Annotated in this window: 50 protein-coding genes, 1 tRNA gene and 1 pseudogene (2 of these 52 cut by a window edge); 31 read left to right on the top strand and 21 right to left on the bottom strand. The window is 66.2% G+C overall.

Annotated elements, in window-relative coordinates; translation table 11 throughout:
• The 4 genes from ligA to AB4059_RS00900 all read right to left on the bottom strand — a co-directional run.
• A protein-coding gene (gene ligA, locus AB4059_RS00915) for an NAD-dependent DNA ligase LigA (RefSeq protein ID WP_498975745.1) crosses the window boundary here: on the bottom strand, positions 1–1,730 show its 5' portion. 358 nt of this gene lie to the left of the window's left edge; the window shows 1,730 of its 2,088 coding nt (coding positions 1–1,730); its start codon is at positions 1,728–1,730; its stop codon lies off the left edge, out of view.
• Positions 1,730–2,455 carry a cell division protein ZipA gene (gene zipA / locus AB4059_RS00910; RefSeq protein ID WP_498975743.1) on the bottom strand — a complete coding sequence of 242 codons (726 nt, stop codon included), beginning with the start codon at positions 2,453–2,455 and terminating at the stop codon, positions 1,730–1,732. The genes ligA and zipA overlap by 1 nt, the downstream gene beginning before the upstream one ends.
• 31 nt (positions 2,456–2,486) lie before the next feature.
• Entirely contained in the window at positions 2,487–5,990 is a 3,504-nt protein-coding gene (gene smc / locus AB4059_RS00905; RefSeq protein ID WP_498977788.1) for a chromosome segregation protein SMC, read from the bottom strand.
• A gap of 184 nt (positions 5,991–6,174) precedes the next feature.
• Positions 6,175–7,284, bottom strand: a complete 1,110-nt coding sequence (locus tag AB4059_RS00900) for an ABC transporter ATP-binding protein (RefSeq protein ID WP_498975741.1) — start codon at positions 7,282–7,284, stop codon at positions 6,175–6,177.
• 83 nt (positions 7,285–7,367) lie between these two features.
• Between AB4059_RS00900 and AB4059_RS00895 the strand changes: the two genes are divergently transcribed.
• Positions 7,368–8,741 (top strand): GH1 family beta-glucosidase, encoded by a 1,374-nt coding sequence (locus AB4059_RS00895; RefSeq protein ID WP_498975739.1) that lies wholly within the window; start codon positions 7,368–7,370, stop codon positions 8,739–8,741.
• On the opposite strand, the gene AB4059_RS00890 is transcribed toward AB4059_RS00895, so the two are convergent.
• The 9 genes from AB4059_RS00890 to AB4059_RS00850 all read right to left on the bottom strand — a co-directional run bounded on the left by AB4059_RS00890 (position 8,735) and on the right by AB4059_RS00850 (position 20,954).
• Complete coding sequence (locus tag AB4059_RS00890; protein ID WP_498975737.1) at positions 8,735–11,713, bottom strand: galactose-binding domain-containing protein; 2,979 nt, start codon at positions 11,711–11,713, stop codon at positions 8,735–8,737. The genes AB4059_RS00895 and AB4059_RS00890 overlap by 7 nt on opposite strands.
• Entirely contained in the window at positions 11,710–12,546 is an 837-nt protein-coding gene (locus AB4059_RS00885; RefSeq protein WP_498975735.1) for a carbohydrate ABC transporter permease, read from the bottom strand. Before AB4059_RS00885 ends, AB4059_RS00890 begins: the two co-directional genes overlap by 4 nt.
• Positions 12,543–13,421 (bottom strand): carbohydrate ABC transporter permease, encoded by an 879-nt coding sequence (locus AB4059_RS00880; RefSeq protein WP_498975733.1) that lies wholly within the window; start codon positions 13,419–13,421, stop codon positions 12,543–12,545. Before AB4059_RS00880 ends, AB4059_RS00885 begins: the two co-directional genes overlap by 4 nt.
• Positions 13,418–14,716 carry a sugar ABC transporter substrate-binding protein gene (locus tag AB4059_RS00875; RefSeq protein WP_498975731.1) on the bottom strand — a complete coding sequence of 433 codons (1,299 nt, stop codon included), beginning with the start codon at positions 14,714–14,716 and terminating at the stop codon, positions 13,418–13,420. The genes AB4059_RS00880 and AB4059_RS00875 overlap by 4 nt, the downstream gene beginning before the upstream one ends.
• Positions 14,713–16,188: a glucoamylase family protein gene (locus AB4059_RS00870; RefSeq protein ID WP_498975729.1), complete on the bottom strand. Its 1,476-nt coding sequence runs from the start codon at positions 16,186–16,188 to the stop codon at positions 14,713–14,715. The genes AB4059_RS00875 and AB4059_RS00870 overlap by 4 nt, the downstream gene beginning before the upstream one ends.
• Positions 16,189–16,203: 15 nt before the next feature.
• Positions 16,204–19,182, bottom strand: a complete 2,979-nt coding sequence (locus AB4059_RS00865; protein WP_498975727.1) for a TonB-dependent receptor — start codon at positions 19,180–19,182, stop codon at positions 16,204–16,206.
• Positions 19,183–19,253: 71 nt separating this feature from the next.
• Positions 19,254–20,285: a LacI family DNA-binding transcriptional regulator gene (locus AB4059_RS00860; protein WP_498975725.1), complete on the bottom strand. Its 1,032-nt coding sequence runs from the start codon at positions 20,283–20,285 to the stop codon at positions 19,254–19,256.
• Between the two features lie 100 nt (positions 20,286–20,385).
• Positions 20,386–20,658: a BolA family protein gene (locus AB4059_RS00855; RefSeq protein WP_498975723.1), complete on the bottom strand. Its 273-nt coding sequence runs from the start codon at positions 20,656–20,658 to the stop codon at positions 20,386–20,388.
• Complete coding sequence (locus AB4059_RS00850) at positions 20,655–20,954, bottom strand: YciI family protein (protein ID WP_498975721.1); 300 nt, start codon at positions 20,952–20,954, stop codon at positions 20,655–20,657. The genes AB4059_RS00855 and AB4059_RS00850 overlap by 4 nt, the downstream gene beginning before the upstream one ends.
• 272 nt (positions 20,955–21,226) lie before the next feature.
• Between AB4059_RS00850 and AB4059_RS00845 the strand changes: the two genes are divergently transcribed.
• From AB4059_RS00845 to AB4059_RS00815, 7 genes and pseudogenes are all read left to right on the top strand, one after another.
• Entirely contained in the window at positions 21,227–22,219 is a 993-nt protein-coding gene (locus AB4059_RS00845) for a segregation and condensation protein A (RefSeq protein WP_498975719.1), read from the top strand.
• 5 nt (positions 22,220–22,224) lie between these two features.
• A pseudogene (gene scpB / locus AB4059_RS00840) lies at positions 22,225–22,771 on the top strand (SMC-Scp complex subunit ScpB); the annotation flags it as partial.
• A gap of 160 nt (positions 22,772–22,931) precedes the next feature.
• Positions 22,932–24,653 carry a pseudouridine synthase gene (locus tag AB4059_RS00835; RefSeq protein ID WP_498975717.1) on the top strand — a complete coding sequence of 574 codons (1,722 nt, stop codon included), beginning with the start codon at positions 22,932–22,934 and terminating at the stop codon, positions 24,651–24,653.
• Between the two features lie 103 nt (positions 24,654–24,756).
• Entirely contained in the window at positions 24,757–25,824 is a 1,068-nt protein-coding gene (locus AB4059_RS00830; protein WP_498975715.1) for an NAD(P)/FAD-dependent oxidoreductase, read from the top strand.
• Positions 25,825–25,858: 34 nt separating this feature from the next.
• Positions 25,859–27,409: a sigma-54-dependent Fis family transcriptional regulator gene (locus AB4059_RS00825; RefSeq protein ID WP_498975713.1), complete on the top strand. Its 1,551-nt coding sequence runs from the start codon at positions 25,859–25,861 to the stop codon at positions 27,407–27,409.
• Between the two features lie 140 nt (positions 27,410–27,549).
• Positions 27,550–28,359 (top strand): hypothetical protein, encoded by an 810-nt coding sequence (locus AB4059_RS00820; protein ID WP_498975711.1) that lies wholly within the window; start codon positions 27,550–27,552, stop codon positions 28,357–28,359.
• Between the two features lie 17 nt (positions 28,360–28,376).
• Positions 28,377–29,348: an amidohydrolase family protein gene (locus AB4059_RS00815; RefSeq protein ID WP_498975709.1), complete on the top strand. Its 972-nt coding sequence runs from the start codon at positions 28,377–28,379 to the stop codon at positions 29,346–29,348.
• Positions 29,349–29,361: 13 nt separating this feature from the next.
• Here AB4059_RS00815 and AB4059_RS00810 read toward each other — a convergent pair whose 3' ends face one another.
• Complete coding sequence (locus AB4059_RS00810) at positions 29,362–30,159, bottom strand: amidohydrolase (RefSeq protein ID WP_498975707.1); 798 nt, start codon at positions 30,157–30,159, stop codon at positions 29,362–29,364.
• Between the two features lie 26 nt (positions 30,160–30,185).
• A complete protein-coding gene (locus AB4059_RS00805) occupies positions 30,186–31,337 on the bottom strand; it encodes a pyridoxal phosphate-dependent aminotransferase (RefSeq protein ID WP_498975705.1) in 1,152 nt (383 codons plus the stop codon).
• Between the two features lie 104 nt (positions 31,338–31,441).
• Here AB4059_RS00805 and AB4059_RS00800 point away from each other — a divergent pair, with 104 nt between their 5' ends.
• On the top strand, positions 31,442–31,969 hold the full coding sequence (locus AB4059_RS00800; protein WP_498975703.1) for a DUF3293 domain-containing protein: 528 nt from the start codon (positions 31,442–31,444) through the stop codon (positions 31,967–31,969).
• Here the strand turns inward: AB4059_RS00800 and AB4059_RS00795 are convergent.
• Complete coding sequence (locus tag AB4059_RS00795) at positions 31,966–33,288, bottom strand: DUF6056 family protein (protein WP_498975701.1); 1,323 nt, start codon at positions 33,286–33,288, stop codon at positions 31,966–31,968. The two genes, AB4059_RS00800 and AB4059_RS00795, sit on opposite strands and share 4 nt — an antisense overlap.
• The gene (locus tag AB4059_RS00790; RefSeq protein ID WP_498975699.1) at positions 33,285–33,800 is read right to left on the bottom strand and encodes a hypothetical protein; all 516 of its coding nucleotides are present in this window, start codon (positions 33,798–33,800) and stop codon (positions 33,285–33,287) included. Before AB4059_RS00790 ends, AB4059_RS00795 begins: the two co-directional genes overlap by 4 nt.
• Before the next feature lie 106 nt (positions 33,801–33,906).
• Between AB4059_RS00790 and ccmA the strand changes: the two genes are divergently transcribed.
• The 12 genes from ccmA to AB4059_RS00730 all read left to right on the top strand — a co-directional run bounded on the left by ccmA (position 33,907) and on the right by AB4059_RS00730 (position 43,156).
• Positions 33,907–34,539, top strand: a complete 633-nt coding sequence (gene ccmA, locus AB4059_RS00785) for a heme ABC exporter ATP-binding protein CcmA (RefSeq protein ID WP_498975697.1) — start codon at positions 33,907–33,909, stop codon at positions 34,537–34,539.
• Complete coding sequence (ccmB, locus tag AB4059_RS00780; RefSeq protein WP_498975695.1) at positions 34,536–35,207, top strand: heme exporter protein CcmB; 672 nt, start codon at positions 34,536–34,538, stop codon at positions 35,205–35,207. The genes ccmA and ccmB overlap by 4 nt, the downstream gene beginning before the upstream one ends.
• A 6-nt stretch (positions 35,208–35,213) precedes the next feature.
• A complete protein-coding gene (locus AB4059_RS00775) occupies positions 35,214–35,975 on the top strand; it encodes a heme ABC transporter permease (RefSeq protein ID WP_498975693.1) in 762 nt (253 codons plus the stop codon).
• Positions 35,972–36,148, top strand: coding sequence for a heme exporter protein CcmD (locus tag AB4059_RS00770; protein ID WP_498975691.1), 177 nt, complete (start codon positions 35,972–35,974; stop codon positions 36,146–36,148). Before AB4059_RS00775 ends, AB4059_RS00770 begins: the two co-directional genes overlap by 4 nt.
• Positions 36,145–36,642: a cytochrome c maturation protein CcmE gene (gene ccmE / locus AB4059_RS00765; protein WP_498975689.1), complete on the top strand. Its 498-nt coding sequence runs from the start codon at positions 36,145–36,147 to the stop codon at positions 36,640–36,642. Before AB4059_RS00770 ends, ccmE begins: the two co-directional genes overlap by 4 nt.
• Positions 36,642–38,561 carry a heme lyase CcmF/NrfE family subunit gene (locus AB4059_RS00760; protein WP_498975687.1) on the top strand — a complete coding sequence of 640 codons (1,920 nt, stop codon included), beginning with the start codon at positions 36,642–36,644 and terminating at the stop codon, positions 38,559–38,561. Before ccmE ends, AB4059_RS00760 begins: the two co-directional genes overlap by 1 nt.
• Positions 38,558–39,121 carry a DsbE family thiol:disulfide interchange protein gene (locus tag AB4059_RS00755; RefSeq protein WP_498975685.1) on the top strand — a complete coding sequence of 188 codons (564 nt, stop codon included), beginning with the start codon at positions 38,558–38,560 and terminating at the stop codon, positions 39,119–39,121. Before AB4059_RS00760 ends, AB4059_RS00755 begins: the two co-directional genes overlap by 4 nt.
• Positions 39,118–39,564, top strand: a complete 447-nt coding sequence (locus AB4059_RS00750; protein ID WP_498975683.1) for a cytochrome c-type biogenesis protein — start codon at positions 39,118–39,120, stop codon at positions 39,562–39,564. Before AB4059_RS00755 ends, AB4059_RS00750 begins: the two co-directional genes overlap by 4 nt.
• The gene (locus AB4059_RS00745) at positions 39,564–40,583 is read left to right on the top strand and encodes a tetratricopeptide repeat protein (RefSeq protein WP_498975681.1); all 1,020 of its coding nucleotides are present in this window, start codon (positions 39,564–39,566) and stop codon (positions 40,581–40,583) included. The genes AB4059_RS00750 and AB4059_RS00745 overlap by 1 nt, the downstream gene beginning before the upstream one ends.
• 720 nt (positions 40,584–41,303) lie before the next feature.
• Positions 41,304–42,101 (top strand): DUF5694 domain-containing protein, encoded by a 798-nt coding sequence (locus AB4059_RS00740; protein ID WP_498975679.1) that lies wholly within the window; start codon positions 41,304–41,306, stop codon positions 42,099–42,101.
• A complete protein-coding gene (locus AB4059_RS00735; protein WP_498975677.1) occupies positions 42,101–42,286 on the top strand; it encodes a hypothetical protein in 186 nt (61 codons plus the stop codon). The genes AB4059_RS00740 and AB4059_RS00735 overlap by 1 nt, the downstream gene beginning before the upstream one ends.
• A 66-nt stretch (positions 42,287–42,352) precedes the next feature.
• Complete coding sequence (locus AB4059_RS00730; protein ID WP_498975675.1) at positions 42,353–43,156, top strand: helix-turn-helix transcriptional regulator; 804 nt, start codon at positions 42,353–42,355, stop codon at positions 43,154–43,156.
• 60 nt (positions 43,157–43,216) lie between these two features.
• Here the strand turns inward: AB4059_RS00730 and AB4059_RS00725 are convergent, their stop codons facing one another.
• Positions 43,217–43,741 (bottom strand): CcdC protein domain-containing protein, encoded by a 525-nt coding sequence (locus tag AB4059_RS00725; RefSeq protein ID WP_498975673.1) that lies wholly within the window; start codon positions 43,739–43,741, stop codon positions 43,217–43,219.
• Between the two features lie 76 nt (positions 43,742–43,817).
• The gene (locus AB4059_RS00720; protein WP_498975671.1) at positions 43,818–44,087 is read right to left on the bottom strand and encodes a hypothetical protein; all 270 of its coding nucleotides are present in this window, start codon (positions 44,085–44,087) and stop codon (positions 43,818–43,820) included.
• Positions 44,088–44,476: 389 nt separating this feature from the next.
• On the opposite strand from AB4059_RS00720, the gene metX reads away from it, so the two are divergent.
• The 3 genes from metX (at position 44,477) to AB4059_RS00705 (ending at position 46,390) form a co-directional block, all read left to right on the top strand.
• The gene (metX, locus tag AB4059_RS00715) at positions 44,477–45,592 is read left to right on the top strand and encodes a homoserine O-acetyltransferase MetX (protein WP_498975669.1); all 1,116 of its coding nucleotides are present in this window, start codon (positions 44,477–44,479) and stop codon (positions 45,590–45,592) included.
• 51 nt (positions 45,593–45,643) lie between these two features.
• On the top strand, positions 45,644–46,258 hold the full coding sequence (locus AB4059_RS00710) for a cysteine dioxygenase family protein (RefSeq protein WP_498975667.1): 615 nt from the start codon (positions 45,644–45,646) through the stop codon (positions 46,256–46,258).
• A 45-nt stretch (positions 46,259–46,303) separates the two neighbouring features.
• Positions 46,304–46,390 (top strand) — tRNA-Leu (locus tag AB4059_RS00705).
• Between the two features lie 48 nt (positions 46,391–46,438).
• Here AB4059_RS00705 and AB4059_RS00700 read toward each other — a convergent pair.
• Positions 46,439–47,536, bottom strand: coding sequence for a TolB family protein (locus tag AB4059_RS00700; protein WP_498975665.1), 1,098 nt, complete (start codon positions 47,534–47,536; stop codon positions 46,439–46,441).
• A 195-nt stretch (positions 47,537–47,731) separates the two neighbouring features.
• Here AB4059_RS00700 and AB4059_RS00695 point away from each other — a divergent pair, with 195 nt between their 5' ends.
• From AB4059_RS00695 to AB4059_RS00680, 4 genes are all read left to right on the top strand, one after another.
• Positions 47,732–48,196 carry a hypothetical protein gene (locus tag AB4059_RS00695; RefSeq protein WP_498975663.1) on the top strand — a complete coding sequence of 155 codons (465 nt, stop codon included), beginning with the start codon at positions 47,732–47,734 and terminating at the stop codon, positions 48,194–48,196.
• A 21-nt stretch (positions 48,197–48,217) separates the two neighbouring features.
• A complete protein-coding gene (locus AB4059_RS00690) occupies positions 48,218–48,733 on the top strand; it encodes a hypothetical protein (RefSeq protein WP_498975661.1) in 516 nt (171 codons plus the stop codon).
• Positions 48,730–49,143, top strand: coding sequence for a hypothetical protein (locus tag AB4059_RS00685; protein WP_498975659.1), 414 nt, complete (start codon positions 48,730–48,732; stop codon positions 49,141–49,143). The genes AB4059_RS00690 and AB4059_RS00685 overlap by 4 nt, the downstream gene beginning before the upstream one ends.
• A 205-nt stretch (positions 49,144–49,348) precedes the next feature.
• Positions 49,349–51,682 carry a Tex family protein gene (locus tag AB4059_RS00680; RefSeq protein WP_498975657.1) on the top strand — a complete coding sequence of 778 codons (2,334 nt, stop codon included), beginning with the start codon at positions 49,349–49,351 and terminating at the stop codon, positions 51,680–51,682.
• A gap of 352 nt (positions 51,683–52,034) precedes the next feature.
• Here the strand turns inward: AB4059_RS00680 and AB4059_RS00675 are convergent, their stop codons facing one another.
• Complete coding sequence (locus AB4059_RS00675; RefSeq protein WP_498975655.1) at positions 52,035–52,637, bottom strand: SRPBCC family protein; 603 nt, start codon at positions 52,635–52,637, stop codon at positions 52,035–52,037.
• Positions 52,638–52,846: 209 nt separating this feature from the next.
• Here AB4059_RS00675 and AB4059_RS00670 point away from each other — a divergent pair, with 209 nt between their 5' ends.
• From AB4059_RS00670 to AB4059_RS00660, 3 genes are all read left to right on the top strand, one after another.
• The gene (locus AB4059_RS00670; RefSeq protein WP_498975653.1) at positions 52,847–54,130 is read left to right on the top strand and encodes an LssY C-terminal domain-containing protein; all 1,284 of its coding nucleotides are present in this window, start codon (positions 52,847–52,849) and stop codon (positions 54,128–54,130) included.
• A gap of 5 nt (positions 54,131–54,135) precedes the next feature.
• Complete coding sequence (locus tag AB4059_RS00665; protein WP_498975650.1) at positions 54,136–55,356, top strand: LssY C-terminal domain-containing protein; 1,221 nt, start codon at positions 54,136–54,138, stop codon at positions 55,354–55,356.
• Between the two features lie 1,065 nt (positions 55,357–56,421).
• A protein-coding gene (locus AB4059_RS00660; RefSeq protein WP_498975648.1) for an AI-2E family transporter crosses the window boundary here: on the top strand, positions 56,422–57,527 show its 5' portion. 184 nt of this gene lie beyond the right edge of the window; 1,106 of the gene's 1,290 nt are visible here — the first part of the coding sequence; its start codon is at positions 56,422–56,424; its stop codon lies off the right edge, out of view.

Genomic DNA, 57,527 nt, shown 5'->3' with positions numbered 1-57,527 from the left:
CCGATGTCGGGGACCTGGCGCAGGGTTTCTTCGTCGGCCGCGAGGATCGGATCGAGCGCACCGAAATGCCGTGCCAGCGTGCGCGCCGTGCTTTCGCCGACATCGCGCACGCCGAGGGCGTAGAGCACGCGTTCGAGTGTCGTCGTGCGGCTGGCATCGATCGCGGCCACCAGATTCTCGGCCCACTTGGTCGCGACCTTGCCCGACTTCACGGTCTCGGGCACCGCATCGGCGAGTTCGTCCGCGCGTTGCTTCATCGCGACGAAATCTTCGACCGTCAGCTTGTACAGGTCGGCCACGCTGCGCACCATGTCGAACTCGACCAGCGCGGTGATGAAGCGTTCGCCCAGACCGTCGATGTCCATCGCGCGGCGGGAGGCGAAGTGGAACAGCGCCTGCACGCGTTGCGCCGGGCAGAACAGCCCGCCGGTGCAGCGCGCGACGACTTCGTTTTCTTCGCGTTCGATCGCCGAGCCGCACACCGGACACTGCGTGGGCAACTGATACGCGGGGAATTTCGGCTTGCCCTTCGCATCGACCGGGCGTTTTTCCTCGACCACGCGCACGACTTCGGGAATCACGTCGCCCGCGCGACGCACGATCACCGTGTCGCCGACGCGCACGTCCAACCGTGCGATCTGGTCGGCGTTGTGCAACGTGGCGCGCGTGACCGTCACGCCGCCGACCTGCACCGGGGTCATCAGCACCCACGGCGTGACTGCGCCGGTCCGGCCGACGTTGACCTCGATCGACTCGACGACGGTCGGCATTTCCTGCGCCGGATACTTGTGCGCGATGGCCCAGCGCGGCGCGCGCGAAACGAAGCCCATCGCGCGCTGCTGGTCGTAGCGGTCGAGCTTGTAGACCACGCCGTCGATGTCGTATGGCAGCGCGTTGCGCTTGTCGCCGATGCGCCGGTAATACGCGAGCAGCCCGTCGGCGCCGGTGGCGACGTCGACTTCCGCGCTCACCGGCAGGCCGAGTTCGCGCAGCCATTGCAGGGTGCGCGAATGCGTCGCGGGGAGCGTGGCGCCTTCCACTTCGCCCAGCGCATACGCATAGAACGCGAGCGGGCGTTGCGCCGTCATGCGCGGATCGAGCTGGCGCAGCGAACCGGCCGCGCCGTTGCGTGGATTGGCGAGCGTCTTCTCGCCGTGTTCCCGCGCCCACGCGTTGTACTTTTCGAACGCGGCTTTCGGCATGTACACCTCGCCGCGCACTTCCAGCACCTTCGGTGCCTTGCCGCGCAAGCGCAGGGGCACGCTGCGCACGGTGCGCAAGTTGGCGGTGACGTCTTCGCCTGTCGCGCCATCGCCGCGCGTCGCGCCGCGCACGAACACGCCGTCTTCGTAGCGCAGGCTGATCGCCAGGCCGTCGAGTTTGGGCTCGACCGAGAAATCGGGCGTCGCGTCGCCGGTTTCCTTCGCGATGCGCGCGACGAACTCGGCGACCTCGGCGTCTTCGAACGCGTTGGCCAGCGATAGCATCGGCACCGCGTGCCTGACCTCGGCGAACTTGCCCGAGGGCGCGGTGCCCACGCGCATGGTCGGCGAATTGGGGTCGGCGAGTTCGGGGTGTTCGCGTTCTAGCGCTTCGAGCTCGCGCAGGAAGGTGTCGTACTCGGCGTCGGCGAGCCTGGGATCGTCTAGGACGTAGTAGCGGTAATTGGCGTCGTCTAGCAGGCGGCGCAGTTCGACGACGCGCGCCGCGGTCGCAGCGGCCTTCCCCATTACCAGCGCGCCGGCTTCGTCAGCGGCGGCGCTTCGTGTTGGCGGTCGTAGCCGCGCAGTTCATCGCGGATATGCGCGATGCGCTGGCGGCCCAGGGCATTGCGCGATTCGTCGAGCACCACGCCATCGAGCAACTCGGCCATGCGCTGCGCGGTCGGCAACATCTTTTCCCACGCATCCAGCGCGGTCATCGGCGCGGGCAGCGTGAGGAAGAAGGCGATCGCGGGAGTTTCGAGTTCCTGGATCGTGGCCATCTCGAAACTGCCGGGCTTCATGATGTTGGCGACGGAGAACACCGGGCCGCGCTCGGGGTGGCCTTCGACCAGGCGGTGGAAGATCTGCATGTGGCCATAGGTCAGGCCCGCCTTTTCGGCCGCGACGACGATGTCGCTGCCGCGCAGTTTCGCGCCTTCGCGTGCGGCGACATACAGCGTGACGATCTTTTCGAACGAGGCGTCGCCGCGCTTGCCCAGGTCGCTGTTCTCGTTGCGGGCGCCCAGCTCGAGTTCGGACTGCGACTGCTCGCCGGTGGCGAACTCGTCGGAAATCTGTTCGCCCAGCGTGGGTTCGATGCGGTCGGCATCGCCACGATTGGCGGCGTCGGCGAACCCGCCACCGACACGACGCCCCTGCCCCGGCTTGCGCGGGCGGCCGAAGATGTAGATCGCGGCGATCAACAGCACGCCTGCGATCGCGATGCCTATGCGCAGTACCGTCGAATCCATCGCGTGCTCCCTGTGATGAGACTGCGTGAGGTCAGGCGGCGCCGGCCAGGCGCGCGGCCTCGGCGAGGTCGACGGACACCAGGCGGCTGACGCCCGGCTCGCGCATCGTGACGCCGGACAACTGCTGCGCGGCTTCCATCGTCGCCTTGTTGTGCGTGACGAACAGGAACTGTACCGCTTCGCTCATCTCGCTGACCATCGCCGTGAAACGGCCGACGTTGGCTTCGTCGAGCGGCGCGTCCACCTCGTCGAGCAGGCAGAACGGCGCGGGATTGAGGCGGAAGATCGCGAACACCAATGCGACCGCGGTCATCGCCTTTTCACCGCCCGACAGCAGCGAGATGTTCGACACGCGCTTGCCCGGCGGGCGCGCCATGATCGCAACGCCGGTGTCGAGCAGATCTTCGCCCGTGAGTTCCAGGTACGCATGGCCGCCGCCGAACAGGCGCGGATACAGCTCCTGCACGCCCGAGTTCACGCGGTCGAAGGTGTCCTTGAAACGGCCGCGGGTTTCGCGGTCGATCTTGCGGATCGCTTCTTCCAGCGTTTCCAGCGCGGTGGTCAGGTCGGTGTCCTGCGCATCGAGGTATTCCTTGCGCTGCGCGGCTTCGGCGTGTTCCTGGATCGCGGCCAGGTTCACCGGCTCCAGGCGGCGCAGCTTGGCGTCGAAATCGGTGACCGTCTTTTCCCACGCATTGACGTCGGCATCCGGCGCCAGGGTGTCGATCACTTCCTGCAACACGAAGCCGGCTTCGACGACCGCGGCCGACAACTGATCGGCCTTGATGACGAGCGCCTGCTGGTCGAGCTTGCGCTGGCCGATCTTTTCGCGCTGGGCGATGGCCTGTTCGTCGCGCTGGTGGCGCGTCTGTTCGTTGCCGCGCAGTTCGGCGTCGATGCCTTCGAGCGTCGAGCGCGCTTCGCCCAGCGCCTTTTCGGCGCGCACGCGTTCTTCCAGCGCGTTCTGGCGTTCGCTTTCCAGCGCGGTCACCGGGGCATCGCCGTCGGTGAGCTGCGAGGCGAGTTCGCCCAGGCGCGAGTCGAGCTGCCCGCGCTGGCTGCCCATGCGTTCGAGCGACTGCGCGAGCGCGACGATCTGCGCGCGCTGCGATTCCACCGTCAGCGCGAGCGCGTGCGCGGTGTCGCGCGATTCGCGCGCGGAAACGCGGGCGTTGTCGCGGGCTTCGGCGAAGCGGCGGCGTTCGGCGTCGAGCGCCTGGCGCGTCTGTTCGAGTTCGGCCATGCGGCCGACGGCGTCTTCCTGCCTCGAACGCGCTTCGCGGGCCTGGTCGCGGTTGGCGTCGAGCGTGGCGATCAACTGCGACAGCTCGGTGTCGATGCGTTCGATGCGGTTGCGCGCCGAATCCAGCTTGCCCTGCTGGCTCTGCAACTGGCCGGCGAGTTCCGACACGCCGCGATGCGCCAGGTACAGCGCCCGCTGCGCGTCTTCGCGCTGCTGTTCGGCGGACAGGGCCTGGTCGCGCAGGCGCGTCAGCGTTTCGTTGAGGACCGCTTCGCGCTTCTGGAGATCTTCGATCTCCGCGCGCAGCGACTGGATTTCCTTCTCGCGCAGCAGCGCGCCCTGCTTGGCCGCACCGGAGCGCACCACGCGCACCCAGCCGGCGCCGAGGCGTTCGCCCGCGCGCGTGATCACCGATTCGCCATCGCCCAGCTGCGGCACGAGGGCGCGCGCTTCGGCCAGCGTTTCGGCGCCGTGCAGTTTGGAGAGCAGGCGACGGATCGCGGCCGGGCCCTTCACCTTCGCGGCAAGCGAGGTCGGGGCGACCGGGAAATCGGCGCCCGCCGGGTCAACGAGCGTCAGGCGGCCTTCGCCGAGATCACCGAGCGCTTCGACGAGGGCTTCGGGCGCTTCGACCAACACGCCTTCGATCAACTGGCCGAGCGCGCCTTCGACGGCGTTTTCCCAGCCCGATTCGACCTGGAGTTTTTCGCCGACGCGCGCGGCGCTGTCCAGGCCACGCGCCTTGAGCCACGCGGTCGCGGCGCCCTGTTCCTGGCCGAGTGCGGCGTGTTGCAGGGCTTCGAGCGACGAGAGGCGACCGCGCGAGGCCTGCGCGTTCTTGCGCACGTCCGCGATTTCGCTCTGCGCGCTGCGCTGCTGGTCCTGCATGGCGGTGACGGCCGCCTTGCGTTCTTCGACCTGCGCGGTGAGGCCTTCGAGCGATGCCTTCTGCGTGTCGTGTTGCTGCTGCGTACCGGCGAAGACTTCGGACAGGGACGACAGATCGAGGCTGGCGCGTTCGGCGTTGAGCTGCTCGCGACGGCGGTCGGCGTCGAGCGTCTGGCGATCCAGGTGCTCGATGCGCGTGCGTTCGACATCGCCCGCGCGCGCGGCTTCGGATTGCGCCTTGGTGTGCGCGTCCCAGCGTTGTTGCCAGTCGGCGAGCGCGGTTTCGGCATCGCGAAGGGCGTCCTGGCGCGCGGCGTCGTCGGCGCGCAGGCGTTCGAGTTCGGGTTCGGCCTGCGCGATCGCCTCGCGCAGGCTGTCCAGCCGCGCTTGGTCGCCGCTGATGTGCGAGCCCAGTTCGCTGAGCTGGCTCTGCGCTTCATCGCGCGCGCGTTGCAGGCGCTGCGCCATTTCGCGCTGGTGCGCGATCTGCTGTTCGATGCGCGCCAGCGTGCCGCCGACCTGGTAGACGTTGGCCTGCGCCTTGTTCAGCGCATTGCTCGCTTCTTCGCGGCGCACGCGATCGGTTTCGATCTTGCTTTCGGCCGCGCGCTGCTCGGCGATGAGCTGCTGCAGGCGGGTTTCTTCGTTGCCGAGCTTTTCCTTCAGCGCCTGCACGCGCGCGTCCAGGCCGCGATATTCCAGCGCCTTCCACTCGGCGTCCTTGATGCGGCGCTCGGCCTGGATCGACTGGTACTGCTCGGCCTGGCGCGCCTGGCGGCGCAGGTGTTCGAGCTGCTTGCCGACTTCTTCGCGCAGGTCGTTGAGGCGGTCGAGGTTTTCGCGCGTATGGCGGATGCGGGTTTCGGTTTCCTTGCGGCGCTCCTTGTACTTGGAGATGCCCGCGGCCTCTTCCAGGTACACGCGCAGTTCTTCCGGGCGCGCCTCGATGATCTGGCTGATCATCCCCTGCTCGATGATCGAGTAGCTGCGCGGGCCCAGGCCCGTGCCGAGGAACAGATCGGTGATGTCGCGGCGGCGGCACTTGGTGCCGTTGAGCGCGTAGGTGCTCTGCCCGTCGCGGCTCACCGTGCGCTTGACCGAGATCTCGTTGAACGCGGCGTATTCGCCGGTGATCGTGTGGTCGCTGTTGTCGAAGATCAGCTCTACCGTCGCCTGCGAGACCGGCTTGCGCGCGGTGCTGCCGGAGAAGATGACGTCGGTGAGCGAATCGCCGCGCAAACGGCTGGCCGAGCTTTCGCCCATGACCCAACGCACGGCGTCGATGATGTTGGACTTGCCGCAGCCGTTCGGCCCCACCACGCCGGTCATGTTGGTCGGCAGGTGCAGCGTGGTCGGATCGACGAAGGATTTGAAACCGGAGAGCTTGATCGTGGACAGGCGCATGCGGCGGTCGTTCGGCCCCTGCAGCACGCAGCCTTGCAGGCCCGTGCCGCCGTATGTGAGAGATTCGCTTCGAAACGTCACCTAAGCCATTGATCCGGCAGGCGGCGCACGACGGCGTCATCGTGATTACGCGCGAGTATAGCGAGGCCTTGGAAGCCGTGGGCGCCTGCGCCGTGCGAATCGCTCAGCCCGTTGGGGCAAGGCGCTGCCCGGTGGCCGCATCGAAGGCGTGCCAGCGGCGGGGGGCGATCGCCAGCGACAGCGCCTGGCCCGGGGGCGGCAACGTACGCGGGGCCATGCGCGAGACCAGCGACTGCGTGCCCACGCGCGCATTGACGAGGGTTTCGTTGCCCAGGGCTTCGATCATTTCGATCGTCGCGTCGAAGGCGCCTGCCTCGCCGTTGGCCGGCAGGAGGCTTTCGGGGCGCACGCCGATGGCGATCTCGCGCTGGAGCCAGGCTTCGGGGACGTCGGCCCCCTCGCCCATCGGAATGCGCAGGCCATCGCCGATCTCCAGTGCGAGGCCATCGCTGCGGACCAGCCGCCCGCGCAACACATTCATCGCCGGGCTGCCGAGGAAGGTCGCGACGAACAGGTTCGCCGGCCGCTCGTACAAGGCCATCGGCGTGTCGATCTGCTGCACGTGGCCGTCCTTCAACACGACGATGCGCTGGCCGAGGGTCATCGCTTCGACCTGATCGTGCGTGACATAGATCATCGTCGCGCCTACCTGGCGGTGCAGCCGCGCGATTTCCACGCGCATGCCGGCGCGCAGCTTGGCATCGAGGTTGGAGAGCGGCTCGTCGAGCAGGAAAACCTGCGGATGCCGCACGAGCGCGCGGCCGAGCGCGACGCGCTGCCGCTGCCCGCCCGAAAGCGCGGCGGGCTTGCGGTCGAGCAATGTGCCGAGTTCGAGCACGCGGGCGGCTTCATCGACGCGCGCGGCGATGTCCGCCTTCGACGCACCGCGAAGCTTGAGCCCGAAGCCGAGGTTCTCGGCGACGCTCATGTGCGGATACAGCGCGTAGCTCTGGAAGACCATCGCGATGTCGCGGTCCTTCGGCGCGACGTCGTTCACCACGCGCTCGCCGATGCGCAGCGTGCCCGAGGAGATGTCCTCCAGGCCCGCGATCATCCGCAGCAGCGTGGATTTGCCGCAGCCCGAGGGCCCGACGAGGACCAGCAGCTCGCCATCGGCCACATCGAAGGTGGCGCCCTCGACGGCGACGAAGCCGATGCCGCCCTTGGTGGGTGCGTAGACCTTGCGGACCTGCTCGAGGCTGACCTGGGCCATCGGTTCCCGATTCGGCGAAGGGAAAGTGCAATGCGCGGCGTGTTGGCGGTATCCTGCCATGTAACCGTTTACACGAACAAACAATGGCCGCCAACCCGAACGCCCGCCGCTTCCCCGAAGGTTTCCTCTGGGGCGCCGCCACCGCCGCGCACCAGATCGAAGGCTCCCCCCTGGCCGACGGCGCAGGCCCGAGCATCTGGACGCGCTTCGCCCACACGCCCGGCATGACCGTGAACGGCGATACCGGCGATGTGGCCTGCGACCACTACAACCGCATGAAGGACGACGTCGCGCTGATGGCCTCGCTGGGCCTGAAGGCGTATCGCTTCAGCGTCTCGTGGTCGCGCATCCTCCCCGACGGTACGGGTCGCGTGAATCAGAAGGGCGTGGACTTCTACTCGCGCCTGGTCGACGAGCTGTTGTCCAAGGGCATCGAACCCCTGCTCACGCTTTATCACTGGGATCTGCCTGCGGCGCTCGACGACCGCGGCGGCTGGCTCAACCGCGACATCGCCGACTGGTTCGCCGAATACGGCAGCGTGCTGTATCGCGCGCTCGATGGCCGCGTGAAGAAGTGGGTGACGCTCAACGAGCCGTGGGTCGTCACCGACGGCGGTTATCTCCATGGCGCGCTCGCCCCGGGCCATCGCAGCAAGTACGAAACCCCGATCGCCACGCACAACCTGATGCGCGCGCACGGCGCGGCGGTGAAGGCGTACCGCGAAATCGGCAAGCACGAGATCGGCCTGGTGGTGAACATCGAGCCGAAGTACCCGAACACGCAGTCGCCCGAAGACCTCGCGGCGACCAAGCGCGCGCACGCGTACATGAACGAGCAGTACCTCGACGCCGCGCTGCTGGGCAAGTATCCGCCGGAGCTGAAGAACGAAATCTTCGGCGACGCGTGGCCCGAATGGGCCGACGAGGATTACGCGCTGATCAAGCAGAAGCTCGACTTCATCGGCATCAACTACTACACGCGCAGCGTCACGCAGGCCACCGACAGCTATCCGCTGAAGGCCGGCGCCGTGCGCCAACCGCTGGGCACGTACACCGAAACCGGTTGGGAAGTCTTCCCGCAGGGCCTGACCGATCTGCTGGTGTGGGCGAAGGACCGCTACGGCAACCTGCCGACCTACATCACCGAGAACGGTGCGGCGTTCTTCGATCCGCCGGTCGCCGAAGAAGGCCGCGTGCGCGATCCGCTGCGCATGGGCTATCTGAAGAAGCACCTGACGGCGATCCGCGACGCGATCGACCAGGGCTGCGACATCCGCGGTTACATGGTGTGGTCGCTGCTCGACAACCTCGAGTGGTCGCTGGGCTTCTCCAAGCGCTTCGGCATCGTGCACGTGAACTACGGCACGCAGGAACGCACGCCGAAGGACAGTGCGCGTTGGTATTCGCAGGCCATCGCGACGCACGGCGCGTCGATCGACGATCCGCTGCCTTACTGAATCGGAATCTCGACTGTCGCAGGAACCCGCGTCACGCGGGTTTCCTTGCCGTTCCACGGTAGAACCAGCCCGCCCTTCGGCAACTGGATGCCGCCGGCGACATCCAGCACGAGCTTGTCGCCGACCTCGCGCAACGAATACGACAGCGCCCCACCCGGCGTTCGCAATCCTTCGATCGCGATGCCCTCGCCTTTCAACCACTCGGCGGGGATGCCCGCGGCGATGACGATGGCCTCGTCCTGCGGCCGCTCGTAGGCGAACAGATCCAGCGCCGAGCGCACGTAATCGCTCGCGACCCAGGCGTGCGGCAGGTCGCCGAGGAAGAAGGGTTTGCGCGGCGTATGCGAGACGACTTCCGCCCATTGATTCCACGCGCGCGGTTGCTGGTCGGCGAAGAAGAAGTCGAGCGCCGACTGCGCACGATCGCGCCAACCCAGGCGAACGAAGGTGCCGACGGTACGCAACTCGTAGGGTGTGTAGTCCTTCCACGCACGCTCGCCCTTGCGGCGCTGTTCGAATTCGCGCCAATAGCGCTCGAACGTCGTTTCCAACGCACCCGGCGGAAGGACCGCGTCGGCCGCGCCCGGTGCGAGCGCGATCGTCGTCGACGTCGCATCGAAGTCGCCCAGTTCCGCCGAGCCCGGGATGAAGTCGATCTTCTGTTGCGCCATCGCGGTGCGCAGCGAGGCCTGGAGATCGTCGGAGAATTGATCGCGCGATGCCGCGAAACGTTGCGCGTCCGCGTCCTTCCCGAGCCACTGCGCGATCTGCACCGCATCCTTGTACCCGCGCAACGCCCAGAAATCGTCCCAGTACGAATGCATTGGCTTGGCCGAATAGCCTTCGTGGCTGATCGACGCGGGCATCAGGCCGTAGAACGCGGCATTCTTCGCGCGATTGGCTTCGGTGCGTTCACTCGCGCGCAGTGCGTCCATGTATTTCACGGCGCCAGCGACGTGCGGCCACATCTGTTCCAACAGCTTGCGGTCGCGCGTATGGCGATAAACCTCGGCGACCAGATAGATCAACTCGCCGTGGCTGTCGTTCTCCGGCACCGGATCGGCGCCGCGATCGTCGACGCAACACGGCACCTTGCCGCTGTCGAACTGATACGGCGCGTACCAGCGCAGGAAGTCCTTCGCGATGTCCTCGCGACCCAAGCGCAACAGGCCTTCGCCGATCATCGCGCCGTCGCGGATCCACGCCCGCGCATACGAACGCGTCCCCGGTTGCAGGCGCGGGCCCACGCGGCTGATGGCCATGTGCGCGAGCGCGGTGCGGATCGTGTTGGCGATGTGCTCGCCCTGCTTGGGCAGTTTGAATTTCACGCGATCCAGTTTGTCGTGCCACTCCTTAGCGGCCTGCGCCTGCAGGCGCGCGGCTTCCGCGTTGGTGATGGGCGTGGATTCCACGTGACCGATGGGCGAACTCAGCGCGAGTTCGAACGACTCACCCGGGGCCAGGGTGCGCATGTACGGCAGATCGACGAACACCATGCCATCGGGATCGTGCGCTTCGACGTTGCGCGCCGGATGCCTTCCCGACCAGTTTCGCGACGCGAACGGATAGGTGTTGGTGAGCATCGGCTCGCTCGCGTCCGACAGCGCCACGCGCGGCCAGCCGTTGACGTAGACCAGTTTCGGTTCGAGGCGCACGTCGCGCACGGCACTGAAGCCGCCACTGGTGTTGAGGAACTGCGTCGGCGGATTGACCTGCCAGGGCCGCAATTCCAGCGTGAGGCTGAAGGCGCCGGGCTTTGAACTCGCGTTCGTGAGTCGATAGCGCACGATCAGGCGCGCGTCGTTCGGCTTGCCGACCGCGAAGGCCGTGACCTCGAGCCGCGCATCCTCGCGCACGAAATGCACGGACGGAATCGGCAGATAGCCGTCCTGCAGTGACTGCGTCGCCGGCGTCGTCGCCCAATCGATGCGTCCGGCCGGACCGCTGCCGACCGGCCTGACACTGAAGCTGCCGGGCGTGAACTCCACCGCGCCGTCTTCGCCCAGCAACCCTTGTTGCGTGCCGCCATCGATGCCGACGATGGTCCAGTACGATTGCTCGCCGACGAAGCCGCGCGGGAAATCGCCCTTCGGCATGTGCGCGGCGATGGCCTTCAGGAAATCGTTCTTCGTGACGGCGAACGCGAGCGGTTGCACCTGGACCGATTCGAGTCCGGCGAGGCGCGGCCCGAAGAACTGGACGGACTTGACGTCGATCCGCAGGTAGCGCGCTTCTTCCTCGGGCAAGGCGATGAAGTCTTCGCCGCCGTCGTTGGATTGGACTTCGTAGACCTGCCGCCACGCCCGCCCATCATTGGACAAGGACAGCGTGTACCAATCCCCGGCGGCGTCCGTCTTCCATCGCAGGATCGCCCCGCCGATCTCGCGCGACTTCCCGAGGTCGTAGGTGAACACATTGTCCTTGCGCGTCAACGTGCCGGTGAGCGGCGAGTTATCCGGCGGCGCCAAGGCCTCGAACGTCAACGCATCGAAACACGCACTGCCCTTCCCGCCCTCGCCGCTCGCCAGGGTGAACTCGAGTTTTGCGCTGTGCCTGAGGTTTTTGTCTTCCGACGGGCCCCATGCCTTCGAGATGTGGCGCTTCTTGAAACGCATCGGCGTCCATGCGGACGGCAACTCGAACTTGGGCTTCGTCGCCCACCAGACGTTGTCGCCGCTGGCATCGACGAGCTTGAACTGGAAGTCGTTCCTCGGGCCCGTGCCGCGCAGCTTGAACGCGAATGCGTAGTTGTCGGGATAGTCGATCGCCACCTCGCGCTGCAGGCCGACGTAGCCGGAGACCCCGTGGAAGTCGTAGTCCAGGCACAGGCCGCCATCGGCGTTGCGCAATATGCCGGTCACCTGGTCGGACTGGATGACCTTCCAAGCTTTCGACGATTCGAAGTCGTCGAGCACACGCGCCTGCACGCCGAAGGCCACCAGGCACAACAGGCCCGCGATCCACTTCGTCATCCCTTCACGCTCCCGACCAGCAGGCCCTGTAGGTAGTACCGCTGCAGGGCCAGGAACAACACCAGTACCGGGATCACGGTGACCACCGCGCCGGCCATCATCAATTCGTTGTCCTGCACGTGTTCGCGCGAGAGATTCGCCAGCGCGACCGGCAGGGTCTGCATCGTCTGGTCGCTCAACACGATCAACGGCCACATGAAGTCGTTCCATGCGCCGAGGAAGGCGAAGATCGCCAGCGTCACGAGGATCGGGCGCAAGGCCGGCAAGACGATCTGGAAAAAGATGCGCGCCTCGCCGGCGCCGTCGATGCGCGCGGCTTCCAGCAATTCGTCCGGCAGTGAGCGCGCGTACTGGCGCACCAGGAAGATGCCGAACACGCTCGCCAGGCCCGTCACCATCGCGCCGAAGTAGGTGTTCACCAGGCCCATCTGCTTGAGCAGCAGGAACAGCGGCATCATCGCCACCTGTGCGGGAATCACCAATGCGGCAAGCAACGCACGGAAGGTGCGTTCGCGACCCTTGAACCGGAGCTTTGCGAACGCGTATCCGGCGAGTGTGTTGAGCAGCACGGAAATCAACATCACGCCGGCGGAAATGAGGAAGCTGTTCAACAGGTAGCGGCCCATGCCGGCGCGCACGAACAATTCGCGATAATTGTGGAGCGTCGGCTCCGACGGCCACCACGGCGGCGGGAAGTGACTCGCCTCGCCCGGCCGCATGAACGACACCAGCAGCATCCACACCAGCGGCGCGAGCGCGGCCGCGGCGAACACGACCAGCGCACCGTTGACTGCCATGGAAGCCCACAATCGTTGGCGTGCGACGCCGCTCACTCGGCCCCCTTCCTGCGCGCGAACCACAACAGCCCGCTGGTCACCGTCGTCATCAGCACGAACAACAGGAAGGCCACGGCCGATGCGTTGCCGAGGTTCCACCACTTGAAGCCTTCCTCGTACATCAGGTACAGCACGCTCACGGTGCTCTGCAGCGGCCCGCCCTGCGTGATCACGTAGGGCTCGGCGAACAACTGGAAGTAGCCGGCCATCGTCAGGATCGACACGAGCAGCAACACCGGACCGAGCATCGGCAAGGTCACGTGCAACAGTTGTCGCCACCAGGTCGCGCCGTCGATGCGCGCGGCTTCATAAAGATCTTCGGGGATCGCCTGCAGCCCGGCCAGGAAGATGATCATGTTGTAGCCGAAGTTCTTCCACACCGCGAACAGGATGATGGTCGGCATCGACCAATGCGGATCGCCGAGCCAATCGATCGCGTCGATGCCCGCGAGACCAAGCGCCCAGTTCACCATGCCGTAGCGCGTATGGAAGAAATACCGCCAGATCACCGCCACCGCGACCACCGTGGTCACCACCGGTGCGAACAGCGAGGTGCGGAACAAGGGCTTGAAACGCGCGAGTTTGGAGTGCAGCAGCAAGGCCGCCGCCAGCGAGGCGACGATCGACAGCGGCACGCCGACCAGCACGAAATACAGCGTGTTGCCCAACGCCTTCCAGAACAGCGGATTGGTGAGCAGCCCGAGGTAGTTGTCGAGCCCGACGAAGCGCAGGTTGCGCAGGTCCGACAGCGCGTAGATGTCGAAGTCGGTGACCGACAGCGCGAAGGCCGCCAGCACCGGCAGGATGAAGAACAGGAGGATCACCGACAGCGCCGGCGCCGTGAATGCCCAACCCGCGAGCGAGGCCTTCATTGCGCACCGCCGGGCAAGGTGTGGTGGTCGAGCATCCAGCGGCGTTTTTCGAGGATGCGGTCGGCGCGGCGGTCCATTTCGGCGGCGGCTTCGTCGACGCTCAATTTGTCGTTGGCGACCAGTTCACCCACGAAGCGCATCTCCTGCGCGATGCGCTCCCACTCCGGCACCTTCGGCGCGGACACCGCGCGCTCGAGTTGGTCGCGGAAGGCCTGGATGTAAGGATCGTTCGCCAACGCGGGCGCCGACCACGGCGCGCGGCGCGGCGGCGGGTTGCCGGTGATCGCGTGCAATCGGATCTGTTGTTCCGGTTCGGCCAACCACGCGATCAATTGCCAGGCCGCCTCTTTGTGCCTGGACTTCTTGAACAACACGAAGCTCGTGCCGCCGGCCACAGACGCACCCGGTCCGTTCGGCCCGGGCAATGGCATCGTGCCCCAGGTGCCCGCGACATCCGCGGGCAAGCGCTTGCGGAATTCGGCGATGTTCCAGGGCCCGTTGACGTAGTAGCTGAAATAGCCGCGCCCCAGTTCCTGCCATACATTCGAAATGCGCGTGTTGTCCACGCGGGGTGCGAGGCCTTCGTCGAAGGTGTCCTTGTAGAACTGCAGCGTGCGCTTGAACCCCGCGCTGCGGAAGTTCCCGTAACGCCCGCCATCGCGCAGCAGCGGATCGGGCTGTTGCACCGCGAGGTTGAGCAACGGTTCGTATTCGTTGAGCGGCAGCAGGATCGCATAGCGGTCCGGCCCGACATGCTTTTTCACCGCGCGCATCGCCGCGCGCCATTCGGGCCAACTGCGCGGCACCGCCTTCACGCCGGCGGCGGCGGCGATGTCCTTGCGATAGAACGGCAGCCGCGTTTCCACGTACCACGGAATCGCCAAGGTCTTTCCGTCGATGACGCCGGTATCCCACGCGCCCGGGAAATAATCGGAGACCACGATGCCCGGCGTGCGTGCGATCCACGGATCCAGCGGTTCGATCGCACCGAGCGTGGCGAATTCGGAAATCCAGGTGTTGCCGAGCGGCGAGACGTCGGGCAGCGAGTCGCCGGCGAAGGCCGTGAGCAACTTCTCGTGCGCGGCGGTGACCGGCAACTGTTGCAACTGCACCTTGATGCCCGGGTACGTGCGTTCGAAGTCGGGCAGCATCTGGGCGACCATGTCGCCCTCGTACCCCATCACCCAGAAGCGGATGGTCGTGGTCTTTGTGTCTTCATGCTCGCGCGAACATCCCGCAAGCATCGCCACGCACGCGACACAGGCCCACAGCCACGTGCGCGGCCTGCGTGTCATTTCGCCTCGTCGAGCCACCCGCCGGTGAAGCCCGCGCGTTCCAGGCCCTTCCGGATATAGGCGTTGCGACGCATCACCGACCAGACGAAATCGCTGCGATGGTTTTCGATCATCAGCACGATGGGCCCCTGGTCGATGCCCAGATAGTCCTTGTCGACCCAACCCACGCCCTCGACGAGCTGCCCGTGGTGCAGCTTCGCGTCCTTGAAGGTGAAGCTCGGGTTGAACGCGTCGAGGAAGCCGTATTGTTGATAGATGGCCTTGCCGTAGCGATCGTGCATCGCCTGGATCGCGGCAATCGACGCCTCGGGCGTGAACGCGATCGACGCCGCCGCGGCGGTCGGCACGATGGTGCCGTCGTCGACGGTGTACTGCGTGCCGACACCGCGCGCAGTGTAGGTCTGGAATTTGCGTGGTTTTCCGTTGAAGGCGATCGTCGCATCGGTCGGGCCGTCGGATGCGGTCCAACCCCAGACGTTTTCGTCGTAGCCCGTCCAGCCCTGCGGATTCTGTTTGCCGTAAGCCTGCTGCGACAAGGCCGCGCGGCGGCTGTTCTCGAAGTAATCGATGCCGCGCCGCTTCATGTAATCGTCGGTGATGCCGCGGAAATCGACCCACACGTGCGAATACTGGTGGCCGAACATCGGTGGGAAGGTCAGGTGTTCCTGCCCACCGTTGAACGAGCCCCACGAGCGATCGTAAGTCGAGGTCCACGCGTCATACGCATCGCGCCCGACCGGATGCGTCGGCGAGGCGAGCGCGAGGATGTAGACCAGCAGCGCTTCGTTGTAACCATTCCAGTCGTAGGCGATGAAGCCGTCTTCGGGCTTCCATCCCATCGAGATCAGCGACTTGCGCACTTGCGCGAACGGCCACTCCACCGCGCGATACAGGGCATCGGCGGTGGCGCGGATTTCGGCTTCGCGCGGATCGTCGTGATCGTAATAGGTCTGCGCGAACAGCACGCCGCCCATCAGCAACGTCGTGTCGACCGTCGAGAGTTCGTTGGTCTGGAAGCGATGCCCCGACTGCATGTCGAGGAAGTGGTAGTAGAAGCCCTTGTAGCCGGACGTGCCCGTCGCCTCCGGCCCCTGCTTCGCGTTCTTGAGGAAGCGCAGCGTGGCCAGGGTGCGTTCGATGGCCTGGTCGCGCGTGATCCAACCGCGTTCGACACCGACACCGTACGTGGTGAGTCCGAAGCCCACCGCCGCGATCGAAGAGAACGACGGCGTGGGCCAACGATCGGGCACCAACCCGTTCTTCGGGTTGGTGGTTTCCCAGAAATAATCGAACGTGCGCTTTTCGAGATCGTCGACCAGCGGCGGTACCGCACGCTCCACGTGCGCATGCGGCACGGCCGCCTGCGGCTTCGCGGTATGCGTGGGCTCGGGTTTCGCGGCGTCGCGCTGGCACGAAGCCAGCGCGACGGTTGCGAGCGCGGTGAGGACGAATTTCGAAAGCGTGTGCTGCATTACTTCACCATCAAATCAGAAATCGAAACCGAACGAGAGCTTGTAGGTGCGCGGCACTTCGCGGTGGTTGAAACCATTCACTTCGCCGAAGTTCGTGTTGATGTCCGGCGCCGGGCCGCCACGCCAGGTGTCGTAGTCCGTCCAGCTGCGCCAGTTGAACACGTTGAGCACATCCACGCGGATCCACGGACGCAGGCTGGTGCCCGTCTCCACCGACTTCTTGATCGCCAGGTCCAGTTCCTTGTAACCGTAGTCGGTATCCGGAATGAACGAATCGAAGAAGCAGTTGTTGAAGCTCGTGGTGTCGTGGCAGTTCGTCGAATCCTTCGGATACGAACTGGCCAGCGTCAGCTTTCCGGAGAACTGCATGTCCCAGATGATGTCGGCGAAGCCGCTCACCACCAGGCGGTTCTTCGGCACGCCCACCGAGGTCTGGAACGGCTGGTTGTCGAGATTCGGATAATCGAACAGGTAGTGTTCGTCCGAATCGGCGGCGTTGAAGCGGTTTTCCGTGGCGTCGCTGTAGGTGTAGGCGATCGACACCGACCACGGCGAATCCGTGCTGTATCCCTTCTCCAGCCCGAGCAGGAACTGGTTCAGGCGCGTCTCGATGCCGTTGTCGGCCTTGATGAGCGTGCCATAGCCCGGAATCGGGAAGCCCCACGGCTGGTTGCCCCACGTCGCGCCCGGAACCGACGGATCGCGGAAGCTGCCGTCCGGCCAGCGATTGCCGAGCGAGAACACGATGCCATCGTGGCTGCGGATGTGCACGACCGTCGTCGACAGTGTCCAGTCCTGGCCCAGGATGCCGAAGGTGTTGCGCATGCCGAGGCTGAACTGGTCGGAGTACGGCGTCTTCAGGTCGTTGTTGATCAGGTTGACCTCGGCGCCGAGGTTCGGGTTGTTCGCGACGAACGCATCGAGTGTCGCCGGGTTGAGATACGAGTCATCCCAGGCCACGCAGTTGCCATCGCCCACGGTGCACGGATGCAGCGGTGTGTTGAAGCGGATCTCGTAGGTCGGGAAGCTGCTCTTGGACTGTTCGAGTTGCAGGTAGTCCCACAGGTTGCGGTCGTAGGTGCGGCCCGCGCCACCGAACAGCACGTGGCGCTCATCGCCGCCGAAGTCGTAGGAGAAGCCCAGGCGCGGCGCCCAGTTGTTCGTATCGGGGTCGCGGTTGTTGCCGGTGCTGATGTAGTTCTCGATGTTGTAGTCGACGTTCGGGCCGTGGATGTTCGGCCACGCACGCAATGCGGCGGCGATGCCGGCTGGCGTGACGTAGTCTTCCCAACCCGGGTTCTTTTCGTAATCCCAACGCAGGCCGAGGTTCAACAGCAGCTTGTCGGTGACTTGCCAGTCATCCTGGAAGTAGATGCCGAACTGCTTGGCGTCGGTGGTGATGTTGCGGTCGCCGTAACCGGGCACGAGCGCGCCGAACTGCGTGCGCCACGGTGTCATCTCGGCCAGGTCGTCGTTGCCCAGTGCGAGCTGTTCGCCGAGGTCGATCGAATATTGCGGGTTGTAGGGCTGCTGTTCGAAGGCCTGGATCTCCACGGCCTTGAACTTCACGCCCGCCTTGACGGTGTGGTTCTCCCAACCGAACCAGCTGAAGTCGTCCTGGATCGACCAACCCTTCTGGCCCTTTTGCTGGAAATCGCGGCCGCCGCCGATGTTGAGGATCGCGCCGTCGAACGGCGTCTGGACCGTGCCGGTGAAGCGATAGCCCGGGCCCGAATTGGTGGCGATCGGCGCCCAGCTCTCGTCTTCGTAGGTCAGGTGCGCATCGTTCAACCAGTTGTCCTGGTTGTACTGCCAGCGCAAGTCGCCACGCGTGCTGTCGTTGTCCTTCGTCGTCGAGTAATCGTAAGTGTCCGCGCCGCCGATGCCGGTGATTTCCGATTCGTTGCGCTTCTTCAGCGAGAGCTCGACCAGGTTGTCGCCGGTCGGCTGCCACGTCACCTTGCCGAACCAGAGGTCTTCGCTGAAGGGCGAGGCAGACGGCGCGGTGTACGGAATCAGGAAGCCGGGCAACGGAAAGGCGGTCTGGCCCGGCGTGATCGTGCGCGGACTGTCGATCGACTTGCCTTCGTAGGCCACGAAGTAGAACAGGCGATCCTTGAGGATCGGGCCGCCAAGCGACATGCCGTACTGGTCGGTCGCCGTATCCGATTCAACGCCCGCTTCTTCCTCGGCCTTGGTCATCGAACGCCAATGGTCGGACGTGCGGTCGTAGAACACCGAACCGCCGAATTCGTTCGTGCCCGACTTGGTCACCGCGGTGATCGCCGCGCTGCTGATCTGGTCGTACTCGGCCTTGTAGTTGGAGGTGATGACCTTGTACTCGCCGATGGCCACCTGCGGGAAGGGATTGCCGCGCGAGGAATCCTGGCCGCTGATGCCGCCCTTGAGCACGTAGTTCTTCTGGCCCACGCCGTCGATGAAGACGTTGATGCCGTTGGAGTTCTGCGCGCCGCTGCGCAGCTTCGTGGAGTCGTCGGCGCCGCGTTCGAACGTCACGCCCGGCACGGTGTCGGCGAAGGACAGGAAGTTGCGGCTGGATTGCGGCAACGCTTCGATCTGCTGCTGCGTCACGTTCGTCGCGACTTCCGAGGTGCGCACTTCCGGCAACGGCGCGCCGACGACTTCGACGGCTTCCAGTTGTGTGGGGCCTGCGGGCGCGGCACCGACGTTGAGATAGGCATTCTGCGCGACAGCCAGCGTCACAGTGCGCGTGGTACCGCCTTGCGAAGTCACGCTGTACGTGCCCGGCGGCAGGCCCGCGAGTGTGTATCTGCCGCTGGCGTCGGCTTGCACCGTGCGCACCAGGCCAGTCTTGGTGTTGGTCGCGGTGACCGGTGCGGAGGCGACGGCCTGGCCGCGCAACGTGGCCGAGGTGCTCTGCGCATAAACCGCGGGCGCGCCGACGGCGAGCGCCGCGGCGAGCGCGCATGCGAGCAGTCGCGGCGTGGGGCGATGTTGGATACGAGGCTTCATTGGATTCTCTCCCTGCAGAGTGCGTTGGTTCGACATTCGAAAACGGGGCGACGCGTTGGGGGAGCGCAATCTCAGGAACTGTCGCGGCGATGCGCGGCGCCGCGGCGTTGGGTGGATTGCCGCGCGGTCAGGTGCGGAGCAATGAGCGTGGCTTGTTCGGTCGGTTGCGCGGGAACTTCGCGGCCCGCAAGCAGCGTGCGCAGCGCGCGGCCGCCGAGTTGTGCGATGTCGACGGAGATCGTCGTCAGCGAGGGATGGACGTAGCGTGCGAGCGGGATGTCGTCGAAGCCGGCGACGGCGATGTCGTCGGGCACGGTCAAGCCCGCCTGGTGGAACGCGAACAACACGCCGAGCGCGGTCATGTCGTTGGCCGCGAACACCGCATCGGGGCGCGGATCCATCTTGAGGACTGCATGGCCCGCGGCATGGCCGGAGGATTCGTCGAACACGCCCTGCAACACGATCGGTTGCGCATCGGGCAGCAGCTGAGCCAATGCATCGGTGTAACCGCGCAGGCGTTCGTCGGCGTCGAAGTTGTCCTTCGGCCCGGTGACGAAGGCAATGCGGCGATACCCGTTGTCGACCAGGTGCGCGACCATCTCGCGCGCGCCGCCGTAGTTGTCGATGCGCAAGGTGCCCAGCCCCACGCCGGTGAGATGCGAGTTGATCAGCACCGCGGGCTGCGACTGGCCCAGTTCGCTGGCCAGCGCCTGGCTGTCGAGGAAAGGCGAAAGCACGAGCAATCCATCGACGCGTCCGCGCATCGCGCGCAGTGCCGTGCCTTGTTCGTCGGGATGGCCGTGGTAACTGGAGACGAGCAGATGCAGGTCGTGCTCGCGCGCGACGACGTCGATGCCGCGCATCAATTCGGAGAAGAACTCGCCGTGCAGATCGGGAAGGACGACACCGATGGTGCGCGTGCGGCGACTACTGAGGCTGCGCGCGGCGTGGTGCGGGACGTACTTGAGCTCCTTCGCGGCGTCCAGGACGCGCTCGCGCACGGTGCTGGCCACGTTCTGCTGGCCGTTGAGCGCGCGCGAGACGGTGGCCACCGATACCTGGGCCAGCCGCGCTACGTCGCGAATCGTGACAACGTCTCCCATCGCCGCCCCGCAAGTTCGTCCGTGGCTGGAATGTAAACGTTTTCACAAGGGACTGTAAACGTCGTGTAAAGAGGCGAGGACTTGCTGCATTGCAGCAAGCTCAGCCGTTGTCTTCGCCCGGCGTGCGCGCGCGAATCGACAGCGCGTGGATATCGGTCTCCATCATCTGGCCCAGCGCCGCATACACCTTTCTATGGCGTGCCAGGGGAAGCAGGCCGGCGAAGGCGTCGCTCACGATGTCGACATCGAAGTGCCCGCGCCCGTCGCGTGCGCCGGCATGGCCTGCGTGGCGGGCGCTGTCGTCGACGACCTGAAGCGACTGCGGCGACAGCGCGGCCTCGAGCAGACTCCGGATGCGTTCGACCCGGGTCACGGCAGCGTGGGCTTGAACGGGCGCACGTCGACGCGGTGGTAGACGCCGGCTTCGACGTAAGGATCGGTATCGGCCCAGGCGCGCGCGGCTTCCAGGGACTCGAACTCGGCCACGATGATGCTGCCGCTGTAACCGGCCGGGCCCGGGTCTTCGGCATCGATCGCCGGGCACGGGCCGGCGAGCAGCAACCGCCCCTCGTCCCGCAGCGCCAGCAGCCGCGCGACGTGCGCGGGGCGGGCCTGGAGGCGGCGTTCCAGCACGCCGGGGCCGTCATGTCCTTCGATCGCGTACCACATCCGGATGCTCCTGCCGTTGGTGCGTTTGGTGAAAAGGGGATTGTAAGTGGTGGACAGCCCTCGCCCGCCCCCGTAACCTTGGGGTCAATGATTCGGTGCCGCGCGCGACGCGGCCCGCGCGACCCCGGCACCCGACCGCAAATCGACCGACAGTCGACCGACAGTCAAACGGGGTCCCCCCAGCAAGCGACTTTGAGTTCCGCGGCTGCGCACGGCCCCGCCGTCCGCGCTGCATTGCTCCACCCGGTGGCCTCGAGGGGGCCGCATAACGCATGTCCGACGAACCGAGCGTGCCCGCGCCCGAAGGCGAACCCGCCAACGGCGCGCACCCGCAAACACACAATCCGACGCACCCGCAGCAGCAGGAAATGCCGCTGGCGATGGTGCTCGGCCAGCCGGTCCTGCAGATTCCGCAGGACCTGTACATCCCGCCGGATGCGCTCGAGGTCATCCTCGATGCCTTCGAAGGGCCGCTGGACCTGTTGCTGTACCTGATCCGCCGCCAGAACCTGGACATCCTCGACATCCCGGTCGCCTCGATCACGCGCCAGTACGTCGACTACATCCAGGCGATGCACGAGATGCGCTTCGAGCTCGCCGCCGAATACCTGGTGATGGCCGCGATCCTGGCCGAGATCAAGTCGCGCATGCTCCTTCCGCGCCCGCCGAGCGAGGAAGGCCTGGAAGACGACCCGCGCGCCGACCTCGTGCGCCGCCTGCAGGAATACGAACGCTTCAAGCAGGCCGCCGAAGACCTCGACGCCCTGCCCCGCCAGGACCGCGACACCGTCCCGGTGGCGGCCTTCGTGCCGGACCGTGCGTCGGTGAAGCTGCCGCCGCCGGTGGACCTGCGCGAAATGCTGCTGGCGCTGGGCGACGTGCTCAAGCGCGCCGAGTTGTTCACGCAGCATGCGATCAAGCGCGACGCACTCAGCGTGCGCCAGCGCATGGGCGAGTTGCTCGAGCGCATGGACGATGGCCAGTTCCACCGCTTCGAAACCTTGTTCACCGTGCAGGAAGGCAAGCTCGGGGTGGTGGTCACCTTCCTCGCGCTGCTCACCCTGGCCAAGGAACAATTGGTCGAGATCGTGCAGGAATACACCGACACCAGCCGTCCGAGCGACGCGCACGGCGACACGCCGGCCCGCGCCCTCGCCCCGATCTACGTCAAGTCCCTCGCCGTGGGCGAAGGCACGCCCGATGCCCTCCAACTGACGAGCGAGTTCGACGAAGAACCCGCCGCCGCGAACGATTCCCGCGCATGACTCCAATGGACCAGAGCTTCATCACCCGCATCGTCGAAGCCGCGCTGATGGCGGCCAACCAGCCGCTGACGCTCGCGCAGTTGCACGCGCTGTTCTCGCTGGACGATCCGGCGCCCGACGGCGCGGTCGAACAGGCGCTGGAAACGCTGCGCGAAGCCTGCGCCGACCGCGGCGTCGAACTGGTCGAGCTGGCTTCCGGCTTCCGCTTCCAGGTCAAGGCCGACGTGCACCCGTGGGTCGCGCGCCTGTGGACCGAACGCCAGACGCGCTACACCCGCGCCACGCTGGAAACCCTCGCGCTGATCGCCTATCGCCAGCCGATCACGCGCGGCGAAATCGAACAGGTCCGCGGCGTGGCCGTGAACAGCAACATCATCAAGGCGCTCGAGGAACGCGAATGGATCCGCGTCGTCGGCCATCGCGACGTCCCGGGCAAGCCGGCCCTGTTCGGCACGACCAAGGGCTTCCTCGACTACTTCGGCCTCAAGCGCCTCGACGAACTCCCGCCGCTGTCCGAACTCAAGGACCTCGGCGAGCTCGAACCGCAATTCCAGTTCGAACCCGAAGCCGGCCCGCAGGCCGCACTCCCCCCCGAACAGGTCGCTTCCGAACCGGATGCCCCTGTCCCCCACGACGAAGCGGAAACTGAAGAAGACACCGCGGACGTCACCGAAGATGACGACGCCCAGATGGCCTCGTCGGAGCAGACACAATGAGTGATCAAGAACGCCGCAAGCTTTCCCTCAAGCGCGGCGCCTCCCCCGAACAACCCGCCGACGCCCCGCGCATCGAGGAACGCCTGCACAAGGTTCTCGCGCAGGCCGGCCTCGGCTCGCGCCGCGCGCTCGAACAGCGCATCGCCGATGGCCTGGTCAAGGTCAACGGCGCCATCGCCCAGGTGGGCATGAGCATCACCGGCGGCGACAAGATCGAAATCGACGGACGCACCTTCGTCGCCACCGCGCTCACCGAACCGGCGCGCGTGCTGATCTACAACAAGCCCGAAGGCGAAGTCACCACCCGCGAAGACCCCGAAGGCCGCCCGACGATCTTCGAATCGCTGCCCTCGCTCAAGGGCGCGCGCTGGATCGCGATCGGCCGCCTGGACATCAACACCACCGGCCTGCTGCTGCTCACCACCGACGGCGAGCTGGCCAACGCGATGATGCATCCCTCCTACGAGATCGAACGCGAGTACGTCTGCCGCGTGCGTCCGCCGGAAGGCGAAGAGGAAGTGTCGGAGAAGCTGGTCGACCGCCTGCGTCGCGGCGTCGCGCTGGAAGACGGCCCGGCGAAGTTCGACGAAATCACCAAGGTCAGCGGCGGCGAAGACCAGTCGCACGATTGGTATCGCGTGCTGCTGAAGGAAGGCCGCAATCGCGAAGTGCGCCGCCTGTGGGAATCGCAGGGCTGCCAGGTGTCGCGCCTCAAGCGCATCCGCTACGGCGATGTCTCGCTGCCGCAGCCGCTGCTGCGCGGCCAGTCGCAGGAACTGGCGCCCGACAAGGTCGCCACCTTGCGCGGCAAGCTCGGCCTGGAAGACGGCACGCCCTCTTCGCTGACGCTGATGCCGGTCATCGGCCAGCGCAAGGCGGCGAAGTCGACGCTGCATTTCGGCGGCGCGCGCACCGCGGGCTACGTCAGCGGGCACAACACCGCCGATGAAGGTCGCGAGCTGCGTCGTTTCGACCACGTGCGCGAAGATCGCCGCGGTGGCCGCGGCGGCAAGAAGCCGCACGGTGGCCTGACGGTCAGCGGCGAAGCAGCCGCCAACGCCGGCAACAAGGCGTTCAAGCCCAAGGGCCCGCGCCAGCAGGGCCAGCGCATGCGTCCGGGCGAACAACGCGATGCGGGCAACCCCGCCGCGTTCCGCACCTGGTACGTGCCCGAAGGCGTCGACACCGGTCCGACCGGCCACAAGAATCCCGACGGCGCGCGCGGTCCGCGCAAGCCGTACGGCCCGAAGCCCGGCGGCGCAGGCAAGCCCGGTGGTGGTGGCAGGCCCGGTGGCGGCGGCGGCAACAAGTTCGGTGGTCCGAATGCGAATCGCGGCGGTGGGCAGCCGCGTCCGTTCGGCGATCGCGACGGCAATCGCGCGGGCCCCGCGCGTCCGTTCGGCGAGCGCGATGGCAATCGTCCGAATCGCAGCGGCGGCGCCGGTGCGCGTCCTTACGGGCATCCGGGCAATGCGCCCTCGTTCCCGTCGGATCACGCCAATCCCGGCAGCTTCAACCCGTACGGCGACAAGCCGCGCGCGCCGCGTCCGGGCGGTCCCCGTCCTGGCGGCCCGCGTCCGGCTGGCCCGGGTGGTCCGCGTCCCGGTGGCGCGCGTCCGGGTGGTCAGCGCCCCGGTGGCCCGCGTCCGGGCGGTCCGCGCCCCGGTGGTCCGCGTGGTGGTGGTCGCCCCGGCGGCGGTCGTCACAGCGGCGGTTGATCCGACGCGTTGAATGAAAAAGAAGGGCGCGCAGGCGCCCTTCTTCGTTTTCGCTTCACATGCGTTTCGTCGTCACTTCGCGCAGCGCGCGAACACTGCGCGCATGGACCATGACCTCATCGTCGTCGGCGCGAGTTTCGCCGGCGCAGCCTGCGCACTCGCCGCCGCGCAATCGGGTTTGCGCGTGTGCGTACTCGAACGCAAGGCCGACCCCGGCGACAAGCTGCGCACCACCGGCATCATCGTGAAGGAGGCCGCCGAGCGCACGCTGCTCGGCGAGTTGCCATCGCATCTCACGCGACGCGTCGAACGCGTGCAGTTGTACGCGCCGAACCTCAAACAAGTCGCGCTCGCCGCGCCCGGCAGTTATTTCCTCACCACCGATACGCCCGGCGTCATGCGCTGGCTCGCCGATCAGTTGCGCGCGAATGGCGTCGACCTGCGCCTTGCCACCAGCTTCCGCGACGCTACGCGCGTCGGCGATCGATGGCACGTCGAAGGCGCGGGCCGCGCGCGCTTCCTCGTCGGCGCCGATGGTGCGCGTTCGCGCGTCGCCGAGACTTGCGGACTCGGGCGCGTGCGCGGTTTCCTCTACGGAATCGAATACGAATTCCCGCACGCGCGTCTCGCCGATCCCGATGCGTTGCATTGCTTCATCAGCAAACGCCACGCGCCCGGTTACATCGGTTGGATCGCGCAAAACCCCGGCGGCGTGCAAGCGGGCCTGGCCTTGCGACACGATCCGGCGAACGTGCGCGTGCCCGACCTCGATACATTTCTGTTGCGCGTCGGCCAGGCCGGCGGCCTGCCCTTGCGATTGACGCCCGGCCCCACGCGCGCAGGACTGATTCCATGCAGCGGCCCGGTGTGGCCGCTCGCGCGCGACGGTGCCATCCTGACCGGCGATGCTGCGGGGATCGTCTCGCCCGTGACTGCCGGCGGCATCCGCGCATCCTGGGAACATGCATGGACCGTCGGCCGCGCGATCGCCGCGCATTTGCGCCAAGGCGGGCCTGCGCCGGAAGCCGTCGCGATCGACGCCGCGCCGCGCTTCCGCACCAAGCGCGCCTTGCGTTGGGCCTACGACCGCATGCCCCTCGACTGGCCCTTCGACCTGCTGCTCTCCGCGCCGCCCGTCCGATGGGCCGCCGAACGCGTGTATTTCGGCTGACGCGCCGAAAAATCGCGGGCGTATGATCCGGCCCATGGCCGCACACGCGCCATCGGAGCTGCAGTCGGCACTCGCCGCGATCGCACGCGCGATCGCCGATTCGCTGGAAGTGCGCGCGGTGTGGGACGCCGTCGCCGATGCCTGCCGCGCGGTCGTGCCTTTCGACGCGATGGGCATCGTGAAGCTCGAACCGGGCGGCACGGTGCGCGCCGTCGCCGCCGCCGGCGAAGACGACGTCAAACAACTCGAAGGCGCGGTGTTCCCGCGCGCCGGGTTTTCGCCCGCCCTGTGGCCCGATGCCGACCGCTTCCTCGTCGTCATCCAGGACGCGCAATCCGAACTGGACCTGGCCTATCCGCTCGACCGGCTCACGCTCGAGCGCGGCTATCGCGCGATCCTGCGCGCGCCGCTGCAACACCGCGATCGGCGCCTGGGCTCGGTGCTGTTGGTGTCGCGCACGCCCGGGCGATTCACGCAATCGCACGGGGAAGCGCTGCTGGTGATCGCCGAACTCGCGTCGCTTGCATTGGCGCACGAAGGCCTTGCGCGCACGCTCGCCGACGAAACGCGCCGCAGCGCCGCCGCGCGCGAACACGCATCGCAACTCGAACGCCGAGTACAAGCCCTCGCCGAAGAACTCGATGCACGCAGCGCGCACCGCACCCTGGGTCGTTCGCGGCGTTGGCGCGAAGTGCTCGAACTCGCGACCAAAGTCGCGCCCACCGAAACGACGGTGCTGCTCTCCGGCGAATCCGGTACGGGCAAGGAAGTCATCGCGCGTTTCATCCATCGCGAATCCACGCGTCGCAAAGGCCCGTTCATCGCGCTCAATTGCGCGGCGCTGCCGGAACAACTGTTGGAGTCGGAACTGTTCGGCCACGACCGCGGCGCCTTCACCGGCGCGCAGTCCGCGCACCCGGGCAAGCTCGAACAGGCGGCCGGCGGCGTGCTGTTCCTCGACGAAGTGGCCGAGATGAGCCCGACCGTGCAGGCCAAATTCCTGCGCGTGCTGCAGGAGCGCGAATATCAGCGCCTTGGCGGAACGCGCACCCTGCGCGCCGATGTGCGCGTGCTCGCCGCCACCCATCGCGACCTGCAATCGGCGATCGCCAACGGCACCTTCCGCGAAGACCTCTTCTATCGCCTGGCGGTGTTCGACATCGCGCTGCCGCCCTTGCGCGAACGCCGCGAAGACATTCCGCTGCTGGTCGAAGCCTTCCTGCACGAAGTGGGCCAGAGCATCGGCCGCCCTGCGGCGGGCGTGAGCGATGAAGCCGTCGCCGCGCTGACCGGTTACGCCTGGCCCGGCAACGTGCGCGAATTACGCAACGCGATCGAACGCGCGGTGATCCTCAGCGAAGGCGGGATGATCACCGCCGAGCACTTGCCGATCGGCATCGCCGCCGCGAAACCCGCCGTGCCCATCGTGCGCATCGCCCCGTCGCAATCGCTGGGCGATACGGAGCGCCTGATGATCGAAGAGGCGCTCGAACGCGCGGGACGCAACAAGTCGGAGGCCGCGCGCCTGCTCGGGATCACGCGCGCGCAACTGCGTTCGCGCATCGAGAAGCACGGACTGGCCTGAGCGTTGGCGCGAAATCGCCAACTGGCGATCGACAGCCACCATCGCGCGCCACGTGGGACGCAAGACTCCTGCGACATCAACGACTTGCGCGTTGGCACGCCGCGTGCGTGGACACAGGCATTCCCCCATGGAGTGCCGATGTGCCCCGCCCCCGTTCCCTCGCCTTGCTGGCCGCTGCGTTGTTGCTGCCGTCCGCCGCGTTCGCGCAGGACCGCTTCGACGATCCCTCCGATGCCTGGCAATTCCGCGCCAGCCTGTACGCCTTCGTGCCGAAGGTCGGCGGCGACGCACGCCTGCCCAGCGGCGGCGAACGCGCGTTGTACCTCAGCGCCGACGATCTGATTTCGCATACCGATGCCGCCGGCATGGCGACCTTCGAAGTCCGCAAGGGCCGTTGGGGCGCATTCGGCGATGTTGTCGCGATGGACCTCGGGCAGCACGTCAACGGCACGCGCAGTCTCCTCGCCGGCCGCATGCCACTGCCGCCAGGCACATATGCGAATGCGTCGCTCGACATCGAAGCCGTCGCCTTCACCGTCGCCGGCACCTATCGCGTGCTCGAACGCGAGAACGCGAACATCGATCTGCTCGCCGGTGGCCGCTTGCTCGATGCGACGGTGAAGCTCGATTGGGATTTCAACAGCGATGTCGTCGGCACGCTGCGCACCGGATCGAGCGAAGTCGGTCATTCAAGTTGGGACGGCATCTTCGGCGCGAAGGGCCGCATGTCCTTCGGTGAACGCAAGCAATGGTTCGTGCCCTGGTACGTCGACGCCGGCACCGGCGCCAGCGACCTGACCTGGAATGCGAGCGCGGGCATCGGCTACGCCGCGCATTGGGGCGAGGTGTTCGTCACCTATCGCCGCCTGGACTACGACTTCGGCAACGACCGGCATATCGCCGACCTGGCTTTCTCCGGCCCGACGCTCGGCGTCGCGTTCGATTGGTAAACACAGGAGCCACCACGATGAACAAGCAACGCATCGACGTCCACCATCACTTCATGCCGCCCGAATTCCTCGCGTACCTGGCCAAACAGGGCGCGCACTGGACGGGTGGCCCGCCGATCCCCGACTGGAGCGTGCAGATCGCCAAGGACACGATGGCGCGCAATGGCATCGCGCAGGCGGTCGGTTCGGTCGTGCCGAGCGTCTCGCTCTACGACACCGCGGCCGCCGTGCATTGGGCACGCCATTGCAACGAATTCATGGCGCGCATCGTGCAGGACGACCCGCAGATGTTCGGCGCCTTCGCCACGATGCCATTGCCCGACACAAACGCCGCGCTGCAGGAACTGGCGTACGCGATGGACGTGCTCAAGCTCGATGGCGTGCAGCTCTTCAGCAGCTTCGGCAACCGTTATCCCGGCAATCCGGAGTTCGAAGAATTCTTCCAGGAACTCGACCGCCGCAAGGCCACCGTGCACATCCACCCGAACACCGTCGTGCCCGGCGCGATCGTGCCGAAACTCACGATGCCCTGGGGCATCGTCGAATTCCTGCTCGACACGTCGCGTGCGGTCGCCAACCTGATCTTCAGCGGCACGATGGATCGCTACCCGAACATCAAGTACATCCTCTCGCATGCGGGCGGCACGATCCCCTATCTGCCCTTCCGCCTGGAAATGAGCCGCATCGAGCTGCCAGGCCTTTCCGCGCGCGCCACGCAACCGATCGAGCATTACCTGCGTGCGCTGTACTACGACACCGCCCTGTCCACGCACCCGGCGACACTGTCGGCGCTCACGCGCGTGGCAGGCCCCGGCCATGTGTTGTACGGCAGCGATTGGCCGATGGTGCCGGAGACGGCGGTGATCGCGGAGAACACATTGCTCGACGCCAGCCCGATTCTCGATGCGGCAACGAGCCATGCCATCGAACGCGGCAACGCCGAAGCGTTGTTCCCGCGGTTCGCGAAGACCAGCGCCGCCGCTGCCTGATGTGTCGAATGCCCTACTTCAGCGCGAACGCATCGGCATCCAGCATCGCCGGGAACCGCTCGCGATGCGCCAGCAATTCACGCGCAGGCAAACGCGTCGTCACCACCACCTCTTCGTCCGCCGCTTCGCTCAAGGGTTGCCCGAGGAAATCCAGCACCGCGCTCTCGCCGTCGTATTTCAGTCCATTGCCGTCCACGCCGACGCGGTTGAGGCCCGCGACGAAGCACAGGTTCTCGATCGCCCGCGCCCGCAGCAACGTGCGCCATGCATAGCTGCGGGCGGCCGGCCAATTCGCCACGTACACCAGCAAGTCGTAATCCAGGCCCTGCGGACGTTCGACATCGAAGCGATTGCGCGAGAACACCGGGAAGCGCAGGTCGTAGCAAACCAAGGGACAGATGCGCCAACCCTTGAACTCGATCGTCATGCGATCGTGGCCGGCGGCGTAACGTTCGTGTTCCTTCGCATAGCGGAACAGGTGGCGCTTGTCGTACGTCGACAGCGCGCCATCGGGCGTGACGAAGCACAAACGGTTGTAGACGCCGTCGCCGTCGCGGATCTGCACGCTGCCGCAGATCGCCGCGTCGATCTTCGCCGCCTGCTCGCGCAGCCAATCGATCGTCGGCCCGTCCATCGTTTCGGCCTGCGTGATCGCGTCGTTGCTGAAACCACTGGTGAAGGTTTCCGGCAACAGGACCAGGTCGGTCGTGCCGTGCAGCGGCGCGACCAGATGGCCGTAGTACGTGCGGTTGGCCGCCGGATCGTGCCAGCGGGTATCGCCCTGGACGAGGGAAACGCGGAGATCTTGCATGGAAGTCACGTTACAAGCCCCTTGCGTTAAAGCTTGCGAAGACGTTCGAGCGCCGCATCCAGCGTCGCGTCGTTCTTGGCGAAACACAAGCGCGCCAGGCGTTGGCCCGCCGGCGGCGATTCGTAAAACGGCGACAGCGGAATCGCGGCCACGCCGTGCTCGGTCGTGAGCCAACGGCAGAACGCGAGGTCGTCGAGATCGCTCACCGCCGAATAGTCGACGAGCTGGAAGTAACCACCCGGCACCGGCAGCGGCTTCAACCGAGTCTCGCGCAACTGCGCGGCGAAGCGATCGCGCTTGGCCTGATAGAACGCGCCCAGTTCCAGGTAATGCGCGGGGTCCTGCTCGATCATCTCGGCGAAGGCATGCTGCGCCGGGGCGAAGGTGCAGAACGTGTTGTATTGATGCACCTTGCGGAATTCGGCCGTCAGGGCCGGCGGCGCGATGCAGTAGCCGACCTTCCAGCCCGTGCAGTGATAGGTCTTGCCGAAGCTCGACACGATGAAGGCACGCGCGCGGATGTCGGGATAACGCAGCGCCGATTCATGGCGCGCGCCGTCGAACACGATGTGTTCGTAGACTTCGTCCGACAACAGATACAGGTCGGGGTTGTCGCGCAGGATCGACGCCACTTCCTCCATGTCGGCCTGCGACAGCATCGCGCCCGAGGGATTGTGCGGGCTGTTGATCATCAGCATGCGCGTGCGCGGGGTGATCGCGGCGCGCACCTTCTGCCAATCGGGCGCGAAGGTCTGCGGGTCGAGCGCGACGTGCACCGCCTTGGCTTCGGCGAGTTCGATCGCCGGCTCGTAGCAGTCGTAGCACGGGTCCAAGACGACGACTTCTTCGCCGGCATGCACGAGCGCATGGATCGCATCGAAGATCGCTTCGGTCGCACCCGAGGTGACGGTGATTTCAGTGTCGGCGTCCGGGCGCCAGCCGTACACGCGCTCGGTCTTGTTCGCGATGGCCTGGCGCAGCGCCGGAATGCCCGTCATCGGCGCGTATTGGTTGTGGCCGGCGCGCATCGCGCGGTCCAGGCTTTCGACCAGCAGGACTGGCACGGGGAAATCGGGGAAGCCCTGCCCGAGGTTCACCGCCTTGTGTTCCATGGCGAGCTGGGACATCACCGTAAAGATGGTGGTGCCGACCTTCGGCAGCTTGGTCTTGGGGTGCATGGGCCTTCCGTGTGACGAGAATGTGAGGAATCCGACGAACGGCGGGCCGCTGGCGGGGATTTGAGTTTACGGAAGCGCGCCCCTGCGTTAAATCTGATCGTCCAATGTCGCTCCAGACCGACCTCCGCATCGCCACCCTCCTCGACGCCTACTACGCGGCCGAATACCGCTGGGAGCTCGACGGGGAATGGCGCCAGATCCGCATCGGCCAGAAGGCGCCCGAGCTCGAGGCGTTCTTCCCGCACAGCCAGCGCTTCGGGCTGCTGTCGGCCTGGGATCCCCAATCGATCCCGCGCGCCGAGGCGGTCAACCGTCGCGCCGACGAAGAACTGCACGCCGCGCTGCTGACCAGCGACCTGCCCTTCCGCCCCGGCTTCTCCTCCGCGCCCAACCGCAGTTGGCGCGAGCCAAGCTGGGTGGTGATGGACATGCCCGACCACGCGTTCGACCGCCTGGCCCTGCGCTACGGGCAACTCGGCACCCTGGTGTGGGACCGCGGGCAGCCGGTGGGCTTGCGCATGTACGCCTCGCAGCCGCTGATGGCGAAGGACCGCGCGCACGTAGAGTGGGCGCCGCTGCACGTCAAGCCGCCGCGCGAGCGCCGTTCGACCCCGCGCACGCCAACGCCCTAGGCGGCCTGCAGGATTCGCAGCAACACAACGGCGCCGAGCGGCCATGCGGCGAATCGCAGCCATGCATCGCCGAACCGTTCGCGCGCTTCGGCGATCAGGCGACACACCACGATCATCAACACCGCGCACATCGCCAGACGCGTGCGTTCGCCCGAGGCGTAGACCGTCGGCGAAAACGCGAGCGCCGCGAGCGATGCGTAGCCGAGCATCAATGTCCACGCCATCCAGCCCGCGGCGCGCAGCGAGCGATCGCGCAAGGCGATGAACGTCCCGACGACCAGACAGGTGGCACCGAACACCGACAACCCAAGCGTCACCATGCGCGACGAAGTGACGTTCGCTGCCGTCACCGTCCACACCGACAACCGGTGCAACAGTCCGTCGCCCGGCGACAGGACCATCGGCGCGAGCGATGCCAGCAACAGGAAACCGAGCCCCGCGACCACCGGAATGCGAACGCGCCGCGCGGCCGGCGCCGTCCACACCAGAATCATCGCGAGCAACACCGCCGCCGTCGCAAGCAGGTTGTCGGCGCGCGTGAGCGTCGTGCCGATCGAACCCAGCCCGATATTCACCTTGTCGAGCAAGCCGACGGTGCCGTAATCGGCATACCAGTTCGCGATTTCCTGCGCGAAGCGCACCCGCGGGCCCGGCGCGGCGGCGTTGATGATCGAATTGATCACGAGCGCGGCACCAAGCACGGCATCGCCGCGCGTGTACCGGCCTTCGCGATACAACTGGATCCAGCGCGGCACGCCGACGCCCAGCAACACGAGCCCGATCTGTTCGTTGTAGGCGGCGTAACTGCCCGCCGCGACGATCAATGCCCATTCCCACGCGCTGCGCTCGCGCCGTTCGAACAGCGCGCGCATCGCATACAAACCGAAGGTCACCGGCCACAGGTAATAGAACGAGCCGGTCACCCACCACGCCGCGTCCTGCAACAACGTGGACGGCAGCAACCACAGCAGCGCGAACACCGCCGCGATCGCCGCCGGCGCGCGTCCGCGTTCGCCGAAGCCCAGGCGCGCGACGTTGACGCAGAACGCGAACACCACGGCGATGTTCGCCAGTCGCCACAGCCAGAGGTTCGGCACGAGCAGCGAGCCGACGATCTCCATCGGCCAGCGGCCCGTCCATGTCAGGTAACGCTCGCGCATGAAGGACCAGAGCGACCCCTTTTCGAGCACGAGGGAGAAGATCAGGTCGTCGGATTCGCCGCGACGGTCGAAGACGGCGAAATGCAGGTACGCGAGGATCGCCAGCATGCCCAGCAGCCACCCGGCGCCGGGCTTGCGCCACACCTTCCAGTCCCTCATGCGCCGTCCATCCGGCAGGCCACGCGCACGAGTTGGTATCGCCGGCCTGACGTGCCCTGGTCGTAGGCGATGAACACCTGGCCCGCGGCGATGCGCGGTTTCGCGCGACGCAGGTCGAGCGAGGCGGCGTAACCGGAGGTGGTGTAATCGGCGCCCGCGAAGCCGGCGCGGTTCAGCTGCACGTTCACGTCGCTGCGGGGCGGCAACTCGGTCGGCAACTGCCAGAGGCGGCCGTCGCGGTCGTCGCGCAGGAGCACGCGCGTGACATGCGGGCCCCGGGCCACGCCCGGTTGCGCCATCCAGCCGGAGACTTCGAAGCGACGCGGAGACACCGCGCAGCGCTCGACCCGGCCCAGCAGCGCCGTGGCCGGCACCCCGTCCACGACCTGCCCGGCGAAGGGCACGACCCGTGTGAGCGATCGAAAACGGGCGACCGACAGCCCGGCCAGGACCACGGCGGCGACCACGAGCGTGGCGAGAATCCAGGCATCCAGGGTGCGCCAGCGCTGCATCGGGCCACACCCGGGAAGGAAGGGGGCGCATTGTAGACGACCTGTAAAGGACCCTTCCGCGCGAGCGACCCGCTAAAATGCCGGCTCCGCATCCGACCGACCCCGAATGAGCGACGTCCCGCCGCTGCTCGCCGCACGCGGCCTGCGCTTCGCGCGCAACGAACAACCGGTCTTCGGTCCCCTCGCGTTTTCCGTCGACGCAGGCGAGGCCCTGCTTGTGCAGGGCGACAACGGCGCGGGCAAGACCACCTTGTTGCGCGTGCTCGCAGGCCTGTTGCGCCCCGACGAGGGCGAGATCGACATCGACGGGCGCCCCGCCTCTCCCTTGCTGCGCGCACGCGCCATCGCCTACCTCGGCCATCTGCCCGCGCTGAAGGCCGACCTCACCGCTTTGGAAAACCTGCGCTTCCTGTGCGGCCTGCATGGTCGCCGCCGCGGCCAGGTGCCGGAAACGGCGATGCGCATCGTCGGCCTGTCCGGTTACGAAGACACGCTCGCGCGGCAACTCTCGGCCGGGCAGAAGAAGCGGCTCTCGCTGGCGCGCCTGTGGCTCTCGCCCGCGCCGCTGTGGTTGCTCGACGAGCCCTACGCCAACCTGGACCTGGAAGGCATCAACCTGGTCAACCGCATGGTGCAGGCGCACCTGCGCGAAGGCGGCGCCTCGTTGCTGACCACGCACGGCGCCTACGCCGCGCCGCCGGTGCGCACGCGCATGCTCGCCCTGGAGCGCGCCGCATGATGCGTTCGGCGGCCTTTGCCCTGCTCACGCGCGATGCGCGGATGTTGTGGCGTCGTCGCGGCGATGCGCTGCAGCCGGCCTTGTTCGCGCTGCTCGTCGTCGTGTTGTTCGCGCTCGCGCTCGGCGCCGAAGGCAAGTCGCTCGCGCGCGTGGCAGCGCCGGTGCTGTGGCTGGCAGTCCTGCTCGCCGGCCTGCTCGCCCTCGATACCCTGTTCCGCGGCGATGCCGAAGACGGCTCGCTCGAACAATGGATGCTGGCGCCGGTGCCGCTGTCGTGGCTCGTGCTCGTGCGCACCTTCATGCACTGGGCCTCGACCGCGCTGCCGCTGCTGATCGCCACCCCGATCCTCGGCGAATTGCTCCACCTGCCCCGCGCGGAATTGCCCGTGCTGATGGCCTCGCTCGCGCTGGGCACGCCGCTGTTAAGCCTGATCGGCGCCGTGGTGGCCGCATTGACCGTCGGCATGCGCCGCTCCGGTATCCTTGTCGCGCTGCTTGCGCTGCCGCTGTACGTACCGGTGCTGGTGTTCGGCGCCGGTGCGGTCGCGCTCGCGGGACAAGGCCTGGATGCCGCCGCGCCACTGCTCTACCTCGGCGCGGGCCTGGTGCTCGCGCTGGTCCTGGCGCCGCTCGCCGCGGCGGCCGCGATCCGCATTTCATTGAGCTGACCCCCCATGCATCCGCTCGTCCGCTGGTTCCACCAACTCGGCTCGCCGCCCTACTTCGATCGCTTCGCCGCGCGCTGGTCGCCGGTGTCCTACGTGCTCGCCGTGCTCGTGATGGCGTACGGCCTGTGGGGCGCGCTGTTCCAGGTGCCGGCCGATTACCAACAGGGCGACAGCTTCCGCATCCTCTACATCCACGTGCCTTGTGCGTGGATGAGCCTGTTCGTGTTCGGGCTGATGGCCTTCTACGCCGCGATCGCGCAGATCTGGCGCATCAAGCTGTGCGAAATCCTCGCGATGGCCTGCGCGCCGACAGGCGCTGCATTCACCTTGATCACGCTGGCCACCGGTTCGATCTGGGGCAAGCCGATGTGGGGCACGTGGTGGGATTGGGATCCACGCCTGACCAGTGAACTCGTGCTGCTGTTCCTGTATCTGGGCATCATGGGTCTCTATCACGCGATCGACGATCGTCGGCAAGCCGCACGCGCCGCGGGCTTGCTCGCGATCGTCGGCGTCGCCCTGCTGCCGGTGATCCGCTACTCGGTGTACTGGTGGAATTCGCTGCACCAGGGCCAGACGATCAGCCTCCTCGGCGGTTCGAAGATGGATGCGAGCATGCTGCCGCCGCTGTTCGCGATGATCATCGCCACCAAGTTGTGGTTCGTCGGCTCGCTGCTGGCGCGTGCGCGCGCCGACAACCTGCGCCGCGAAGCGGGCAAGGATTGGGTCGTGCGCATGGCCGCCGGCACCGCGGAGCGTGCGCGATGAGTTACCTGAACTACGTCATCGGCGCCTACGCCGTGTTCTTCGTCGTGCTGCTGTGGGATTTCATCGCCCCGCGCATCGACATCGCGCGTCAGTTGCGCGCCGCCCGCCTGCGTGCATCGCGCAAGGCGCCGCGCCCCGACATCGACACTTTGAGCAGGACCGAAACCGAATGAACCCCACCCGCCAGCGCCGCCTCTGGTACGTGATCGCGCTGCTGGTCGCCGCGGCGATCGCCGTCACGCTGGTCGTGACCGCCCTGGGCCGCAACGTCACCTACCTCTACACGCCGGCGGAAATCCTCGATGGCCGCGCAGGCGATGCGGTGTCCTCGGGCCAGGCACGCATCCGCCTCGGCGGCATGGTCGCCGCGAACTCGTTCAAGCGCGCACCCGGTTCGATGGAAGCGCATTTCTCCGTCGACGACGGCGACGCGATGATGCCCGTGGTCTACACGGGCATCCTGCCCGACCTGTTCCGCGAGAAGCAGGCGGTGGTCGCCACGGGGCGCATGCGCAACGGCACCTTCGTCGCCGAAGAAGTGCTGGCCAAGCACGACGAGGCCTACATGCCGAAGGAAGTCGCCGACAAGATGGGCAAGGCGCACAGGAAACACGACGTCGACACCGACCCGTCCGACACCGCCATGCCGACGGAAGGCAGCAACTAGTGCTGCCCGAACTCGGACAACTCGCGCTCGTCCTCGCCCTGCTCGTCGCCGCGCTTCAGGCGGTGTTGCCGCTGGCCGGCGCGCACAACGGCCGCGCCTCGTGGATGGCCGTCGCGCGGCCTGCGGCGTACCTGCAGTTCGCCCTCGTGCTGTTCGCCTTCGGGCTGCTGTCGCACGCCTTCGTGGCGCAGGATTTCTCGCTGCGCTACGTCGCGCAGAACAGCAACACGCTGCTGCCGATGGTGTATCGCTACACCGCGGTGTGGGGCGCGCACGAAGGCTCGCTGCTGCTGTGGGCGCTGATCCTCGCGTTGTGGACGGCCGCGGTCGCGCGCTTCTCGCAACGCTTGCCGAGCGAAGTGATCGCGCGCGTACTCGGCGTGATGGGCCTGGTCGCCGTCGGCTTCCTCGCCTTCCTGATCTTCACCAGCAATCCCTTCGAACGCCTGCTGCCCGCCGCCGTCGAAGGCCGCGATCTCAATCCCCTGCTGCAAGACCCGGGGATGATCATCCATCCGCCGATGTTGTACCTGGGCTACGTCGGTTTCTCCGTTCCCTTCGCCTTCGCCATCGCCGCGCTGCTGGGCGGTGAAGTCGACGCACGCTGGCTGCGCTGGACGCGCCCGTGGACGAACGTGGCCTGGGGCTTCCTCACCTGCGGCATCGCGCTGGGTTCGTGGTGGGCGTATTACGAACTGGGCTGGGGCGGCTGGTGGTTCTGGGACCCGGTGGAGAACGCGAGCTTCATGCCGTGGCTCGCCGGCGCGGCGTTGCTGCATTCGCAAGCCGTGACCGAAAAGCGCGGCAGCTTCCGCGGCTGGACCTTGCTGCTCGCCATCGCGACCTTCTCGCTTTCGCTGCTCGGCACCTTCCTCGTGCGATCGGGCGTGTTGACCAGCGTGCATGCCTTCGCGGCCGATCCCACGCGCGGACTGTTCATCCTGCTGTTCCTCGGAACGGTCGTCGGCGGCTCGCTGCTGCTGTACGCGATGAAGGCGCCGAGCGAAAACGACGGCGCGCCCTTCGCCGCGTCCTCGCGCGAAACGCTGCTGCTCGCCAACAATCTGCTTCTGTCGACTGCGTGCGCGATGGTGCTGATCGGCACGCTGTATCCGCTGCTCGCCGATGCGCTCGACCTGGGCAAGATTTCCGTCGGCCCGCCCTACTTCGCGTTGCTGTTCACGCTGCTGATGGCACCGCTGGTCCTGTTGCTGCCTTTCGGCCCGCTGACGAAGTGGCAGCGCGAACAGGCCTCGCGCCCGATCGCCATGCTCGTGCCCTGGGCCGGGCTCGCGCTCGGCGTCGGCGTCGCGTCGTTCTTCCTCGCCAAACAAGGGCCGTGGAAAGTCGCCGCGGGCCTGGCCGGCGCGACGTGGGTTGCGACGGGCACGCTGCGTTTCCTGTGGACGCGCTTCAACGCCTCGGGCCGCCGCATGACGGCCGAAATGCTCGGCATGACCTTCGCGCACGCGGGCATCGCGGTGTTCCTCGTCGGCGCCCTGCTCGTCGAAGGACTCGCGCAACAACGCGAGCTGGCACTGGCGCCCGGCCAGTCGGTGAACATCGAAGGTCGCCAGTTCCTCTTCGAAGGCGTCGAGCATCGCGAAGGCCCCAACTACGTCGCCGACCGCGGCACCGTGCGCGTGTACGACGGCGATCGTGAACTGACGACGCTGCATCCGGAAAAGCGCAAATACGCCAGCGGCGGCCAGGTCATGACCGAAGCGGCGATCGCCCCCGGCGTGCGCGGCGATCTGTACGTCGCCCTCGGCGAACCGCTCGGCGGCGACGCCTGGGCCGTGCGCGTGCACGCCAAGCCCTTCGTGCGGTGGATCTGGTTCGGCGCATTGCTGATGGCGATCGGTGGCTTCATCGCCGCGACCGACAAACGCTTCCGTCGCGCGGAGGCCCCCGCATGACCGGCCGTGCATCGCGCTTCCTTCCGCTGGCCGTCTTCGCCGCACTCGCCCTGCTGTTGGCCGCCGGCGTCTGGTTGAGCCGCAATCCCGATCGCGAAGCCCTGCCCTCGCCGCTGATCGACAAGCCCGCGCCGCAGTTCACGCTGCCCGTGCTGCACGAACCCGACCGCACGGTCACGCTCGCCGATCTCAAGGGCGCGCCCTTCCTGCTCAACGTGTGGGGCAGCTGGTGCCCCTCGTGTCGCGACGAACACCCGGTGCTGACGCGCTTCGCCGAAACCAAGCGCGTGCGCATCGTCGGCTTCAACTGGAAGGACGATCGCGACGACGCGTTGCGCTGGCTCGACCAATTCGGCAATCCGTATTGGCTGGTGATCACCGACGTCGAAGGCAAGTCGGCGATCGACTGGGGCATCTACGGCGCGCCGGAAACTTTCCTCGTCGACGCGGACGGCACCATTCGCTGGAAGCACGTCGGCCCGCTCACCGATGCGCTGATCCAGGGCGAACTGATCCCCGCGCTCGACAGCATCGACCCGCAGGGCAAGGTCCGCCGATGAAATTCGTCCTCGCGCTGCTGCTCGCACTCTCGGCCTTGTTCGCAACGCCGCATGCGTCCGCGCAAGTCGGCACCGACGTCGCGCCCCTGCACTTCCAGGACGCCGCCGAAGAAAAGCGCTTCCACGCGCTGGTTTCCGAACTGCGCTGCGTGATGTGCCAGAACCAGTCGCTGGCCGACTCCAACGCGCAGATCGCCTTCGACCTGCGCAAGGAAGTACTCGACCTGATGCGCGAAGGCCGCTCCGACGCGCAGATCAAGGACTTCCTTGTCGCGCGTTACGGCGAATTCGTCTTGTATCGCCCGCGCATGGAACGCACGACGTGGCTGCTGTGGCTCGGCCCGGCGCTGCTGTTGTTCGCGGGCGGCCTCGTGATCGCACGCATCGTGCGCAAGCGCGCGGCGACCACGCCCGTCGCCGACGACCCCAACCAGGAGTGGTGATGTCGCCCACGTTGACGTTCGCCATCGCGGGCGGCTTGCTCGTCATGTTCGTCGCCGCTTTGTTGCTGCGGCCCCTGTGGCGAGATTCGCGCGCCCTGGTCATCGGCATCGCGCTGTTCATCGGCCTGGGCAGCACGGCGCTGTATCGCATCGTCGGCACGCCGGCCGCGCTGGAAGCACAGCCCGCCGTGGCGATGCCGCAGACGATGGACGATGCGATCAAGGAATTGCAGGCGGAGTTGGCCAAGCATCCGGACGAGGCCGAAGGTTGGCGCTTGCTCGGGCAGGCGCTCGGCAACAGCCAGCGCTTCACCGAATCGCGCGATGCCATGGCGCACGCCGCGAAGCTCGCGCCGCGCGATGCCGATGTGCTGACTGAAGCAGCGCAGTCGCGTGCGCTCGCCGACCCGGAGCATCGTTTCGACACGGTGGCGGTCACGCTGCTGAAGCAGGCGATGGAGGTGCAGCCGCAGCATCAGCGTGCGCGGTGGTTCCTCGGAATTGCGCAGCGGCAGGCGGGCGAGAATGCGGAGGCGGCGAAGACGTGGGAGCCGTTGCTGTCGATGGTCGATGCGGGTACGGCGCCGTCGTTGCGGGTGCAGATCGACGAGGCGCGCAAGGCGGCGGGGATGAAGCCGTTGCCGCCGGCCGCGCCGGTGGCGTCGCAGGGTGGTGGTTTGCGGGTTCGGGTTGCGTTGGATCCGGCGTTGGCTGCGCGTGTGCGGTTGCGTGGGGATGCGACGGTGTTCGTCATTGCGCGTGCTGTTGGTGGGCCGCCGATGCCGGTGGCTGTGGAGCGTCATTGGCTGCAGGAGTTGCCGCTCGAGATCACGCTCGATGATGGGGATAGTCCTATGCCGACGCAGAAGCTTTCGGCCATGCGGGATATCGAGGTGTTGGCTCGGGTTTCGGCCAGTGGGGATGCGATTCCGCAGGCTGGGGATCTTGAGTCTGTTCCCGCGCGTGTGACGCTGCCTGCGGGTGGGCCTGTCGATCTGACGATTGGGTCGGTTCGGTAGTAGCGCTCGCTCGAAACCGATTGGCGCGCCGCCCGAACGTGTGAAGTTCCAAATTTTTTTGGGAAAAAAATTTGAAACTCCCCACGCTGGGGCATCACCTTGCGGGTCGCTTCGATCAGGGGCATCCGCCCGAGCCGGAAATGGGGGCTGCAAAGCGAGCTTTGCAGGGAGCCGATCGTTTTCGAGAGCTCGCTCCACCTCCCCTTCGGGGAGGTCAAAAAGAAGCCCGCCGAATGGCGGGTTTCTTTTTGGGTGGGGTGCGCTGGGGAAGCGCGCTACTCCAGCATTGGCGCGCCGCCCGAACGTGTGAAGTTCCAAATTTTTTTGGGAAAAAAATTTGAAACTCCCCACGCTGGGGCATCACCTTGCGGGTCGCTTCGATCAAGGGGCTTTCGCCCGAGCCGTCATTGGGGGCTGCAAAGCGTCGCTTTGCAGGGAGCCGATCTTTTTCGTGACAGCACAGCGCGCGCCGGGTGTTTTGGATTTTCCAAACCGAAGAGGCAGCCCGCCAATCTCAGGTGAGGCGTGACGCGTGGCGTGGTGTGGTTCACCAGAGCAAGGCCATGGATGGCCTTGCGCCCGCGACTTGGTGGCCATGGATGGCGTTCCAGGAGCGGCAGGGGAACCACACCACGTCACGTGGCGCGCCGTCCTGCCGAAGCTACGCGGGCGGCCCGTGGGAGCGTAAGATTCCGTGCGCATCGGCGATGGAGATCTCGCATGTTCGCAAGGCTGCTTGCACTTGTTTTCGCGCTGCTCGCCGCCGGCGATGCCATGGCCCAGGAATCACCCGCGCCGACGCAGGTCATGATCGTCGGCACCTTCCACCTGGATAACCCGGGGAAGGACATCTTCAATGTCCAGGTCGACGACGTTCTTGCCAAGAAGCGCCAGGCGGAAATCGCCGACGTCGCCAAGTCGCTCGCGCGGTTCGCGCCGACGCAAGTCATGGTGGAGTGGCCGGCGGCGACGACGAATGAGCAGTACGCCAGTTATCGCGCCGGGAAGCTCGCGCCTTCGCGGAATGAAGTCGTGCAGTTGGGGTTCCGGTTGGCGGCGTTGCGCGATCTCGAGCATGTCCAGGGCATCGACGCGCAGGGCGAGTTTCCTTTCGATGCCGTCAAAGAGTACGCAAGCAGCCATGGCATGGCGCCGCGGTTGGAGGCTGCGCTGGCGGATGCGGGGAAGGAAGTGCAGGTGCTGAGCCAACGGGTCGCCGGTGGCAGCATCGGGTCGGTGCTTCGTTACATGAACCAGCCGGCGCGTGCGTTCAAGAACCACGGGTTCTACATGGACCTGCTGCGTTACGGCGATGGCGACACGCAGCCAGGCGCCCGCCTGGTGGGCGCCTGGTATGCGCGCAATCTCGCGATCTGCGCGAGGCTCCTGCAATCCGTGCCGGCCGGTGGTCGCGCGGTCGTGTTCTTCGGTGAAGGGCACGCCTATCTGTTGCGTCAGTGCGTCATCGATGCGCCGGGTGTCGAGCTGGTGGAGGCGAACGACTACCTGCCGAAGTAATGGATCAGCTGCTCGGGCCGCACTGGCAGGGTTTCGCGTCCTGGCAACCGCACTGGCAGGCGCCCTTGGCGGCGGCGGGGGTCTGGCAGCCGCAGGTGCAGGCGGCGCCGATGCAAGCGGTACAGGTGCAGGCGGCTTTGGTTTCGGTGTTCATGGTCGTCTCCGGGGGTCGGGTCAGGCCGTGATTGGCCTGCGGGTAATCTTGGGGCCCTCTCCCGCCAGGCTCTTGAACGAAGGGGCTGTTCGCAACGATGGGTTCCGACGCGCAGGTTTCAAGCAAACGGCCGGTCGCGGGCATCGGCCGGATCATCGGCTGGCCCGGGGGGTCGCTGTGGATCGGCGTGCATCTGGGCGCGGTGCAGACGCACGCGCATCACGCGATCCAGATTTCGCTGGCGATGGATGGCGATTTCCAGATTCGCGCTGGCGCTTGGCCTGCGGCGCGGACGGCGCGCGGGATGGTCGTGATGCCGGATCGGCCGCACAGTTTCGATGGGCGCGGGGCGTCGATCGCGACCTTGTTCGTCGAGCCGAATTCGCGCAGTGGGGCTGCGTTGCGGGAGCGGTTCGCGGGGTTCGATGTTGCGTTGTTGTCCGACGACGAAGCCAACGCGGCGGTGAAGCATTTGCAGGCGCAGTACGTGGGTGGCGCGGACGATGTGTTGTTGTCGCAGTATGCGAAGGGGGCGATTTGTCGAGTCGCGGGGGATCCGGTGTTGGCGGCCGCCGATGATCCGCGGATCACGGCGGCATTGGCTTGGTTGCGTGGGCGTTTGGGGTCGCAGGTTCGGTTGGAAGACGTGGCAGCTGCGGTGCATTTGTCGCCGGGGCGGTTTCGGCATTTGTTCGTGGAGCAGACGGGGACGTCGTTGCGGGCTTGGTTGTTGTGGGCGCGGGTGGATCGTGCGGTGCAGGCTGCGTTTTCGGGGCGCTCTTTGACCGAGGCGGCGCATGAGGCGGGGTTTTCGGATGCGGCGCATTTGACTCGGACTTGTCGGCGGGTGTTCGGGTTGGCGCCTTCGATGTTGGTTGCTGAGGGGTCTGCGCGCGGTTGATTGGTCCTCCAGCATTGGCGCGCCGCTCCAGCACCTTGCGGGTCGCTTCGATCAGGGGCGCTACTTCGGGTGCGGCAATCGCGCTCGCAATCCCCAGGTGTAGGCCAGTGCATAACCGAGGAAGACGCCGGCGACGCCGGTCCATGCGCCTGCATCGATCCAGTCGGTGAGTGTGTCGACGGCGCCACTCGTCGCGTGTCGCCAAGTCATCCACAACCCGGCAGCGATTCGTAACGCCACCAGTGCGGTGAGTGCCACGATGATCCAGCGATTGGGCGTATAGACGAGGCCTTTGGCGTCGCGTTCGAATTTCGTCAGCCACAGGCCCACGATGCCGACGAGGACGCCGAGTAGCAGGCCGAGCAAGCCGTCGCGCAGGGCGGCGTGCATCCAGTGTGAGGCGAGCCAGGCGGTGAGCAGGAAGATGGGGAGGGAGATGGCGAGTAGCCATGCGTTGCCGCGGATGATCCATTGCTGCGCGCGTCGGCGTGCGGTGCCGGCGTTGTAGCGGGCCCACAGCGAGATCGGGAGCAGGACGACCCAGAGTGCGAACAGGGCGAGGACTGCGATCGGGAGGAGTAACAACAGCGGCATATCGGGCAACGCGTGTCGGCGAAGCGGTTAGCTCGCCATGCGCGGTGCGAATGCGGGGTGACGCTGGTTACGAAGCCAAGGGGCCTGTCGAAGGCGACTTCACCAGGTGCGCGGTTTCGATTTGGCGCAAGCGTGTCACGGCCACCGTCGCGTCCCATTCGGCGCGGACGCGTGCTTCGACTTCGGGCCAGCTGGCGTCGGCGCGGTTGGCGGCCGACCAGGCGTCTGCGGCGTAGTAGCTCACGGCTTCCCAGCCGGCGCCTCGGAAGCAGCGGCGCAGGGTGCCGGTGAAGGATTTGATCTCCAGGTCCAACGCGGTGTCGGGTTGCAGTAGCACGAACCACCCCCTGGGTATTGATCGGTCGGCAAGAACACCCTGCACTATGGACCTTATCTCCGGGGCGCGCGGAATATCAGCGGGTTTCGGATGGGCGGTGGGTTGTGGGACTTCGGCGGCTTGGCTCTGGCTTGGGTCCCATGTGAAGGGCGTTCCTCCAGCATTGGCGCGCCGCCCGAACGTTGTGAGTTCCAAATTTTTTTTGGGAAAAAAATTTGAAACTCCCAACGCTGGGGCATCACCTTGCGGGTCGCTTCGATCAGGGGCTTTTCGCCCGAGCCTTCTTTGGGGGCTGCAAAGCAGGCTTTGCAGGTAACCGATCGTTTCCATGAAAGGGCGCGGCGCGCCGTCCCTCCGAAGAGGACGACGCTCCCAGTAAACTTCCCCCCATGACCGAATTCATCCCGCAAGGCACGCGCTTCCACCCCCTGCCCTCGCCCTTCCCGATGAAACGCGGCGGCGAACTCCGCAACGCCCGCATGGCCTACGAAACCTGGGGCACCCTCAATGCTGCACGCGACAACGCGGTGTTGATCCTCACCGGGCTGTCGCCGAACGCGCACGCGGCGAAGAATGCAGGCAACGCCGAGCCGGGTTGGTGGGAAGACATGGTCGGGCCGGGCAAGCCCATCGACACGGAGCGATGGTTCGTCATCTGCACCAATTCGCTCGGCAGTTGCAAAGGGTCCACGGGGCCTGCGTCGGTGAACCCGGAGACGAACGAACGGTATGGACTCACGTTCCCGGATCTGAGCGTGGAGGACGGCGCGAATGCCGCCCATGAAGTCGTGAAAGCCTTCGGCATCGACACACTCGCGTGCGTGATCGGCAACTCGATGGGCGGCATGGTCGCCCTCGCCTATCTGCTGCTGCATCCGAATTCCGCGCGCACGCACATCAACATCTCGGGCAGCGCGCGTGCGCTTCCGTTTTCGATCGCCATTCGCTCTTTGCAGCGCGAGGCGATCCGCCTGGATCCGAAATGGAATCACGGCGATTACTCCGAGGACGTTTACCCCGAGGCCGGGATGCGCATGGCGCGCAAGCTCGGGGTGATTACCTATCGCTCGGCGCTGGAATGGGATGGGCGGTTCGGTCGCGTGCGGTTGGATTCGGACAGTCGCGACGACGACGAGCCCTTCGGCCTGGAGTTCCAGGTGGAGAGCTATCTGGAGGGCCACGCGCGCCGATTCGTGCGGAGCTTCGACCCCAACTGCTACCTCTACCTCAGCCGTTCGATGGATTGGTTCGATCTCGCCGAATACGGAGACGGCGACGTGGATGCCGGCCTGGGCCGGATCAGGGTGGATCGCGCGTTGGCCATCGGCGTGGAAACGGACATCCTCTTCCCCCTCCAGCAACAGCAACAGGTGGCCGAAGGGCTGCGGGCCGCGGGCGCCGACTCGGCCTTCCTGCCCCTGCCGTCCCCCCAGGGCCACGACGCCTTCCTCGTGGACATTGCCCGTTTTGGGCCCGCGGTTAGCGATTTCCTTGCAAGCGTCTAAGTACAATTTCGTCCTGTTGCCGACCCTCGTCGCCCCTTCCGGTACAAGCCCATGAACGCGTCGCCCGCCGCCACCGATAGCGCCTGTTGCCCGGATGTCGATTTCCCCGGCCGCGACAAGCTGGTCGCCGCGATCGACGAGGCCGTGGCGCAGGACGACGAGCACAAGGTCACCGCCGCACTGCGCGACGCCCTGTGCCGCCTGATCCGCGACCGCGACGTGCGCCTGCCCGATTGCGTGCACGAGCCGATCACCGACCACTACGCCCGCCGCGAGCTCTATCGCAGCCCCGAGCACGGCTACAGCATCGTCTGCATGACCTGGGGCCCCGGCCAGGGCACGCCGCTGCACGACCACTCCGGCCTGTGGTGCGTGGAAGGCGTGTGGGACGGCCAGCTGGAAATCGTGCAGTACGAGTTGCTGGGCCGCGAAGGCGAGCGTTTCCGCTTCCGCGCCGCCGGCGGCATGCACGCCGGCCCCGGCAGCGCCGGCAGCCTGATCCCGCCGCACGAGTACCACACCATCCGCAACGCCAGTCCCGACCGCATCGCCATCTCGCTGCACATCTACAAGGCGCCGATGGAATGCTGCTCGAAGTTCGCGAACGTGAAGGACGAATGGTTCGTGCGCGAAAGCGCGATCCTGGAAACCGACGAAGCCGCCTGAGGCGGGTTCTGAAGCGCGAACAGCCGGGCTATACTGCCCGCCCGCGCCGGAATGGCGGAATCGGTAGACGCAGCGGACTCAAAATCCGCCGCCCTTAAAAGCGTGTGGGTTCGAGTCCCACTTCCGGCACCAAACAAAGCCCCGCCGACAACGCGGGGCTTTTTTGTGTCCGACGTTCGATCAAGGCGACTGATACCAATCCGACGCCGCCCCGTTCGGCAGCGACGTGTACGCGCTGGTTGCGACGTTGAAGATCCGCATCGCCGGCGTGCCCGTGTACGTCCCGCTGCCCGGCGAGCTCGGCGCGAACACCGTACGGTTGGTCAGGATGCGCGTGCCGTCGCGCGACCACTTGACGGCGTCGTACTCGATATTGTCCACGATGGGCATCGTGACTTCGGTGTCGGTGCTGCCGTCGGCGGACATGACCCAGACGTGGTCGTAGGAATTGAAATCCGGCGCGCCCGTCGAACCCGACTTGGTATAGGCGAAGCGCGTGCCGGTGCGGTTCCACTTCGGCCCGTAGCCGGTCGTGCGCGGCACCAGCACGTCGGTCGCGAAGTTGACCGCGTCGATGGGCCGGTTCTGGTAGGTGCTCGCATACAGCCCCGAGGTGCCATTCGGATTGAAATACACCGAACGCGGCTCATCCAGCGTTTGCTCGGTAAGCAGGGTCGCTGCACCGGAAGTTGCGTTCACGCTCCAAGCGCGCGAGTGATACGGCGGCTCCAGGCCCGGGCCGTAGAAACCGGTCGAGATGAAGATGCGCGTGCCGTCGGTCGACCACTGCGGCGTGTTGTCGATGTAGGCCGGGCCCGGCGGGCAGAACAGATTGCGCTGCCCGCTTCCGTCGGGCGCCACGATGCCCAGGCACGCACCGGAGGCGCCTTCGGCGATGAACGCGATGCGCGTGCCGCCTGGACTCCACACCGGCTGCGTGTGCCGCGCCGAGCCGAGCGTGACGCGGTGGCGGCTGCCGCCGGTGCTGGTCATGACGTAGACATTCAGGGCCGGCGATGCGCTCGTGCCGTAGACGTACGCGATCGACGCGCCGTTGGGCGACCACATCGGAGAGAAGCGATAGATACCCGTGGTCAAGGCCCCCAGGTTCATGAGCCCGGACCCGTCGGCGTTGATGCGATAGATCGTCGAGGCGCGCAGGGTGAAATCGTCGTTGTAGGTCGAGCGCGTGAAACTGATCCGGCTGACCTGGGCGGCGCACGTGGCGCTGGCGGCCAACAGGATCAGGCCGGTGACGATGGCGAGGGGACGATGCATGACGTACTCCGTGTGGTTGCGCCCCTATCGCTTACGCAGCCCTTGCGTGCGATCGGACAGCACGCGCGACCGCGCCGGACGCACGTTGCCGGATTTGCTGATCGAGCTGATGCATCGCCACGCCGGCATAACGTGCGTGCCCGCTAGCAGTAACCGAGGTGAATCGCGTTCGCTGGAAGGGTGAACGCTTCAGGCTTGATCACCGCGCGAAAGCAGCGCGCGTTGACTCGCGAGGGGAGCGCGACTTTGAATTTTCGTGGATGGGTGGCCGCGTTCTTGCTGGGCTGCAGTTTGGGCGCGTCGGCGCAGACCCCGATTGCGGAAGCTTCCACGTCCGGGATTACTTTCGCCTCCACCGAAGCGGCACTCGAGGCGCTGCGCGGAAAACCCGGCGTCACCGAGTGGTCCAAAAACGATTGGATCATCATCGACGATCAGGCGGAGCATGTGCTCTGGTCCATCACGACGCCAAAAAACGTGCTGCACCCGTCGATGGTGAAGCGCGTCTTCGTCGAGAAGGAAGGCGTGGTCACCGTCGAGATGTCGATCAAGTGCGGGGTTTCGAAGGAAGCTTGCGACGGTCTCGTGCGTGCGTTTCGGGATCTCAACGATCGTCTCCGTGACAACATCAGAGCGCGAGGGGAAGGCCTTGCGCATTGAGTACGCGTCACCAACGCGAGCATGCGGCACAAGGAAATCCCTCGTCACCGATCCGCTATCGTCCCCGCCGAAAAGGTTCGCGCCGATGCCGGCTCATGGAACGCTCGACCAGCAAGTCGAGCGCGCTCGCTGACTTTCTGGCACGATCCGGCCGGCATGCAGATTGCTGATAACCAATTTGATGAAGCCTCCCTGGCGGCGCTAGGCGTCGAGGCGCTTTCGCTCCTCACGACCGGCAACGTTCAAGTCTTGGCGAAACGCTTCGGTTACGCGATGGCACGTGTCCGAGACCTGGCGACGGCGATTCAAGCAGACCTGGCATCGGCGCTCGTTTCAGTGGGTGCAACATCGCTTGTCCATGCAGATGGACACCCCCCGAACATCGGCTACTACACGTCCAACAAGACTGGGTTGCTCGCCCTCATCGAGGTGCGCGCGTCAACCAATAATGGCAAGGCGATCCTCGTTGAATTGGTTGTGACAGGCCGGGGAGACGAGAAGTTCATCACCTTGGAGGACATCAGTGACAAGGCTTGACGGACGAGGCGTTTCCGCAGTTCTCGTTCGAGGAGCAAGCCATTGCGGTCAGCGAAGAACATCCAGGCTCAGCCGATTGGAGCAACCTAAATCATGTTGATGAAATCGCGGTTTTGCTCGGACTCGCTGTTGTGTGGGCAGTCTTGGTGACGCGGAAGCCTCGCAACTGGTCCCGGCAGCGAGTGATTGCCGCACTTGCCAATGCGCTGGACCTCGACGACACCGGCTATCACGACGAGTTCGACATGTTCCTGGCTGGGCCGCTTGGCGATCCGCAGCTTGAGGCATTGCGATTGGAAATCCTCTCGATTGTTCAAAGCGAACAGCGGATGCCGGGGTGCGACTTCGGCCCGAACGCGGAAGGCTGGTTGCGCCGAACCTACGAACACCTGTCCCAAGGTAGTGACTGATCAATCGTCTGTGCCCAAGGGCACGCTCCTCATCGTGGATGGCGTGGTCGCCGACCCCAACGTTCTGGAGTGATGTAGAACCAGGTGCGTGTGACTGGTTCTGGCCGAAAGCGGACTTGCAATCCGCCGCCCTGTCAATCCTTACGCGACGCCCGAGGCATTGCCACAATCGGCCCAGCACTCCCGTAGCACGCAGACCGCCGCAATGCCTCAGATGTCCCCGCAGCTCGCCCGCCAGATCGCGTCCACCATCGCCGTCGAGATCGGTGCCCAGGCCACCCAGGCGCTGGCCGCCATCGCCCTGCTCGACGAGGGCGCGACGGTGCCCTTCATCGCGCGCTATCGCAAGGAAGTGACCGGGGGGCTGGACGACACGCAACTGCGCAACCTCGAAACGCGCCTGGGCTATCTGCGCGAACTCGAGGATCGCCGCGCCGCGGTGCTCGCCAGCATCGCCGAGCAGGGCCAGCTCACCGATGCCCTGCGGGCGGACATCGAGGCCGCGGACTCGAAGTCGCGCCTGGAAGATCTGTACCTGCCCTACAAGCCCAAGCGGCGGACCAAGGCGCAGATTGCGCGCGAGGCGGGGCTGGAGCCGTTGGCCGATGCGCTCCTCGGCGATCCGACGCAGGTGCCAGAGGACTGTGCGGCGCGCTTCGTGGATGCCGACAAGGGCGTCGCCGACGCGAAGGCCGCGCTGGACGGCGCGCGCTGGATCCTGATGGAACGCTGGGGCGAGGATGCTGCGCTCGTGGGCGAGCTGCGCGCATGGCTGCACGAGGTGGGCGTGATCCGCTCGCGCGTGGCCGAAGGGAAGCAAGCCGAAGGCGCGAAGTACCGCGATTACTTCGATCATCGCGAATCGCTCGCCCGCATTCCGTCGCACCGTTTGCTTGCGCTGTTCCGCGGGCGCCGCGAAGAGATCCTGTTCATCGACCTCGACCCCGGCCCCGATGCAGAGGCCGGACATCTGCTGGCGGAAGGACGTGTTGCGCATCATGTCGGCGTCAAGGCGCAGGGCCGGCCCGCGGACAAGTGGCTGCAGGATACCTGCCGGCTGACGTGGAAAGCGAAACTGCACCTGCACTTGCTGTTGGATCTGTTCTCGCAGGCACGCGAGAAGGCCGAAGCCGAGGCGATCCAGGTCTTCGGCGACAACCTCAAGGATTTGTTGCTCTCCGCGCCCGCCGGCCCGAAGGCCGTGCTCGGTCTCGATCCGGGCCTGCGCACGGGCGTGAAAGTCGCCGTGGTGGATCGCACCGGCAAGGTCGTCGAGACGGCGACGATCTATCCGCACGAACCCAGGCGCCAATGGGATCAGTCGCTCGCGGTGCTGCATGCGCTGTGTGCGCGGCACGGGGTCGAGCTGATCGCCATCGGCAACGGCACCGCGTCGCGCGAGACCGACAAGCTCGCCGGCGAGCTGATCCAGCGCGCGCCGGTGGCCGGACTGCAGAAGCTCGTGGTCAGCGAAGCCGGCGCGTCGGTGTATTCGGCCTCCGAACTCGCGGCCAGGGAATTTCCGAACCTCGACGTCACGCTGCGCGGCGCCGTGTCGATCGCGCGGCGCCTGCAGGACCCGCTTGCCGAGCTTGTGAAAATCGAACCCAAGGCGATCGGCGTCGGCCAGTATCAGCACGATGTCGATCAATATCGCCTCGCCCGTGCGCTGGATGCGCGCGTGGAGGATTGCGTGAACGCCGTGGGCGTGGACGTCAACACGGCGTCTGCCGCGCTGCTGACGCGTGTATCGGGTTTGTCGTCGACGGTGGCCGAGAACATCGTCGAGTATCGCGACGCCAATGGCGCCTTCCAGAACCGCAAGGCCCTGCTGAAGGTGCCGCGCCTGGGCGAGAAAACCTTCGAGCAGTGCGCGGGCTTCCTGCGCATCGCCGATGGCGACCAGCCGCTCGACGCGTCGTCCGTCCACCCCGAAGCGTACCCGGTGGTCGCGCGCATCCTCGAAAAGTGCGGGTGCGAAGTGAAGCAGCTGATCGGCGATGCCGCGTTGTTGCGTGGCCTGAAGGCGGCGCAGTTCACCGACGCGCAATTCGGTGAGCCGACCGTGCGCGACATTCTCAAGGAGCTGGAGAAGCCGGGCCGCGATCCGCGCCCCGAGTTCAAGGCGGCGCGTTTCGCCGACGGCGTGGAGGACATCAAGGATCTCAAGGTCGGCATGATCCTCGAGGGGGTCATCAGCAATGTCGCGGCGTTCGGTGCGTTCGTCGACATCGGCGTGCACCAGGATGGGTTGATCCACATCTCGGCGTTGGCGGACAAGTTCGTCAAGGATCCGCGCGAGGTGGTCAAGTCGGGGGACATCGTCAAGGTGCGCGTGTTGGAGGTCGATGTGCAGCGCAAGCGCATCGCGCTCACGCGGCGGCTCGACGACACGCCGCCGGCCGTGCGTGAGCCGAAGCGTGATGCGCCGGACAGGGGCAAGCGGGACGATGGGCGTGGCGCCCGTGTTCCGGGGGCTGTGCAGGCGCCGGCGAATAACGCGCTTGCTGCCGCGTTTGCTCGCGCGAAGCGGGATTGATGGTGGGAAGGCGGGAGAGCGCGCTTCAATTGCCTCGCCGCAAACGACCGCTTTCGACCCAAAGCGGACATTCGCTATCCTTCGCGACAACCCATTCGGCCAAGCCAATGTCCAATCGTGACGTCCGCGTCGATTCCTACTTTTCGCTTCCGACGGATTTGGCCGCGGAGCTAGGTGCCTTACGCCGTGACCCGAACGACCTCAATTCTTGTTTGCTTTTCAGAACGTGCGTTTTTCTCTCACGCAATGCATCGATTCGACCCTCCACATCTAGCGCGTAGATGCACGCTCCCCAGTCAACTTCGTCGGCGCCTCGCGTAGCCCGTAGAGCCCCAATGTGCCTGCTTGGCGTTCAGTCGGCGATTCCCTCAGGCAGAGGCAGGCCAGATGCACCCGCGACGACCTTGCGGATACTCAGGACCGCAGCCGATGAAAGCGAGTGGTCTGCGAGGAAAACCGGAACGTTGCCGCCGATATCCGTGAGTGATACGTAGGTCAACCGTGTCTTCGCATTCGTCGGCGTCATGATCCATTCGCCGCGCGAGTGCAGCGCGATGCAGTCGGGCATCGGCTTCTTGCCGATGAAGTCGAGGGAGGCGAATGTCACCCGGATTTCGCCATTGGCAAAGTTGTGTCGCTCGAAGCGTACGGAGTAGCAGCGGGCGCGCATCATCGATAACCTGAGAACGTCCGACCAAATGGTCACGTCCCGGCCGCGTCGAATGAAAGTGCGCGTCACGTTTTTGTTGCTCTGATCGAGAAAGTTTCCGAACAGATAGCCAGCGATCGCCTTCGGCGAAGCATTCAGCGAGGTGCTGAGGCGAAGTTCGTCGTACCGCTCGCCCGGAATACTCCGGCGCTCAATTCGGATATCGTCCTTGTCGCTGACAGTCCGCCACTGCTGGGCCTGGGCGCCGAACGGCATCGACAACGCCGCTTGCAGGAAGACGCACACCAGTGAGGTTTCGAATCTGTGTGGAATGCTGGGCACTTCCGGATTCGATGCCAAAGCAATGGCAAGGTCAAGCCATGAACGCTTGCATGCGTCGCACCCAGTCTGAGTTCCTCAAGCTCTGCAGACGCGCGATCGCGTGTCCGTCGACAAACATGCGCGCCGTTGGACTTGCGTGGTGGCGCCATCCGCCACAGATGACTTGGTTGCGAATGAAGAGCTTGCATGGCTGGTGGCTCGCCGCCGCGGTCGTGTCGGCAGCGCTCGCAGGCTGCGCGTCCACGGCTGCGGCGGTCCGCGATGTCGCCGATTACAAGCAGCGGGCGGTGACGCGCGTCGACGGGCGGGTGCGTGTCTCCACCGCGGCATTGTCGTCCGAGGAGAGCGCAGCGGTCTACGGCGTGCCTTTGGCGAAGAAATCCATCCAGCCGGTCTGGATCGAAGTGGAGAACCATGACGACCGCGCCTACTACCTGATGTCGCCGGGACTGGACCCGAATTTCTTTCCTGCTTCGGAGACGGCCGAAACCTTCGCATCGGGCGATTCGCGTGAGCAGGTCGCAGCGCTCGACCGGCGATTCGGTGAGCTCGCATTCCACAATCCCGTTCGTCCGGGGACGACGGTCTCCGGGTTCGTGCTGACGCACCTCGACGAGGGCGGGAAGCTTGTCCAGATCGATCTGGTCGCCAGCCAGCGCACCAAATCCTTCTCGATCCTCACGATCATTCCCGGGTTCCGCGCGGACTACCATGTCAGCGGAATCTTCAGGCACGAGATGCCCGGTCAGGGCGAGGTCGTGGATTTCGGCGACGATGCCGCGTTCCTGCAGGCAGTCGCGCGCCTGCCGTGCTGCGTCACGAACAAGCAGGGCGACCGGAACGGGGATCCCCTCAATCTGGTCGTCGTGGGTGGGTTCGACGATGTGCTCCCCGCTTTCGTGCGTCGCGGCTGGCGTCCGACCGAGCAGAAATGGACGGGCTCGATCGCGAAGATGGTCACGTCCGCCCTCTCGGGCGAACCCTATGCCTATGCGCCGATCAGCGATCTGTATTTCTTTGGACGCGCCCAGGACTTCGCGTTGCAGAAGGCGCGAGACAACATCCACCAGCGCAATCACCTGCGGCTGTGGCTGAGTGCGATGCGTTACCAGGGCAAGCCGGTCTGGGTGGGCCAGATCAGCCGCGACATCGGCAGTCGACTCACGATCCATTCGCCAACGCTCACCACGCACAAGATCGATCCGGACGTCGACGAGGCGCGTGGTGCGCTGGGCGAGGACATGGCGTACTCGGAAGGCTTGGTGAAGATCGGATATGCCCGTGGCGTCGTCGCCGCGCCGCGCGCCGCACCGCGCGAGAACCTCACGACCGATCCGTATTACACCGACGGATTGCGTCTCGTCATGGTGTTCGACAATGCGCCGACCTCCCTGGAGCAGATCGAGTTCTTCGCGGACGACATCCTCGGTGTGACGCACGCGAAAGGCGCGCGGTGATGGCTTTGTCGCTGCTGCTTCGCGCGATCGCACAGGGGGCGCTGTCTCTCGCGCTGGTCGGCTGCGCGATGTGGCAAGCGCCGCCTGGGGTCGACGATGCTGCGCTGCGCGCCCGCGCCACGACGGCGACGGCGAGGGAAAACGTGCGCGTCAGTGCCGTAGTCGTGGGCGCGCAGACCAGTCGGCAGATGTTCGGCCCCGACATCGAAAAGGCCAACGTCGAACCCATCTGGATCGAAGTCGAAAATCGTTCGGCCCAACCGCTGTGGTTGCTGCGGTCGGGCACCGACCCGGATTACTTCTCGCCGCTGGAAGTGGCGTGGTCGATGCACCGGGCATTTGCGGGAGGAACAAACGCGCGCATCGACCAGATCGTCCAGGACGCCGCGTTCGTGAATCCCGTCCCGCCCGGCGCGACGCACGCGGGCATCATCTTCATCAATCCGCAACGTGGGACGACACTGGTCAACATCGATCTGTTCGGCAGGAAAACGCTGATTCCCTTCTCTCTGTTCCTGCATCCGGACGACCATGTCGGGCCCGCGCCGCTCACATTCGAATATCCGCAGGCGCAGGTCGTCGACTACACCGACCTCGATGCGCTTCGATGGGCGCTCGAGCGGTTGCCGTGCTGTGCGACCGATGCCGGCGGGTCGGCGCAGGGCGATCCTCTGAACGCGGTCTTCATCGGCTCGATGGCCGACATCGGCGCCGCAACCATCCGGCGCGACTACCGGCGCGATGCACGTGCGTCCGACCAGGCCCAGCGCGTATTCGCACGGGCGCCGGATATCGTCGGACGCAAACAGGCGCAGACCGGCTCGTCGGCCACCTGGATACGTGCGTGGGCCACGCCGCTGCTGTTCGACGGCAAGCCCGTCTTCGTCGCGCAGGTCGGGCGGCCGGTCGGCGGCCGCTTCGCGTCCGGCGAAGCACGCAGCCCCCTCCTGCACCATGCTGTCGACGAGGCCAGGAACTTCATGGTGCAGGACATGATGTATTCGGGTGGGTTGGAAAAGCTCGGGTTCATCACCGGCGCCGGCCAAGCCGGCGCGTCGAAGGCGACGTTCGATGGCGCGCACTACGACACCGATGGCCTTCGCGCAGTGTTGTTCTTCGGCACGCGTCCGCTCAGTCTGGGCGACATCGAGATCCTTGACTGGGTGCCGTTACTGGAGCGAGGCGAAGGCACCAGAAGCAAGCGAGGCAACGATGCACACGAATGACTCCGGCATCGCCCGCGCGATCATCGTTGCGGCATGCCTGGTGCTTGGCGCATGCGCCACGACCGGGGTGCCTTATTCCACCGAGATCGCACCGACGATCCACGCGGGCCTGCAAGACAAGCGCGCGCGTTTTCGCGAGACCTACTGCGCGGTGTTGGAGGCGCACGGCCGGTCGCTTCCGGACTATCGACCCTGCGAAGAAGCACTGACCCGCGTCGGCGTTGAGTCTGTCGGCACGGGTCGGCCCGTTGATTTGGGGATGTCGAAACGGCACCTGGTTGCGGCGCTGGTCCCGGGCATCGGATACGAGTGCTTCGAGAAATGGCTCGAAGCGCCCGGCACCACGGCCGAGCACGTGCGTCGCTTCGGATACGACCTGACCTTGCTGAAGGTCGACGCGTTGTCGGGCACCGCCACGAATGCGCGCCAGATCCGCGACGCGATCATGGCCATGCCGTTCGATGCGACGGCGCCGCCGCGCTTGGTGCTGATCGGCTATTCGAAGGGCGCGCCCGATATCCTTGAAGCGATCGTGACGTATCCGGAGATCCGCAGCCGGGTGGCGGCGGTCCTCAGCGCGGCAGGTTCAATCGGTGGTTCTGCACTGGCGGATGATGCCGAGCAATACCAGGCGGACCTATTACGGCATTTCCCGGGCGCCACCTGCGGCTCGGGCGATGGCGGCGGCGTGGCGAGCCTGCGGCCCGCGACGCGCCACGCCTGGCTCGCGGAACATCCCTTGCCGGTCGACGTGCACTACTACTCGCTCGCCACGTTCCCGCAACCGGAGCGCATTTCGTCGATCCTCAAATCGAGTTACAGGAAGCTGGCGCGCATCGACGCGCGCAACGACAGTCAGGTGATTTTCTACGACCAGCTCGTGCCGGGCAGCGCGCTCGTCGGCTATCTCAATGCCGACCACTGGGCGGTCGCAGTGCCGATTTCCCGCACGCACCCGCTGATCGGTTCGATGTTCGTGACGCAGAACGCGTATCCCCGCGAGGCGCTTCTGGAGGCACTGCTGCGCTTCCTGGAAGAGGACCTGGCAACCCCCGGCGATGGTCGATGACCAGCGCATGCCGTTCGCAAGTTGGCTCAGCCATGACAGCGGCGAGCGGGTCGCATCCGACACCTGATCGGGGGGATTGGTCCAACGGCCAATTCAGGCGCCGGCGTCGAGATGAGACCATCGCGATTCGGCGGCCCGGAGGAAATCCGATGCAAGTCGACCAGTCCACCCTTCGCAAGCTGGTGACCCACGACCTGACGGACACGTTGCTCCGGGTCGTGCTGATCGTTCTGTTGGTGTACTTGAGCGTGCGGGTGTTCTCCCCGTTCGCCCGCCTGTTGACGCTGGCCATGATCCTGGCCATCGCGCTGTATCCCCTTTACCTGCGCGTAGTCCGATGGTTCGGCGGAAGGCGTGGGTGGTCCGCCACCGCGCTCGTGCTGTCGAGCCTGTTGTTGCTCGGCACGCCGATCGCGTTGCTGGGTGGGGCCATCACCACCGAGTTGAGCGAGGTCTACGACCGGGTGGAAAGCGACACGCTGGCCCTCAAGTCCCCCGATCCAAAGGTCGCGCAGTGGCCGATCATCGGTTCTCGTGTGTTCGCCACCTGGAATGCCGCGTCGAACAACTTGCCGAAATTCCTGAAACAGAATCGCGAAGTGATCAAGGGCTACGCGAAGAAGGTGCTGTCGATGGCCGCCGGCGGTGCGAAGACGGCGGGCATGTTCCTCCTCGCCATCGTCGTGGCCGGCATCCTGATGGTTTACGCGGACGCGGCAGGCAACGTATTCCGACGCATCCTCATACGTTTGACCAGTGTCGAGCAGGGACCGCAATTGCAGGTCCTCTGCATCGCCACGATCCGTTCGGTCGCGACCGGCGTGGTGGGCGTCGCCTTCATCCAGGCCATCCTGCTGGGTGTGGGTTTCGTGCTCGCCGGCGTTCCGGGGGCGGGCGTGCTCGCGCTGATCGCAATGTTCCTCGGCATTCTCCAACTGCCCGCGCTGCTCGTCTCGATTCCGGCGGTGGCGTATCTGTGGATGGCGGAGGATGGAAGCTCGACCATCTTCAAGGTCCTCTTCAGCACGTGGTTCATCGTGGCCGGCCTGGCCGACAACGTGCTCAAGCCGATGTTGCTCGGACGCGGCGTGGATGCGCCGAT

It is taken from the genome of Lysobacter sp. 2RAF19, assembly GCF_052115395.1.
In the GTDB taxonomy this organism is placed as follows: domain Bacteria; phylum Pseudomonadota; class Gammaproteobacteria; order Xanthomonadales; family Xanthomonadaceae; genus Noviluteimonas.
The sequence above is the reverse complement of the archived record's forward strand: the minus strand, read 5'-3'. Positions and strand labels throughout refer to the sequence as shown.

Bases quoted from the DNA above. Each gene is read 5' to 3' on its own strand.
- zipA (WP_498975743.1), bottom strand. From the start codon at position 2,455: ATGGATTCGACGGTACTGCGCATAGGCATCGCGATCGCAGGCGTGCTG.
- smc (WP_498977788.1), bottom strand. From the start codon at position 5,990: ATGCGCCTGTCCACGATCAAGCTCTCCGGTTTCAAATCCTTCGTCGAT.
- AB4059_RS00900 (WP_498975741.1), bottom strand. From the start codon at position 7,284: ATGGCCCAGGTCAGCCTCGAGCAGGTCCGCAAGGTCTACGCACCCACC.
- AB4059_RS00895 (WP_498975739.1), top strand. From the start codon at position 7,368: ATGGCCGCCAACCCGAACGCCCGCCGCTTCCCCGAAGGTTTCCTCTGG.
- AB4059_RS00890 (WP_498975737.1), bottom strand. From the start codon at position 11,713: ATGACGAAGTGGATCGCGGGCCTGTTGTGCCTGGTGGCCTTCGGCGTG.
- AB4059_RS00880 (WP_498975733.1), bottom strand. From the start codon at position 13,421: ATGAAGGCCTCGCTCGCGGGTTGGGCATTCACGGCGCCGGCGCTGTCG.
- AB4059_RS00875 (WP_498975731.1), bottom strand. From the start codon at position 14,716: ATGACACGCAGGCCGCGCACGTGGCTGTGGGCCTGTGTCGCGTGCGTG.
- AB4059_RS00870 (WP_498975729.1), bottom strand. From the start codon at position 16,188: ATGCAGCACACGCTTTCGAAATTCGTCCTCACCGCGCTCGCAACCGTC.
- AB4059_RS00865 (WP_498975727.1), bottom strand. From the start codon at position 19,182: ATGAAGCCTCGTATCCAACATCGCCCCACGCCGCGACTGCTCGCATGC.
- AB4059_RS00860 (WP_498975725.1), bottom strand. From the start codon at position 20,285: ATGGGAGACGTTGTCACGATTCGCGACGTAGCGCGGCTGGCCCAGGTA.
- AB4059_RS00850 (WP_498975721.1), bottom strand. From the start codon at position 20,954: ATGTGGTACGCGATCGAAGGACATGACGGCCCCGGCGTGCTGGAACGC.
- AB4059_RS00845 (WP_498975719.1), top strand. From the start codon at position 21,227: ATGTCCGACGAACCGAGCGTGCCCGCGCCCGAAGGCGAACCCGCCAAC.
- AB4059_RS00835 (WP_498975717.1), top strand. From the start codon at position 22,932: ATGAGTGATCAAGAACGCCGCAAGCTTTCCCTCAAGCGCGGCGCCTCC.
- AB4059_RS00830 (WP_498975715.1), top strand. From the start codon at position 24,757: ATGGACCATGACCTCATCGTCGTCGGCGCGAGTTTCGCCGGCGCAGCC.
- AB4059_RS00825 (WP_498975713.1), top strand. From the start codon at position 25,859: ATGGCCGCACACGCGCCATCGGAGCTGCAGTCGGCACTCGCCGCGATC.
- AB4059_RS00815 (WP_498975709.1), top strand. From the start codon at position 28,377: ATGAACAAGCAACGCATCGACGTCCACCATCACTTCATGCCGCCCGAA.
- AB4059_RS00810 (WP_498975707.1), bottom strand. From the start codon at position 30,159: ATGCAAGATCTCCGCGTTTCCCTCGTCCAGGGCGATACCCGCTGGCAC.
- AB4059_RS00805 (WP_498975705.1), bottom strand. From the start codon at position 31,337: ATGCACCCCAAGACCAAGCTGCCGAAGGTCGGCACCACCATCTTTACG.
- AB4059_RS00800 (WP_498975703.1), top strand. From the start codon at position 31,442: ATGTCGCTCCAGACCGACCTCCGCATCGCCACCCTCCTCGACGCCTAC.
- AB4059_RS00795 (WP_498975701.1), bottom strand. From the start codon at position 33,288: ATGAGGGACTGGAAGGTGTGGCGCAAGCCCGGCGCCGGGTGGCTGCTG.
- AB4059_RS00790 (WP_498975699.1), bottom strand. From the start codon at position 33,800: ATGCAGCGCTGGCGCACCCTGGATGCCTGGATTCTCGCCACGCTCGTG.
- ccmA (WP_498975697.1), top strand. From the start codon at position 33,907: ATGAGCGACGTCCCGCCGCTGCTCGCCGCACGCGGCCTGCGCTTCGCG.
- ccmB (WP_498975695.1), top strand. From the start codon at position 34,536: ATGATGCGTTCGGCGGCCTTTGCCCTGCTCACGCGCGATGCGCGGATG.
- AB4059_RS00775 (WP_498975693.1), top strand. From the start codon at position 35,214: ATGCATCCGCTCGTCCGCTGGTTCCACCAACTCGGCTCGCCGCCCTAC.
- AB4059_RS00770 (WP_498975691.1), top strand. From the start codon at position 35,972: ATGAGTTACCTGAACTACGTCATCGGCGCCTACGCCGTGTTCTTCGTC.
- ccmE (WP_498975689.1), top strand. From the start codon at position 36,145: ATGAACCCCACCCGCCAGCGCCGCCTCTGGTACGTGATCGCGCTGCTG.
- AB4059_RS00755 (WP_498975685.1), top strand. From the start codon at position 38,558: ATGACCGGCCGTGCATCGCGCTTCCTTCCGCTGGCCGTCTTCGCCGCA.
- AB4059_RS00750 (WP_498975683.1), top strand. From the start codon at position 39,118: ATGAAATTCGTCCTCGCGCTGCTGCTCGCACTCTCGGCCTTGTTCGCA.
- AB4059_RS00745 (WP_498975681.1), top strand. From the start codon at position 39,564: ATGTCGCCCACGTTGACGTTCGCCATCGCGGGCGGCTTGCTCGTCATG.
- AB4059_RS00740 (WP_498975679.1), top strand. From the start codon at position 41,304: ATGTTCGCAAGGCTGCTTGCACTTGTTTTCGCGCTGCTCGCCGCCGGC.
- AB4059_RS00735 (WP_498975677.1), top strand. From the start codon at position 42,101: ATGGATCAGCTGCTCGGGCCGCACTGGCAGGGTTTCGCGTCCTGGCAA.
- AB4059_RS00730 (WP_498975675.1), top strand. From the start codon at position 42,353: ATGGGTTCCGACGCGCAGGTTTCAAGCAAACGGCCGGTCGCGGGCATC.
- metX (WP_498975669.1), top strand. From the start codon at position 44,477: ATGACCGAATTCATCCCGCAAGGCACGCGCTTCCACCCCCTGCCCTCG.
- AB4059_RS00710 (WP_498975667.1), top strand. From the start codon at position 45,644: ATGAACGCGTCGCCCGCCGCCACCGATAGCGCCTGTTGCCCGGATGTC.
- AB4059_RS00700 (WP_498975665.1), bottom strand. From the start codon at position 47,536: ATGCATCGTCCCCTCGCCATCGTCACCGGCCTGATCCTGTTGGCCGCC.
- AB4059_RS00690 (WP_498975661.1), top strand. From the start codon at position 48,218: ATGCGGCACAAGGAAATCCCTCGTCACCGATCCGCTATCGTCCCCGCC.
- AB4059_RS00680 (WP_498975657.1), top strand. From the start codon at position 49,349: ATGCCTCAGATGTCCCCGCAGCTCGCCCGCCAGATCGCGTCCACCATC.
- AB4059_RS00670 (WP_498975653.1), top strand. From the start codon at position 52,847: ATGAAGAGCTTGCATGGCTGGTGGCTCGCCGCCGCGGTCGTGTCGGCA.